We start from the raw sequence: 42,693 nt of genomic DNA, 5'->3' as shown, positions 1-42,693 counted from the left end.
GGCGAAGTAGTAGTACGTCGCGCTCTTCGGCGGCAGATCATGCGGGAGGTAGGCCCACTGACAGCCGGTCCGGCCCTGGTAGAGGATCGAGTTCACGATCTCCCGCATCGCGTAGGCGCCCTGGTGACCGCTGACCGAGCGGTGCCGGTCCTTCCACGCGGTGATCACCGGCTCGATCAGAGCCCACTGCTCGTCGGATAAGTCGCTGGGGTACAGCTTGCGTTCACTCACACCATCACACCAGCAGACGAGCGGCTATGGACCGGCAGACTCCGCCCCGTACCCACACCAACAGGTGACGCGATAACCCATCAAAGAGTCACGAACCGCCCTCTCAGAGCAGGCGCATACCCTTGGGTGGGTGTGAGGGGACGTGGGGATCCGGACGAACACCGGCGCTTCCGGCACCCGGCGCCCCCAACCGGCGCTCCCGACATCGGCGATCGCCCCCGGCGCGTACCCCCGCTCGCCGGTCTACCCGACCTCCTCACTCCCGCCCCCGGCGCGTGCCCCCGCACGTCGGCCCACCCGACGCGCCAACCCCCGCCCCGGCGGGTATCCCCGGGCGCCGGCCCACCTCGGCGAACCCCCGTCCGCCCCGGCGCGTACCCCCGGACCCGTTCCGGCCGTGTCGCCGGTGGTCTCGTCCACCCCGGCTTTCGACCGCGGTAGTGGGCCCCGGCCCCTCGGCGCGGATACACGGTGCGGGCCTCGGCGCCGCATCGTCCGGGCGCCGCCGCCCTTGCCGGTCCGTCGCCCGTTTTCGTCACCGTATGTAGGTCGGGCGGAACCGTGCCGCGGGCGCGCCGTCGCCCCGTACCCCCGCACCGTTCGCCGGCGGCACCGCAGGTTTTGCTCGCGGTTGCCGCGAATCCCGCGCGCTCCGCGGCGGTGGGGGACGGCTGACGGAGGCCGCCGCGCGCCCGCCGCCGGGGGCCGGACCGCCTCGCGGACGCGGCCGGGAAACCCGGCCGCGCAACTACCGTGCGTAGCGGAGAAGAGCGAAGCGGAAGCATGCGGAAGCGCCTGATTGCAGCCAGGTCACGGCAGTGGCCTAGACCTGTTCGCGAGAGGCGCCCGTCGGTAGGCTGACGCCCAGCGCACGCTGGATGATCTTCATCTGGTCGTAAACCGGCGCCGAGGACAAAGGGGTTCAACAGTGAGGACAGTACGGTTGATCAGTGCCGGCGCAGCGGCCTCTGCGCTGGTGCTGGGGCTTGCGGCTTGCGGGGATGACGGGGGCAGCTCGGACGGGACGACCACCCTCAAGCTGGTGGCGGCGGATTACGGGGACAAGGCGTCGAACGCGTCCAAGGTCTACTGGGACGACGTCGTCAAGCGCTTCGAGGCGAAGAACAAGGACATCAAGGTCGACGTCCAGGTGATCAACTGGAACGACATCGACGGCAAGGTCAAGACGATGATCCAGGGCGGGAACGTCCCGGACATCCTGCAGACCGGCGGTTACGCGGACAAGGTCGCCGACGACCTGCTGTACGAGGCCGACGAGGTGCTTTCGCCGAAGACGAAGGAGAACCTCATCGCGTCCTTCGCCAAGGCCGGCGAGGTCGACGGCACCCAGTACGGCATCCCGTTCGTCTCCTCGGCGCGGCTGATGTTCTACAACAAGGAAGTTCTCGACAAGGCCGGCGTCGAGGTCCCGCAGACCTGGGACGACGTGGCCGCGGCGGCGGAGAAGATCAAGGATGAGAAGGCCGCCGAGATCCCCTACGCGCTCCCCCTCGGCCCCGAGGAGGCCCAGGGCGAGACGATGATGTGGGAGCTGGGCAACGGCGGCGGTTACACCGACGCCGAGGGCAACTACACCATCGACAGCAAGCAGAACGTCGAGACCTTCGACTGGCTGCAGGAGAACCTGGTCGGCCCCGGCCTGACCTACGAGAACCCCGCCACCACCGACCGCAAGACGGCCTTCGCCGACTTCGCCGCCGGCAAGGTGGGCATGCTCAACGGCCACCCGACGCTGATCCAGATGGCCAAGGACGGCGGCGTCGACTACGACGTGGCGCCGATCCCCGGCAAGGACGGCCCGCTGGACTCCACCCTCGGCGTCGCCGACTGGATGATGGCGTTCAAGGACGGCGGCAAGCAGGCGGAGATCAAGAAGTTCCTCGACTTCGCGTACGCCAAGGAGAACACGCTCAAGTTCGACGAGATGTACAACCTCATGCCGGTGACCACGGACACCCTTGAGGAGATGCAGTCGAACGGCAAGCACAAGGACCTGGAGCCGTTCTTCGAGGTGCTGCCGTCCGCCGAGTTCTACCCGCTGGGCAACACGAGCTGGGACGTGGTCTCCGCGGAGATCAAGAAGTCGGGCGGCAAGGCCGCGTCCGACAACCCGGGCGACGTCCTGGGCGAACTGCAAGGGAAGGCCGAGGACACCGCCGCCGACATGGGCGAGTGACCCGGCACGGGCTCTGATCAGCCCCCGGTGACCGTACCGGGCCGGGCCGCCGCGGCCTTGAGCGTGGCGGCGGCCCGCCCCCGGTGCCGTTCCCCCGGCAGCCCTTCTTCGCGCGGCGCGATACGACGCACGCCGCCGCGCCCCCGTAGCCCCAAGCGCGGTCCCCTCAACCGCCGTACCCGCAAGGAGTCCCCCGTGCCCGTCACGGTCAAGGAGCCCGCGGCCGGTACCGGCCCCGGGCCCGGCGGGCGGAAGACCGGGCCGCAGCGCCGCCGTCGCGGCGGCCTCGCCCGGCTCGGTCCGCTGCCCTGGATTGCCCCCGCCGTCCTGCTGATCGTCGTGGTGGTCCTGTGGCCCATCTACGAACTGATCCGCACCTCGTTCCTCAACATCAGCATCAGCGGCTTCGTCCGCGGCTCGGCCGGCACCGAGAAGTACCGCCAGCTCTTCGACGAGTCCGGCTTCGGTCATGTGCTGACGATGACAGTGGTATGGACCGTCGCCGTCGTCGGCGTCACCATGCTGCTCTCGCTGGGCCTGGCCCAGTTGTTCAACAAGCCCTTCCCGGGCCGCACCGTCACCCGCTGGGCGCTCATCGCGCCGTGGGCCGCCTCGGTGCTGATGACCGCCATCGGCTTCCGGTGGATGCTCGACCAGACCGCCGGCGTGCTCAACACCGCGATGACCGACCTGGGCCTGATCGACGGGCCGAAGGACTGGCTCGGCGATCCCGCGACCGCCTGGCCGTGGATGATGTTCGTCGCGGTCTTCGTCTCGCTGCCGTTCACCACGTACACGCTGCTCGCCGGGTTGCAGACCATTCCGCACGAGGTGTACGAGGCCGCCCGCATCGACGGCGCCAACTCCCGCCAGACCTACTGGCGCGTGACCGTGCCGCTGCTGCGGCCGGCGTTCCTCGTCGGTTTCGTCATCAACCTCATCAACGTCTTCAACTCCTTCCCGGTCATCTGGGCGATGACCAAGGGCGGCCCCGGCAGCGACACCGCCACGACCACGGTGTTCATGTACCAGTTGAAGGACACCGACATCGGCGAGTCCGCCGCGATGTCCGTGGTCAACTTCGCGATGGTCGTCGTACTCGTCCTGATCTTCCTCAAGGTCAGCCGCTGGAACAAGGAGGACGCATGACGGTCTCCGCGCCCTCACGCACACCGGAAGACGGACCCGTCGCCAAGGAGGCCGGCGGGAAGGGCGGCCACGCCGGCAAGGGCGGCAAGGGTGCCGCCAAGCGCAGGAAGTACGGTCCGCGCACCCTCGTCATCGCCGCGAGTGCCTGGATGCTGGCGGTCATCTTCATCGCGCCGTACCTGGAGATGATCATCACCGCGCTGCGGCCCGCGGACGAGCTGCGCGACCGGACGTACCTGCCCACGTCGTTCGAGTGGAAGAACCTGCTCGACGTCTGGGAGGAGTCCACGCTCGGCGAAAACCTGCAGGTCACCCTGCTGATCGCGGGCGGCGCGACGCTGCTCGTGCTGCTGGTGTCGCTGCCGGCCGCCTACTACACGGCGCGCGTGCGCTACCGCGGGCGCAAGGCGTTCCTGCTGCTGGTGCTGGTCACCCAGATGTTCCAGCCCACCGCGCTGCTCATCGGCCTCTACCGCGAGTTCCACCAGCTCGACATGCTGAACTCGGTGTGGACGCTGATCCTGGCCAACGGCGCGTTCAACCTCGCCTTCGCGATCTGGATCCTCACCGCCTACATCTCCTCCATCCCGGCGGAGCTGGAGGAGGCGGCGATGGTCGACGGCACCGGGCGGTTCGGCGCGCTGTTCCGCGTGACGCTGCCGCTGGCCATGCCCGGCGTGGTCACGGCGCTCATCTTCACGTTCATCTCGACGTGGAACGAGTTCGTGATGGGCCTGACGCTGATGACCGAGCCGGAGAAGCAGCCGCTGACCGTCGGCATCAACAACTTCATCGGCAACTACACCGTCGAATGGAACTACCTCTTCGCGGCCTCGGTCGTGGCCATCCTCCCGGTCGTCGTGCTCTTCGCCTTCATCGAGCGGCACGTCGTCTCGGGCCTGACGGCCGGCTCGGTGAAGTAGGTCCGTACCCTCCGTCAGGGATCCGTATCCCGCACCCCGCCCGCCGGAGCGTCCGGCCGGCGGGGTGCGGCGTACCGCGGCCGGGGGAGCGGGAGGCGGGGGCGGCTGCGCCGGACGGGCGATATACAGCGACACCCCGGGTTTCCTGCGGCATGGCGCGCGCGTACGCCGTTAAGTTCAACCGATGCGACGAATTGTCACACAAACCGGAACGGCCACGGTCCTGTGCGTCGCCCTCGCCATCCCGGCCGGCCCCGGCCCGTACGCCGCCGCCCGGGCCGACCCGGGCCCGGACGGCAAGGTCGGGGTGCGGGCGGTGCGCGCCACCGTCGACCGGCTCTTCCGGGACGCCACCGCTGCCGCCGAGCGCTACGAGGCGGCCCGCCGGGCGTCCGCCGCGCAGCGCGCGAAGATCGCCAGGCTCCAGCGGGCCGTACGCGCCAAGCACCGCAGGCTCGTCGTGCTGCGCGGCCGGATCGGGCAGCTCGCCGCCCGCCAGTACCAGTCCGGCGGCCTCGGCCCCACCGCGGGACTGCTCCTCTCCCGGACCCCCGAGGACCTGCTCGACAGGGTCTTCCTGCTCGACAAGGGTCAGCAGGCCGTGGCCGGCCTCCACCACCGCGCCGAGCAGGCCGAGCGGCGGCTCGCGGCCGAACGGGAGAGCCACGCCGTCGCGCTCGCCGACCTGCGCGCCGAACTGCGCGCGCAGGCGCGGGTGAAGCGGCTCATCGAGAGGAAACTGGAGCGCGCCCGGCGGCGGCTGGAGCACCTGCAGGGCGCGCAGGCCGGCGGCTCGCGCGGCGCCGGCTGCCCGCGCGACAAGCGCTCCCGGTCCGTGACGCCGAGTACGGACGGCAAGCCGCTGGCGGGCCGCAAGTGGACGGCGCCGGTGGGCCGTTACACCCTCTCCGCGCGTTTCGACCAGGCGGGCGGGGTGTGGTCCTCCCGCCACACCGGGCTGGACTTCGCCGTCGAGGTGGGCAGGCCCGTCGGCAGCGTCGGCTACGGCGTGGTGCACGCCATCGGCTGCGACGACGCCTTCGGCAACTCCGTCACCGTCCGGCACGACAACGGGTACCACACCTTCTACGCCCACCTCTCCGAGATCCGCACCAGGCCCGGCGAGCGGGTCTTCCCCGGTCAGCCGCTGGGCCTGGCCGGCACCACCGGCAACTCCACCGGGCCGCACCTGCACTTCGAGGTACGGGTCACGCCGCAGTTCGGCTCCGGGATCGACCCGGAGCCGTGGCTGCGGGACAGGGGCGTCCGCCTGCGTGAGACGCCGGCGGAGTAGAGCGGCGGGAGCGGGCCTACGGCTGCGGCTGGAGGCCGCCGGTGATCTGCTCGTGCTCCTCGTCCGACACCGTCTCGCCGGAGGACGGCAGCAACTGCGGGATACCGTCGCGCACCGGATAGCGGCGCCGCAGCCGCGGGTTGTACAGCGCGTCACCGGAGTCGAGCAGGGTCAGCGGACCCTTGTCGAGCGGGCAGACGAGGATCTTCAGCAGCGGGTCGTCGGGGTTCACGGGACGGGTCCTCCACGGTGGGGTGTCGGTACGGGAGCGGACGGCAGGGCGGCGGAGCGGCGCTCCGGCGGTTCGGGCCCGGTGGCGGTCCGGGCGGCGGTCCCGGGCGGAGTGCCGGGCGGAGTGCCGGGCTCTTCGTCGCGTACGGCCCGGGGGCCCGGCGCCTCCTCGCGCGGCCCCTGCGGCGCCGGCTCGTCGTGGCGCGGCAGCGTCAGCAGCACCGAGACCGCCAGCGCGATCCCGCCGAGCCGCAGCAGCAGCCGCGGCGTGTCGTCCGGCAGCGGCTCCCCGAAGACGAACGTGCCCGCGGCGACGGCGTGCAGGCAGTTGGCCGTCGTGCACACGGGCACGATCAGCGAGGCCCGGCAGCGCTGCAGCGCCGCCTGCGACATCACCAGCCCCGCCGCCCCGGTGAACAGCAGCGTGTACGGGTACGGGGACGTCAGCAGGCCGCCCGCGGTGCCGAGCAGGTCCGATCCCGCCACCAGCCCCGAGACACCTTTGATCGTCAGCGAGCTGACCCCGTACAGGAAGCCCACGCCGATGCCGTAGGCGATGCCCGTGGTCGGGATCCGGTGCCGCCGCTTGGAGCGCAGCTCCGCCGCCAGGTACAGCCACAGCCCCGCGGCCAGTGACGGCAGCGCGACCAGCAGGAACCGCCCGGCCGGCGCCGAGGTGCTGACCGTGTCGGCCTCGCTGTCCAGCGAGAGCACGATCATCCCCAGCGACAGCAGGATCGTGCCCACCCCCGCCATCTCGCGCGCGCTCAGCCGCTCGCCGAGGAACCGCGACGACAGCAGGATCAGCAGCACCAGACCGGAGACGAGGATCCCCTGCGCGGCGGCCAGCGGCAGCGTGCGGTAGCAGAGCACCTGGGCGGCGAAGCCCAGCCCGAGGCAGAGGCAGCCGGCCAGCCACAGCGGGCTGGACACCAGCACGCGCACCATGCGGCCCGGCCGCTTCACGTTCAGCTCGGGCAGCGCCGACAGCGCCCGCTTCTCCAGGACGAAGCCGCTGCTGATGAAGACGTTCGCCAGCAGCGCCGCGGCAACCCCCCACCACATCGGCTACTCCCGCCTGGCGTGGACGAGCAGGATCGAGGCCAGCGACGGCGCCCGGCACGCGGCGCGGTCGAACGGCCGCAGCGGCCTGGGCACGTCGTGGTACGGCGCGCCGGCCACCTTCTCCACCGTAAAGCCGGAGGCCGTCAGAAACTCCCGGAGTGCACGGGCCGTGTAGAGACGGAGGTGGCCGACGACCTGGCTGCCGGGCCGGCCGTGGATACCGCGCAGGCTCACCTCGGAGAAGACCGGTTGCACGCCGGCCAGCAGCAGCGCGCGGTTGTACCAGGCGGCGAGGTTGGGGGTGGAGAGCAGCAGGTGTCCGCCGGGGCGCAGCACGCGGCGCAGCTCGTCCAGCGCGGCGTCCGGGTCGACCAGGTGCTCCACGACCTCGCTGAAGAGCACGGCGTCCGCGCTGCCGTCGGCCAGCGGCAGCCCCGCGGGCTGCGCGGCTCCGTCCGGCAGCCCGCCGCGTACGACGTGGACCGGCGTGCCGGGAGCGGCGTCGCGGGTACGGGTCCGGGCGCGGCGCAGGGCGTCGTGCGACCAGTCGACGGCGACGAGGCGCTGCCCGCCGGGGCGGCGCCCGTCGAGCACCCCGGCGGCCACGGCGGCGGCGGAGCCGTCGCCGCACCCGACGTCCACGACGACGGCGGGCGCCTCGCCGTTACGGTACGGGCCGAGGGCGTCCGCCAGCATCCGCGCCTGCCGCCGGCTGCGGGCGTCGCCGGAGGCCACGGGCACCGCGGGATTCTCGTAGAACTCCCGCAGTGAGGCGGGAGCTTCGGTCCGGCTCACGCCGCGTCCCCCGCGTCCTCCGCGCAGGCCGCGAGGCCCTGCTGCATCAGCTCGCCGATGCGCTCGGCGGCGGCGTGGTCGAGGAGGGCCCGGGAGTAACGGATGGCCAGATGCAGCCGGCCGGCGGTGGACGCGGCGGTGAGCGCCAGGCCGCGCGGCATGCGGGAGGGGGCGGAGAACCACACCGCGGTGGGGCGGCCGGCGGAGCCGAAGTCCAGCGGGTAGACGATGCGGCCGAGGTTGGACAGCAGGGCGGTCGACATCAGCGGCGCGGCGGCGCTGCGCAGCGCGCGGGCCAGTACGCCGCGTACGCCGACGGGCAGCACCGGCGCGGTGAGCAGCACGCCGTACAGGCCCAGCGGGCGGCTCGGCTCGGACTTCAGCGCGTGGGTGCGGGCCATGGTGGCGCGCAGCAGCCGCTCCACCGCCGCCCGGTCCGGCACCTCGCCGCCGGTGAGCGCCTCGGCGTCGTCCCGTTCGCCGGGGTCGAAGCCGACCTCGGTGAGCCGGGTGCCGTTGCCGATCAGCATCCCGGCCGACTCCCGGGGGCGGTTGTCGACGGGCATGGTGAGACGTACGGGGGCGGTGCGGGCCCCGTGCGCGCGGTTCCAGCGGGCGGCGGTCAGGCAGGTGGCGACGAGGAGCTGGTCGTTGACGGTGGCGCCGTAGGACGTGCGGCGGGGCGCGGGCAGGTCGAGGAGGAGCAGGCCGTTGCCGGTGCCGGGTGCCCCGGAGGACGACGTGTCGCCCGCGATGCGCGCGGGGCGGGTGGGGCCGGAGCGGGCGGCGGCGGGCGGCGGGGACGGGGACGCCGCGCGGGGTGTCTTCGTCCCGGTACGCCCGGAGCCGGTGCCGCCGGCGGCGGGCGGGGTCTGCGGTGCGCCGCCCGTGTACACCTCCGCGGCGGTGGCCAGCACCCGCAGGAACGAAGGGCCGTCCATGGCGGTGTGGTTGACGGTACCCATCAGCACCGTGCCGCCGTCGTCGGTCTCGACGGCCTCGATCCGCACCGGCGGCGCGGCGTCCAGCGGCGGGCAGTCGGTCATGGTGCGCTCGCGCGCCGCCTCCAGCACACCGGGCCCCCCGGCGAGAAACGTCACGGGGTCGACGTCGGCCTCCGCGGTCACCTGCCAGTGGTAACGGCGGTGCCACCAGCGGCCGGCGGCCTTGCGCTGCTGGAACCGCGGGTGCCGGCGCGCGGCCTCGGCGAGCGCGGTGCGCAGCCGCTCGGGCTCGAACCGCCCGGGGAAGTGGAGCTCGATGTGCACGGTCTCCGGCTCCGCCGGATCCGTGCAGTGCAGCGAGACCTCGTCCACCGTGGGGAACGGGACCCGTTCCGGCGCCGCCGGGGCGGGCCGGGCGGGCTGCGTCACCGTCATCTACGCCTCTCCTTCGCGGTGGGCGCCCCGGGATGCGGGGCGCCCACCGGTGTTCACTTGCCGTTCCCCTCCCGCCGGCCGGCGGGCGTGCCGTCGTCCGGCGGGGTGTCCGCGGGGGGTGCGTCCGCGGGCGGGGTGTCCTGGACGTCGTCCGCGTTCCCGGCCCCGTCCTCCGCCGTGCCGCTGAGCGGGATCGGCGGCTTGGGCACGAAGGCGTCGCGCGGCTCGTCCTGGGCGGTGCCCAGCGGCGGCGTCGCGGAGTCACCCGCGGCGGGCCGTTCGGTGCCCAGCGCCGGCGTCTGCTCGGCCCCCGCGCCCGGGGACCTGCGGCGCCAGAACCGCTGCGTGGGCCGGTCGGACTCCGGTTGCGGGGCCGCGGCGGGGTCCGACGGGGCGACGGCCGTGCGTCCGGGCGGACCACCGGGCCCGGGCGGCGGCCCGCCCGCGGCACCGGCCGCACCCGTGGCCCCCGCGCCGTACGCCGGGAACGCGGCCGTCTCCGCCTCCGGGTCGGTGTCCGGGCCGTACCCGGTCTCCTCCCCGGCCGGTTCCGGCCGCTCCGCGGTGACCAGCGCCGCGGCCAGCGCGAGCACGGCGAGCGCCTGCGCGACCCCGCTGAAGGCCCCCTCGTCCATGCGCACAGCCTCACCCGCGCCGGTCAGCGCCGCAACACCCGCGCCGGCCATCGCCACCAGCGCCAGCGGCGCGAGCAGCCCGGCCCGGGTCCGTGCCAGCACGGCCAGCGCCGGCACGATCAGCGCGTACGGCCCGGCGACCACGGCGACCACGGCGGTGAGCACCAGCGCGCCCAGCACCCAGCCCGGCGCCGGCGGCGCCGGCTCGGCGGCGACCACCTCGCGCCGCCCGGCGCGCACGAACGCCAGCCCGAGCAGCGCCAGGACCGCGGCGATGCCGGCGAAGATCCCGGCGTCGTACCAGGCCGCGGGCTTGTACTCCAGCTTCACCTCGCCGCTCGCGTCCGCCGGCACCAGGAAGCCCTGCTGCCAGCCGTCGAGCCGCACCGACTCCAGCTCGTCGCCGTCGAGGGTGGCCTTCCAGCCGTCGTTGTAGTTCTCGTACGTCGTGAGGTACGCGTCCTCGCCCTCGCCGACCGTCACGGAGCGCTCGTCGCCCGCCCAGTCGGTGACCTCCACGTCGCGGCCCTCGGCCGCCGCGGCCGGCTCGCCGCGGGTCAGGGTCAGGCCGGTGACCGCCAGCGCCTCGCCGTCGCCGGCGGCGACGGCGTGCCGGCCGGCGTCCAACTGCACCGGACCGGCGGCCTCGCCGTCGCCCGGGCACAGCTCGATGCCGACGGGCCGGCGGTCGACGAGGTCGCCCAGCGTGCCCTCCGCGCGGGTGTTCAGGAGCTGCCCGTCCACGGACACCATCGGGCCGCTGCCGCACTCCAGCTCGAACGGCTCGTCCTTGTCGACCGGTTCGGTGCGCAGGTCCTTCTCCGCGTCCTCGCCGAGCGCCGGGACGTAGACCTCGGTGAGGCCCACGGGCAGTTGCACGTCGCGGTCGGCGAAGGGGTTGTGCACCGTCAGCGACTCGGTCTCGGTGACCTTGATGTCGATCCGGTCGGTCGTCACCGGCGGGATCCGCACCCAGCCGTTGTCGTCCACGCCCACGGTCTGCGCCCCGGTCGGGGTGCTCACCTCGACCTCGGTCGGCCGTGCCGACAGCCCGCCGGCGGGGGCGAGCACGAACTCGCTGATCTCCGTCGCCTCCGGCCAGGTCAGCGTGAGCGACTGGTCCTCGCCCGCGATCCAGGCCGTGGTCAGGTCCTTGTCGACCAGGTTGCGCGGGCTCAACTGCGGGCTCAGCGGCAGCGTGGAGCCCGCGGTGACGCGGATCCGGTCCTCGTCGGCCGCGCCGAGCTCGTCCAGCAGCGCGTCGAGTTCCTGACCCTGGACCGGGAGCGCGCTGCCGGTGACGGTGTACTCGCCCGCGCCGGACTCGAAGCGCCGCTGCATGCCCGTCTCGGCCGCCGCCGGGTTGAGACCGCCGAGGTTGCTGCCGCGGTGCAGGGAGATCTGCTCCGCGTCGGCCGCGACCTGCTTGGCGTCCGCGGGGAGCTGGAGCTGGCGGCTGACCGGCGAGACGCCGGGGATCTCGACGTCGGCGAAGCCGGCGCCGGCGAAGCCGGTGCGGTGGCCCTCGGTCTTGCGGATGGTGATCCGCAGCCACTCCGCCTGCCCCTCGGGCGACTTGACGCTCTGCGTCCGGCCACCCGGCTGCAGCGTGCTGACCTCGCTGCCGCGCGGGGTCTCCACCTCGACCTCGACGGGCTCGGGCCGGATGCCGCCACCGGGCAGCGGCGTCAGGTCGAGGGAGCCCTCCAGGTTCGTGGGCTCGGTGAAGTCGATCTGCAGCCACTCACCCTCGGAGGTGTCCGGGTTGCCCTCGGCCCAGCCGGTCTGCGCCACGCCGTCGAAGGCGTTGACCGGGTCGAACTGCGGCAGGTGGAACATCCAGTTGCCGCTGCTCGACGCGGTCACCGAGGCGGCGCCGTCGAGGACGGCGGTCGTCTGGTGCTCGACGCCCTGCTCCGGCACGATCATCCGCGGTTCGTCACCGGGGTCCTGGAGGCTCTCCGACGGGTTCTTCTCGTCCTCGGTGTACGTGTACGAGGTGTTGTTGTTGACCACGCCGAACCGGGTGTCCGCCCGGCGCAGCCCGTCCGCCTGCACCTTGACCGCCGGCTCGTCGACGCCCGGGTGGGCGTCGCCCGCGAGCACCGCGGGGCGGCCCTGCCAGTCGGGGTCGGCGGCGAGTTGCAGCAGCGACTCCGGGCCGCCGCTGAGGACGGCGGTGTCGGCGGCGTTGAGCGTGCCGGCCGCGCCGGGGCGCAGGTCCTCGCCGTCGGCGGGCTGGTAGATCTCCACCGCCCGCTGGCGCGAGAACAGCCCCTCGATCTGCAGCGGCGTGCCCTCGGGGATGCGACCGCCGGTCAGCTCGGGGCCGAACTCGGCGACCTTCTCGTAGCCGGAGGAGGTGAGGGTCTGCTTCACGGTGGTCGGCGGGACGTAGCCGACCTGGTCGGGGTCGAGGTCGTTGCGGACGACGACGTAGTGCAGGCCGGCGCGGGCGAGGAACGCCTGCAGGCCCGGCACCTCGCCGCCGGTCATCAGCGCCTGGTCGACGGCGTCCATCGCGCGCCGCGAACCCGCCGTGCCGAACGGCACGTAGTCGCGCTGCGCCCAGCGGGACTCGGCGAGCACGTCCAGCGGCTGGTCGATCGGCTTGCCCCACTCGTAGGTGCCGTGCGCGGTCGCCGGCACCACCAGGGCCCGGCTGTCGGGGGAGTACTCCTCCAGCCAGTCCGCCGTCTGCTCCCAGTGCCTGGGCAGCTTGTCGAACGCGCCGGGCTGGAGTACGTCACCGTTGGCGTACGGCAGCACCAGCCCCGGCAGCACCACGAGGGAGGCGATCGCCGGCACCCACGCGCTGCGCCGCGGTGTGGCGCGGGAGCCGCGGCGCTCGGCGGCGACCGCGACGACGTGCGCGAGACCCAGGGCGAGCGCGAGCGCCAGGCCGGGCTGGAACTTGTAGATGTTGCGGAACGGGCTCAGCCAACTGTCCAGCGCGTCCTGCACGCCGCCGGAGAACGGGGCGCCCAGCGCGCCGCCGTAGCCGGCCAGGGTGAGCAGCGCGACGACCATCACGGTCAGCACCAGCCAGCGGCGCTCGGGCAGGTCACGCCGCGCGAGACCCGCGAGGCCCAGGCCGGCGGCGAGCGCGGAGGACAGGATCGGCAGCCAGCCGGTGGCCACGGCCCAGCCGCCGGGCAGCCACTCCTCGCCGAAGTTCAGGTACGCGACCCAGTTGCCGGTGCCGCGCAGCACCTCGGTCGCCGACATGGTCGTCGTGGTGTTCTGCGCGGTCTCGATGAACGGCAGGAAGTTCTCGCCGTAGACACCGAGGAGCAGCAGCGGCACGATCCACCACAGACAGGCCAGCACCACCCCGGGCAGCCACCACGCCAGCAGCTTCACGCGGCGGGCGCCCGTGCGGGTGCAGAGGTACAGCAGCACCGGCAGCAGCGCCGCCAGCGTGGACGCCGCGTTGACGCCGCCCATGAACGGGATGATCAGCGCCGAGCGGGCGGCGGCGACCCGCGGGGTCAGCCGCTCGTCGAGCAGCGGCAGCAGCACCCACGGCAGCACCGCGCCGGGCAGCGCACCGGCCGAGGTGGAGCCGACGATGATGGTGAACACCGGCCACAGCGCGTACGCGGCGGCGCCCAGCACCCGGGTCCCGGAGGTGCCGAAGCCCAGCCGGTCGGCCAGCTTCAGCGCGCCCCAGAACGCGGCGGTGACCACGAGCGACAGCCACAGCCGCTCGGCCAGCCACGTCGGCATCTGGACCAGGTCGGTGAGCAGGTAATACGGCAGCATCGGGAAGGCGTAGCCGAAGTACTGGTCGTGGATGCCGCCGAAGCCGTTCTGGTCGTGCCACAGCTCGCCGAGGTCACCGGCGAACTTCCACGGGTCGACCACCACGCCGAGCTTCGTCTCGAACGTCGTCTTCCCCGCGGAGGGGATGAGCCAGGCGACGAACGCGAGCGCCCAGAAGCCGAGCGGCCAGCGCCAACTGCGCCGGCTCTCGGGCGGCCGTGCCCCTTCCGGCCCCGCCGGGGGCGGTGGTGAGGAGGGCCTGCCGGGCGTGGCCGGCGTAGCGGGGAGTGTCGTCGGATGGGGCGTCATGGGCACCGCCGGAGTATGAGAAGAAGGTTCCAGGTGGCGAACTCGCGTACGCCGGGGACACGGACGACGGCCTCGGCGAGGAAGGGCCAGTAGCGGGAGCGGGCCGCGACGACCTCGACGTCGTCCCGGGCCCGTACCGCCTTGAGCGTGGGGCCTATGTGAAGGGGGAAGAGGTTCTCGCCCAGGGTGTGCTTCGGGTCGCGTCCGGTGCGCCGCGTGTAGCGGCGGCGCGCCCGGTCCGCGCCCAGGTAGTGCCAGGGCGCCTGCTCGTGGCCGCCCCAGGGGGAGAGCCAGTTGGTGAACGCCACATACAGCAGGCCGCCGGGCCTGGTGACCCGGATCAGCTCGCTGAGGAAGGTCTCGGGGTCTGCCACGTGCTCCAGCACGTTGGAGGAGAACGCGACGTCGGCGACGCCGTCGGCGAGCGGCAGCAGATAGCCGTCGGCGACCACGGCACCGGTGGTCACCTCCGAGCCGGCCGCCATCTCGCCGGCGTCGCAGTCGAAGAGGTACGCCTCGGCGCCGCGGCTGCGGAACTCCTCCGTGAACCAGCCCCCGCCGCCGCCGACGTCGACGACCAGCCGGCCCTTGAGCGGTTCGATCCGCTCGACCTGGTCCGCCGCGTCCCGCGCGAGCAGGCTGTAGGCGTGCGCGGGGTCCTCCTGCTCCTTCATGAAGGCGCGGAAGAGGGCGGCCGACCGCCGTATGGAGGGGTCCCGCACTGCCGTCATCCCTTCCGCTTCTCGTGCCGTCCGGCGCGGGCGAGCGCCTCGTCGGCGACGGTACGGAAGTCGCGCACCGTGGCCTCCCAGCTCAGCCGGGTGGCGCGCTGCCGGGCCGCGGCACCGAGGGCGGCGCGCCGCTCCTCGCTCAGCGTCAGCGCACACCAGTGGGCGGCGAACGCGCTCTCGCCGCGCGCCAGCATGCCGGTGTGGCCGTCGCGGATGGAGTCGCGCAGGCCGGGGATGTCGAAGCCGATCGCGGGGGTGCCGCGCACCGCCGCCTCGGTCACCACCAGGCCCCACCCCTCGACCAGCGAGGGGTGCAGAAGCAGCCACGAGGAGGCGAGGAGACGGTGCTTCTCGCCCTCGGAGACGTGGCCGGTGAATGTCACGCCGGGCCCCGCCATCGCTTCGAGCCGGCCGCGCTCGGGGCCGGTGCCGACGATGACCAGCCGGCCGCCGGTGACCGGGCGCACCCGCTCCCACAGCCGCAGCAGCAGGTCGATGCGCTTGTACTCCACCAGCCGGCCCATCGCCAGGAACAGCGGCTCCGGCGACTTGGGCGGCAGCGGGCCCGGGTCCTCCACGCCGTTGTGGACGACCCGTATCCGCTGGGGGTCGACGCCTATGTTGCGCAGGGCGGTGGCGGTGGAGGAGGAGACGGCGACCAGCAGGTTGCCGCGGTGCGCGCCGGCGAGCGCCCAGTGCTCCAGGCGGCGGCCGAGCCGGGCGAGGGGACCGGGGTAGCGCATCCCCCACAGCTCGGTGTGCACATGGTTGACCAGGCAGAGCGACGGGCCGCTGTGCCACAGCGGCGCCAGGTAGGGCATGCCGTTGCAGACCTCGACCAGCAGGTCGGTGCCGCCGACGTGGCGGGAGAGCGCGCGGCGCGCGCGCAGGAAGTGCCCGGCGTCTCCGCCGGCGGAGACGACGCGGTAGTCGCGGTAGGCCGCCGGGCCCCCGCACACCAGGGTCACCTGGTGGCCGTGGTCGGTCAGCCCGCCGGCGAGCCGGTCCACGAGCAGTTCCGAGCCGCCGGCGGCGGGGTTGCCGAGGTCGCGCCGGGCCAGGAAGGTGATCCGCCGGGCGGGGTGGCCGTCGGCGGGGTGGCCGTCGGCGCCGCGCGCCGCGCGTGCGTCACGGTCCTCGGTGCCGCGGGGGGCGCGGCCGTCTGTCTCGTGGTCTTCCGTGCCCCGGCTCGCGGGCGCGCCGACGCCGCCGGCCGGGTGCGGGTGCGTACGCCGGAGCGCGTCCGCGTCCAGGGACGGGGGTACGTGCTGGGGCATCGGTGCTCCAACTCGTCTCAGGGTGCGGGCGGGTGGTTCAGGGCCGTTCGTGGAGTGCGGCATGGCGGTCGGGGGGACGGGGGCGACGGGGACGCCGGCCGGGGGAACCGGCGTCCCCGCCACGGGGGTGGCGGACGGGGGGCATCAGGCCGCGACCGGCTGGGGCGGGACGCCGTCCGGCTCCCGGTCGTGGTCCGGCTCGTCCGGCCGGCCGCCGCGGACCAGCAGCATCACGCCGAGTCCCGCGAGGACGAAGCCGGCCACGAGGGCGACGACCGGCAGGGTCTCGCCGACCAGCTCCAGCTTGCTGCTGTCCTTGTCGGCGAGCTCGACCTGCTCCTTCTGGGTCTCCTCGGTGAACTCGATGCCGTCGCTCTGCAGCAGCGTGATCTCGTCGGTGCCGCCGCCGGGCTGGCGCAGCGTCTTCTTCGGGGCGATGGAGGCGTAGATGATGCGGCCGGTGCGCTCGTCGACGACCAGCTCGATCTTCTCGTTGGCGTACCACTCGTCGGCGAACACCTGGTCCTTGTCGGGCAGCCCGACCATCACGCCCGGCACCTGCCGGGTGCCGGTCTTGACGGGCTCGATCTCGCCGGTGAAGGCGAGCCCGGTGTAGCCCTGGATCTCCTTCGTGCCGGCGTACTTCAGCGGCACGGTGTCCTGGGCGGTGCTGTCCCACCAGCGGTAGGTGCGCTTCTCCACGTCGAAGGGGAACTTCAGGTACGCCTCGCCGCCGAACCGCTTGCCGTCGACGCCGGTGTCCTCGCCGCAGCAGTGTTCCGGGAGGTTGGTCTCGCGGTCCATCACCCACCGCTCGGTGGTGAACTGGAAGGAGCGGCGCGGATCGTCGATCTCCCGCGTCAGCGGGGTGTCGATGGCGGTGGCCGCGTCCCAGACGGCGGTGTCGTCGTCGCTCGCCGCCACGTCGCCCAGCACCCGGCGGACGATCGTCAGCTCCTGGTTGTCCCGTTCCTTGCCCGCGTCGGTGTCGTAGAAGGTCCCGGTGCCCTCGTAGTAGGTCGTCGATTCGATGTCGACGGGATTGAGCTTGGCCCGCGGCTCCACGTAGAAGGCGAGCATGGGGGCGAGCACGAGCAGGAAGACGCCCAACCCCAGCAGGACGAGGGACAGGGGTGACGCGGTACGGCGGCTCATGCTGCACTCCCGGCAGGGGCTGGTTTGGGACGCTGGTTTGTCACCGCGGTGCAAGTTCTACGGGTCGGTAACGTAAGGCTGTGCTTGACAGGGTGTCAATGCTGCTCCCACACTCAGCGTCCATGCAGAACCGACTGGTAGCCGCCGTGGTGACGAGCGTCGCCGCCGCCGCTCTCGCCGTGGGCGCCGCCCTCGGCCTGGTGGCCGCGCTGAACGCCACGCCGGAGCAGCCCAACGTCCCGCTCATCAGCTTCGACGGTCGCTGACCTGGTATTCGTCCCCGCCGCGGAGGCCGCGGCGGGGGCTTTGCCACGCCCGCGCGGCCCGCGGCGGTCCGGTGCGGACACGCCGAGGACACGATGCGGTACCGATGGCGAATTTTTGTCGACCAGGTGACAAGTAGTCACCGTCCGGTGGCGCCCCGCGGCGCCGCGCGGGCGGTGCGCGGGCGGTGCGCGCCGGTGCCGCGCGGCGGGGCCGCGCGCGGGGGCTTCAGGCGAACTCCGCCCACACGCACTTCTCGTTGCCGCGCGGCTCCACGCCCCAGCCGTCCGCCAGCATGTCCACCAGCATCAGCCCGCGGCCCGAGACACCCGCTTCGCCCGGTTCGCGGCGGTGGGGCAGCGCGCTGGAGCGGTCCTCCACCTCGATGCGCAGCCGTGGCTCGGGCGTGCTGATCCTGCGGATCGTCACCACCGCCGGGCCGTCGGTGTGCAGCAGCGCGTTGGTGATCAGCTCGTCGGCGACCAGCTCGATCTCGTCCGCGCGCTCGTCCGCGCCCCAGGAGCGCACCGCGCTGCGGATCATGTGCCGGGCGGCGGAGAGCGCGTCGGGGTCGGAGGCCGGGATGTACTGCCGCAGCCGGCTGCCGGGCTGTGCGGTGTCGCCCGCGGTGCGGCGCAGCATCACCAGCGCCATGTCGTCCTGGATGTGCCGCTCGTCCACCACCTCGCACAGCCGGTCCGACAGCTCGGAGATGTCGGGCGGCCCGGTGCGCACCAGCTCCGTGAGCTGCGCCATGCCGTCGCCCAGGTCGGCGCCGGGGACCTCCACCAGGCCGTCGGTGCACAGCAGCAGCGCGTCGCCGGGGTCGAGGACCATGGTCGTCACGGGGTAGTCCAGCGGGCCGAAGGTCGCGGAGAGCCCGAGTGGCAGCCCGCCGGGCACGGAGAGCGAGCGGCAGCCGCCGTCGGCGTGCCGTACGAGGGGGTCGATGTGCCCGGCGCGGACCAGTTGCATCGCGCCGGTCGACAGGTCGATCTCCGCGTATGTGCAGGTGGCGAAGCGCTCGGTGTCCAGCTCGTGCAGGAACTCCGAGGCCCGGGCCATCACGGTGGCCGGCGTGTGCCCCTCGCCCGCGTACGCCCGCAGCACGATGCGCAGTTGCCCCATCACCGCGGCGGCCTGCGTGTCGTGGCCCTGGACGTCGCCGATGACGACGCCGACCCGGTCGCCGGGCAGGGCGATCACGTCGTACCAGTCCCCGCCGATGCCCTGACCCTCGTGTGCGGCCCGGTAGCGCACGGCGACCTCCGCGCCCGGCACCTCGGGGATGCTGCGCGGCAGCATGGCCTGCTGCAGGTCCTCGGCGAGGCCGTGTTCGCGGTCGTGCAGCTTGGCGCGCTGCAGGCTCTGCCCGACGCCGCTGCTCAGGGCGACCAGCAGGTTGCGCTCCTCCGGCGTGAAGGCCCGCTTGCCGCGGTAGGACAGCCCGAGCGCCCCGATGACGCGCCCTTCGGCGATCAGCGGCAGGAACGCGGCGGAGTCGATGCCGAGGGATTCCGCGTACGGGTAGAGCCGGGGGTACGCGGCGGCGAACTCCGCCCGGGAGAGCACCAGCCGCGGCCGGCCCGTACGCACCACTTCGCTCAGCGGCAGCCCCGGGTCGTCGACCCGGACGTAGTCGGCGATCTTCGACTCCGCGCCCTCCCCGATGGCGATGACCTGGATCCGCCCCGCGTCCACCAGCCCCAGGACCATGTTCACCGCGCCGAGCCTGGCCAGCCCCTCCGCGCCGCCGAGCACGCCGATCACGTCGTGCACGGAGCTGGCGTTGGCCAGTGCCGCCGTGGTCTGCTGCACGACGCCGGTCTGCCGGCGCCGCTCCTGGTCCAGCGCGAACTGCTGCGCGGAGTAGTTCAGCTCCAAGGTGGCGTCGCGGACCATGCCGATGACGCGGCGTGCCCGCCCGCTCTCGTCGCGGAGGATGGTGCCCTGGGTGTGCGCCAGGCGGGACGAGCCGTCGCGCAGTTGCACCCGCAGGTACGCGCTGTAGGCGGGGCGGCCCTGCGCGATGGCCTGGGAGAGCAGCGCGTCCAGCCGCGCGCTCTCCTCCTTGGTGACGCGCGAGTTGAGCTCCTGCGGGTCGCCGTCATACTCCTCCGGCCGCAGGTCGAACACCCATAAGGCCCCCTTGTCCAGGTGCATCTGCCCGCGGTCGAGGTCCCAGTCGAAGCTGCCCATGTGGTTCAGCTCCATGCTGAGGGCCGCGGGGGCGGGCCAGTCGCCGGCCTCCGGCGCCGGTGCCGGAGCCGGCGAGCCTCCCCTGTCGCTCATGCCGTTACTTTCGCCCTATTTGTACGGATATTCGAGTGAGCCGCCATTCTACGCCCCGCCCGGAACAAACCGGTGGCGCCGCCCGCACGCCCCCGGCATGCTGAGCCCATGCTGATCAGGGATGCCACCGCCGACGACTGGCCCGCCATCTGGCCCTTCTTCCACCGGATCGTCGCCGCCGGCGAGACCTATCCCTACGCGCTGGACATGAGCGCCGAGCAGGGCCGCGAGGTATGGCTGCCGCCGCCCCCGGACCGTACGACCGTCGCCATCGACGACGAGGGCCTGATCGTGGGCTCGGCCAAGATGAACGCCAACCGCCAGGGCAACGGCGACCACGTCGCAAGCGCCAGCTACATGGTCGACCCGGACCGGCACGCGCGCGGCGTCGGCCGCGCGCTGTGCGAGGACTCCCTGCGCTGGGCCCGCGCCCGCGGCTTCCTTGCCATGGAGTTCAACGCCGTGGTCGAGACGAACATCTACGCCGTCAAGCTCTACGAATCCCTCGGCTTCCGCATCACCGGCACCCAGCCCCGCTCCTTCCGTCACCCCACGGAGGGCCTGGTCGGCCTGCACTGCATGCACCTCGATCTCTGACTCGGCCCATTGCCCGGCGTTGAGGCCGGGCGTTACGCTGCGTCCGTCATTTCGATAACTGGCCGAGATTTCGGACCTTGATGGGGTGGGTGAGCACGCATGGGGCGACTCGTACCGGCCGTGACGCGCGCTCTCGATATCCTAGAGCTCTTCCTCGACCGGGACACGACGCTCTCCGCACCCGAGATCACCCGCAAGCTCGGCCTGCCGAGGACCACCGTGCACGAGCTGGTCACCACCCTCGCCGCCCGCTCCTACCTCAGCGCGGTCCCCGGCCAGCCGGGGCGCTACCGCCTGGGGGTGCGCACGTACCAGCTCGGCAGCACCTTCGGCGAGCAGCTCGACCTGGCCGCCGAGGGCCGCGAGGTCGCCCGCGAGGTCGCCGAGACCTGCGACGAGACCGTGCACATCGCGATCCTGGAGGACACGGACGTCATCTACATCGCGAAGGTCGACAGCACCCGCGCGGTACGGATGGTCTCCGCCACCGGCCGCCAGCTACCCGCCCACTGCACCGCCGTCGGCAAGATGCTCCTCGCCTCGCTGCCCGAGCAGTCGCTCGACGCGCGGCTGCCGGACAACCGGCCGCTGGCGGCGATGACGGACCGCAGCTACACCTCCGTACGTGAGCTGCGCCGCCACCTCGCCGAGGTGCGGGCGCGGGGCATCGCCGTCGAGGAGCGCGAGTCCAACCCGGACGTGAGCTGCGTGGCGGCCCCGGTGCACGACTCCGCGGGCCGGGTCGTCGCCGCGCTCAGCATCTCGGTGCCGATGATCCGGTGGAGCGCCGAGCGCAGGGACGAGCTGGCGGGGCTGGCCGCGAAGGGCGCGGGCAGGCTGTCCGAGCGGCTGGGCCACCGGGGCGCGGGGATGTGAGACGCATCAGCCGGGGACGTGCCCGGCGACGAGAGCCGGGACGTACCCGGGGAGGAGCCAGGTGACGATGCTGGACGTGGCCGTACGCACGCGCGCCGAGCTGGGCGAGGGGCCCACGTGGGATCCCGCGGCCGGCCGGCTGATCTGGGTGGACATCCTGGGCGCCCGCATCCACACGTACGACCCGGGCACCGGCCGGCGCACCGTGCAGGCCACCGAGCAGCACGTGGGATCCGCCAAGCCGCGCGCCGGCGGCGCCGGTTACGTGGTCAACCTGCGTGACGGCGTCGGGCTCTACGACGCGGACGGCGCGTTCCGCTGGCTCCTCCACGAGCCGGTCGCCGGCCGACGCGGCAACGAGGCGATGGTCGCCCCGGACGGTGCCCTGTGGGCCGGCACCATGCGCTACGACTCCGCCCCCGGCGGCGGCACCCTGGCCCGCGTCACCGGCGACGGCGCGCAGACCGTCGTCCTGGACGACGTCACCGTCAGCAACGGCACCGGCTGGAGCCCGGACGGCGGGCTGATGTACTACGCCGACACCCCCACCGGCCGGATCGACGTCTTCGACACCGACGGCGCCGAGGTCACCGGGCGGCGCCCGTTCGTCACGATCGAGGACACCCCGGGCTCGCCGGACGGGCTGTGCGTGGACGCCGAGGGGTACGTGTGGGTCGCGCTGTGGGACGGTGCCGCCGTCCGCCGGTACGCCCCGGACGGCACCCTGGACCGCACGGTGGACGTGCCCGTACGCCGCCCCACCTCCTGCGCGTTCGGCGGCCCGGAGCTGACCGACCTGTACCTCACCTCCTCGTCGCTGGAGGACGATCACCCGCTGGCGGGGTCGCTGCTGGTCCTTCCGGACGCGGGCCGCGGGCTGCCGCAGGCGCCGTTCGCGGGGTGAGGCACGGCTGACGGCGGGAACGTTCCGGACCGGCGGCGACCTGGAGGCCGCGCGGCTCGGCTTCGCCGCCGTGGAGTCGGCCGGCCCCCCTTGCCGGCCGGGACGGCCGCCCGCCCGCGCTCGTCAGCCCTTCTCGCGGATCGGCCTGCCGCTGAACTTCTGCCAGTAGCCCACGCAGGTGTCCCGCCAGTCGGCGGCGTCCGTCTCGTGGAGCGCCAGCTTCGCCCTGACCTCGGCGAAGCGGCGGGCGTCGATCTCGGATTCCAGGGAGTCCCAGGTCCGTCGCATGTCGCCGACGTACCGGACCCCCGCGTAGTAGTGGTGGACAAGTTCGTCCCAGAAGATCCTGCCGCTGCGCATGGGGTGGTCCCAGGGCACGTGGTGGAACCACATCATCAGGTTCTCCGGCACGGTGCCGATGTCCCCGTACTCCGCCCCCAGGGCGGGGAAGTACTGGGCGGTGAGGTCGCTTCCGGTGGGGGAGCGGTCGTAGCCCAGCCCGACGCTGTCGGCCTTGTTGTAGTAGACGGGGTTCCAGTCGTCGCGCGGGAGGTGCGATTCCGAAGGGCCGGGGCCGTAGTGCACGTCGGCGGTGAACTGGTGGGCGATGCCGAGCGGCGTCTGGTAACTGACCAGCGCTTCCCAGGAGCCCATCATCATGGAGACGACCGCGTCGACGACGTTCCGGCGGTTGCTCCAGGTCATCCTCACCCAGTCGTCGGCGATGTCCGCGGAGTCCAGTGTCCAGTCCCACGCCTGGCGGCCGAAGGCGTACAGGTTGGCCTGGGAGAAGTGATGGCCGGTCAGGTTGTCCGCGTTGCCCAGGTTGGCGACGCCGACGATGGCGGTGTCCGCATGGTTCTGGGCCGATCCCTCCACGACATGGCCGACCAGGCGCTTGTCGAGCAGTTCGCCCTGCTCGTCCGTGGCGTGGGTGTCGGTCTTGAAGATCTCCTCCCACATGGGAGCGAGGAAGCAGAGCATCCGGTTCTGGCCGGTGTACTCCTGGGTGATCTGGAGCTCGATGGCCTGGTTGGTGTTCTCCATCCGGCCGAACATCGGGTGGACGGGCTCCCTGGCCTGGAAGTCGAGGGGCCCGTTCTTGGTCTGGAGGAACACGTTGTCCAGGAAGCGGCCGTTGGTTCCGTCGGGCTGGGGCTCGTCGTCGATGTGGCCGAACTCCAGGTAGGCGCGCTTGAGCCGGTCGCTGTCCACGTCGGGGTTGTAGACGAAGGTCCGCCAGTAGATCTTCAGACCGAGGGACGCCACCGCGGCTGCCATGCCGTTGGCGCCGTCGCCGTGGTCGTAGCCGAAGTCCTGGGGGCCGGGCTGTCCCTCGGAGTTGGCCTTCACGGTGAAGCCGGCGAAGTCCGGTATGGACTCCTGTATCCGCCGGGCCTTACGGGTCCACCAGTCCCGGAAGGCGGGGTCGGTGGGCGCCATCTGCTCCTCGGTGAGCGTGTCCGGCGCGAACCGGCTGTCGAGGGGCGCCGCGTATCTGATGGAGAGGGCGAGCCGGATCCCGTACGGCCGCAGCGCGTCGGCCAGCGCGGCCTCCTGCGCGATGTACGCGTCCGTGAGGTAGGAGTTGTTGGCATTGACGTTGTTGATGGTGATGCCGGTGATCCCGACGGAGGCCATCGCCCGTGCCGCCACGAGATAGCGGTCGAGGACGACCGGAAGGTTCAGCCCGGCGCTGGCGCCGGTGGCGGCGAAGTTGAAGATCGCACCGTTCTCGCCGTTCAGCCCGCCCGTGCCCGGCTCGTCGTTGCCGGCGTAGAGACGCTCGGTGTCCCAGTAGTTCAGATGGCGGTTCGCGACCCTGGGGGTCTCGGTGAGGGCGAGTGCCGTGAGGGGCTTGTGCGTCTGGATGCGCCGCAGGAACGCGAAGGCGCCGTACAGCGCGCCCACCTCGGTGGTGCCCGCGATGACGGTGAACGTCCGCCCTTTCTGTGCCACCGACCTGATGACGAAGCCGTCGCGGCCCACGCCTTCCAGGTCGCCGGCCGGAACGAGCCGGCTCACGGCCGGCGAGCTCTCCCTGGTCCCTACGACGACGGCGCCGTCCGGCAGTTCCTTGCCCTGCCCGCGGGCCGTCCGTACCGGGCGGTCCAGCAGCCCGCTGAGCCCCCGGACCAGCTCCTCCCTGGCCGCCTCCAGGGTGGACGTCATCAGCCGCTCGGTCGATCCCGGAGCCATGCTCAGGTCCGGCGTGTGGCGGTACGACTTGTTCAGCTCGGCGTTCTCCACGACGACCGCGGTGACCTGGCGCCGGTACTCACTGAGCAGCTCCGGGTCCCCGACGGGCACGTAGCGCAGCCACAGGGCTGATCCGTCGTAGTCCTCGTCCCGTTTCCCGGCGGGAGCGCCGGGCGCCACCTGCGCACCCAGCGCCCTCGCGGTCCCGCTCGCGTCGGTTCCCAGCGCCACGCCCGCCGTGGCCGCACCCAGGAACACCCGTCGACTCACCGACATGAACCCGACTCCCCATCGCTCCTCGGAGGTGCGCTCCCCCTGGCATGACGGCCCGGGGAGCCCGTTCGGAATTGCGAACAGCGTCCAAGCTTGTGAATGTCTCGGAAGGTAGTGATCCCCTCCCCCACCGTCAAGGCCACGCGGTGGACGGCGCGTTGGGCACGGCATCCGCCGTGGAGCGCCGACGAGCCCCGCCCCGCGGGACGCAAGGCGACCGCGGGGCGGGGCGGGGGCGGTGTCAGTCCGCGGCGAAGGAGTGAACCGTGGTGGAGTGGTAGGTGTCGCCGGGGCGCAGGACCGTGCTGGGGAACGACGGCTGGTTCGGGGAGTCGGGGAAGTGCTGGGTCTCCAGGCAGAAGCCGTCGCCCTGGCGGTAGACCCGGCCCGAGGTGCCCGCGAAGGAGCCGTCGAGGAAGTTGCCGCTGTAGAACTGCAGTCCGGGCTCGGTGGTGGCGATGCTCATCGTGCGGCCCGAGGAGGGCTCCCGGACCGTGGCGACGCGCTCGGGGGCGCGCGTGATCCCCTTGTCCAGGACCAGGTTGTGGTCGATGCCCTTGCCGTACAGCAGTTGCTCGTGGTCGTCGCGCAGGTCGGCGCCGATGGTCTTGGAGCGGCGGAAGTCGAAGGGGGTGCGGGCGACCGGGGCCAGCTCGCCGGTGGGGATCAGGCCGGCGTCGACGGGGGTGTAGCGGGAGGCGGCGATGCGCAGCTCGTGGTCGTAGACGTCACCGCTGCCCTCGCCGGCGAGGTTGAAGTAGACGTGGCTGGTGAGGTTCACGACGGTCGGCGCGGAGGCGGTGGCGTGGTAGTCGATCCGCCAGTCGCCGTCATCGGTGAGGGTGTAGTCGACCCGGGTGGTCAGTGTCCCGGGGTAGCCCATCTCGCCGTCCACGCTGACGTACCGCAGGGTCAGGCCCGGGCCCTCCGCGGAGGTGAACGGCTCGACGTCCCACACCCGCTTGTCGAAGCCCTTGTCGCCGCCGTGCAGGCTGTGGTCGCCGTCGTTGAGCGGCAGTTGATGCGTCCGGCCGTCGAGGGTGAAGCGGCCGGCGGCTATGCGGTTGCCGTAGCGGCCGATGAGGGCGCCGAAGTACGGGCTCAGGGCCACGTAGTCGTCGAGGTTGTCGAAGCCCAGCGACACGTTGGCGTACCGGCCGCGCCGGTCCGGCAGCTCCAGGGACTGCACAATGCCGCCGTAGGACAGCACCTTCAGCCGGGTGCCGCCGTTGGCGAGTGTCCAGCGGTCCACACGGGTGCCGTCGGCCAGCCGGCCGAACGGCTCGCGCACGGGCCCGCGGGTACGGGTCGCGGCGCTCGCGGTCCTCGGGGCCGCCAGGCCCGCGGCGGCCAGTCCGCCGGCCGTGGCGGCGAGCGCGGTCCGTCTGCTCGGGGCCGCGGCCGTCGAGGCCGCGCGTCGGTTCGTGGTCATCGTGATACAGCTCCTCGTCAGGGTAAATCGGTTCGGGGAACACCGGCCACGGGGCTATGCCCCCGCCCGGCGCTTGTTCCAGATGTCGAAGCCCACCGCCGCCAGCAGCACCAGCCCCTTGATGACCTGCTGGTAGTCCGTGCCGAGGCCCACCAGCGACATGCCGTTGTTGAGCACCCCCAGCACCAGGCCGCCGATGACCGCTCCGAACACCGTGCCTATGCCGCCGCTCATCGACGCGCCGCCGATGAACGCCGCCGCGATCGCCTCGAGTTCGAACATCTCGCCGGCCTTGGGGACGCCCGCGTTCAGGCGGGCCGCGTAGACGCAGCCCGCGAGCGCGGCGAGCACGCCCATGTTGACGAAGACGAGGAAGGTGACCCGCTTGTCCTTCACGCCCGACAGCTTGGCCGCGGCCTTGTTGCCGCCGAGGGCGTAGACGTGCCGGCCGACCACCACGTTGCGCATCACGTAGCCGAGCGAGATCAGCAGCCCGGCCATGATGAGCAGCACCACCGGGACGCCCCGGTAGCTGGCCAGCATGAGGGTCGCGACGGCGACCGCCGCGACGATGAACGCGCACTTGGCCAGCCACAGCGGGTGCGGCAGCACGTCGAGGTCGAAGGAGAGCTGGCGGCGCCGGTCCCGCCACTCCCGCCACAGCAGGAACAGGCCGACCGCGATACCGAGGAGCAGCGTGAGGTTGTGGTAGTTGGTATCGGGCCCGACCTCGGGCAGGAAGCCCTGGGCCATGTTCTGGAAGCCCTTGGGGAACGGCGAGAGCGACTTGCCTTCGAGGACGATCTGGGTGAGCCCGCGGAAGATCAGCATGCCCGCCAGGGTCACGATGAACGACGGTATGCCGACGTACGCGATCCAGAACCCCTGCCAGGCCCCGGCGACGGCGCCGATGAGCAGCGAGACCGTCAGGGCGAGCGGCCACGGGAAGTCGTGGTTGACCATCATCACGGCCGACATGGCGCTGACGAACGCCACCAGCGAGCCCACCGAGAGGTCGATGTGCCCGGCGATGATCACGATCATCATGCCCATGGCCAGGATCAGGATGTAGCTGTTCTGCTGGACGATGTTGGAGACGTTGCGGGGCAGCAGCAGGGTGCCGTCGCTCCATATCTGGAACAGCACGACGATCAGCCCGAGCGCGACGAGCATGCCGTACTGGCGCATGTTGGTGCGCATCGCGTTCAGCAGCGCGGCGGCGAGCGCACCGCCGGGTCCGCCCGCGGGAGGCGCGGCGGGGGAGGTGCCGCGCTTCTGGGTGTTCACCGGGCTGCTCATCCTTCGTCCCTTACGTGCGTGGTCATGTGGCGCATGAGAACTTCCTGGGTGGCTTCGGCGCGCGGCACCTCACCGGTCAGCCGGCCCGCGGTCATGGTGTAGATCCGGTCGCACATCCCCAGCAGCTCGGGCAGCTCCGAGGAGATGAAGACCACCGCCTTGCCGCGGGCGGCCAGTTGGTCGATGACGGTGTAGATCTCGTACTTCGCCCCCACGTCGATGCCGCGGGTGGGCTCGTCGAGGAGCAGCACCTCGGGGTCGGCGTTGATCCACTTGCTGAGCACGACCTTCTGCTGGTTGCCGCCGCTCAGCCGGTTGACCGGCTCGAAGACCGTCGGGGTCTTGATGTTCATCGAGGTGCGGTAGTCCTCGGCGACCCGCCGCTCCTCGTGCTCGTCGACCGCGCCGCGGCGGACCAGCTTCGGCAGCGAGGAGAGCGTGATGTTGCGCATGACGTTCTCGATGAGGTTGAGGCCGAACGTCTTGCGGTCCTCGGTGACGTACGCGATGCCGTGCCGCACCGCGTCCGGCACGCTGCCGGTGTCGACCTCGCGGCCGTCGACCCGGACCGTGCCGGACTCGTAGCGGCCGTAGGAACGCCCGAAGACGCTCATCGCCAGCTCCGTGCGGCCCGCTCCCATCAGCCCCGCGATGCCGACGATCTCGCCGCGCCCGACCTCGATCGAGACGTCGTCGACCACCTTGCGCTCGTGGTCGATGGGATGGCGCACGGTCCAGTTCTCGATCGACAGCGCGACCGTGCCCGCGTCCTCGCCGCGGTAGTGCGAGCGTTCCGGGAAACGGTGGTCGAGATCCCGGCCGACCATCCCGCGGATGATGCGGTCCTCCGACAGGCCGCCCCCGTCCCCGTTCTTTCCGCTCCCGGCAGCGCCTTCGCCGGAGCGCACGGCGAGCGTCTCGATCGTCCGTCCGTCGCGCAGGATGGTCACCGAGTCGGCGACCTGCCGGACCTCGTTGAGCTTGTGCGAGATGAGGATGCAGGCGATGCCCTGCCGCTTGAACTCCCGGATGAGGTCGAGCAGCTTGCGGCTGTCCTCGTCGTTGAGCGCGGCGGTCGGCTCGTCGAGGATGAGCAGCTTCACCTCCTTGGAGAGCGCCTTGGCGATCTCCACGAGCTGCTGCTTGCCCACGCCGATGTCGGCGATCCGGGTCTGCGGCTTCTCGCCGCCCAGCCCGACCCGCTTCAGCAGCGCCGCGGCGTGCCGCAGCGTCTCGTTCCAGGAGATGATGCCGCGCCGGGCCTGCTCGTTGCCGAGGAAGATGTTCTCGGCGATGGACAGGTACGGCACCAGGGCCAGCTCCTGGTGGATGATGACGATGCCGCGGTCCTCGCTGGCCCTGATGTCCTTGAAGGCGCACGGTTCGCCCTCGAAGAGGATGTCCCCCCGATAGCTGCCGTGCGGGTGCACTCCGCTCAGGACCTTCATCAGGGTGGACTTGCCGGCGCCGTTCTCGCCGCACACGGCGTGGATCTCGCCGGGGGCGACGGTGAGACTGACGTCGGAGAGTGCCGTGACCCCGGGGAAGGTCTTGGTGATGGAGCGCATCTCCAGGACGGGAGCGGTCACTTCAGGTCTCCGGCCTGGTAGTAGCCCTCCTCGACGAGCAGGTCGGTGTTGGTCTTGTCGATGCTGACCGGGTCCAGCAGGTACGCGGGGACGACCTTGGTGCCGTTGTCGTAGGTCTCGGTGTCGTTGACCTCGGGCTTGCCGCCGGTGAGCACCGCGTCGGTCATCTGCACGGCCTGGGCGGCCAGCTTGCGGGTGTCCTTGTAGACGGTCTGGGTCTGCTGGCCGGCGATGATGGACTTCACCGAGGCGAGTTCCGCGTCCTGCCCGGTGACCACCGGCAGTTCCTTGCCGCCGCTGCCGTAGCCGGCGCCCTTGAGCGCGGAGAGCACGCCGATGGAGATGCCGTCGTACGGCGACAGCACGGCGTGCACGTCCTCGTTGCCGTAGTTGCCGCTGAGCAGGTCGTCCATGCGCTTCTGCGCGGCGGCGCCGTCCCAGCGCAGGGTGGTGACCTGGTTCAGCTTCGTCTGGCCGGAGCGCACGGTCAGTTGCCCGGAGTCCAGGTACGGCTGGAGCACGGACATGGCGCCGTTGAAGAAGTAGCGCGTGTTGTTGTCGTCGGGGGAGCCCGCGAACAGCTCGATGTTGAACTTCTCGTCCTTGTTCTCCTCCAGCTTCAGCGCGTCCGCGATGTACTGGCCCTGGAGGCGGCCGACCCGCTCGTTGTCGAACGAGGCGTAGTAGTCGACGTTCTCCGTCTCCAGGATCAGCCGGTCGTACGCGATGACGGGGATGTCCGCCTCCTTGGCGTCGGCCAGCACCTCCGTCAGCGAGGTGTTGTCGATGGCCGCCACGACGAGCGCGTCGACACCCTTGGTGATCATGTTGTCGATCTGCGAGACCTGGTTCTCGACCTTGTCCTCGCCGTACTGCAGGTCGGTCTCGTACCCCGCCTTCTCGAACTGCTTGACCATGTTCTCGCCGTCGGCTATCCAGCGCTCCGAGGACTTGGTGGGCATGGCGATGCCGATCGTGCCGCCCTCCGAGGAGTCCTTCTTCTCCTCGCTGCCGCCCTCGCTGTCCTGGCCGCAGGCGGCCAGGGCGAGGACGAACACGGACGCGGCGGCGGCGGTGCGCAGGTGCGCGGCTCGGGAGATTCGCATGGTGGTCAGATCCCTTCGGGTGCGGATACGGAGACGGGGGCGGGGAACCGGAGCAGGTCGCCGGGAAGCCGGGACCCGGGCGGCGACATCGCCCCGCCCGCGCCGAGCCGGTCGAGCAGGTCCAGGACCAGGCGTCCGCGGCGCACCCGTTCGCGCGCGGTGGCGATCACCGTCTCGCGCATGTGGGCGCCGTACGGGTAGATCCCGGGGGCTTTGGAGAGGCCGAACTTCAGGTACAGCGGCGAACCGCGGCGGATCAGCTCGGCGGCATCGTACATCCGCACGATGCCGCCGAGGTCGTCGGGCGCCTCCACGTACAGGTCCATCGGCGCCGCGCTGGTCCGGCGGATCTCGGTGAGCTGCTGGAGCGACAGGTCCGAGGGGATGTTGAGCGAGTCGGCGCCGAGCCGTTCCCACACCGCGTACGCGGCGGGGTTCACCGGACCGACGAGCGCGGAGACCTTGAACGTGGTGTCCGCGGGCAACTCGCCGGACTCGCGCAGCCCGTGCAGCAGCCACAGCACGCCCTCGTCCGCGACGAGCAAACACCTCACGCCCAGTCGGGCCGCGCGCAGGGCGTCCTCCACGCAGCCGGCGAGCTGGTCGTGCCCGCGGGCCCGCAGGCCGGCGCCGCCGGAGGGGCTGCGGGTGGCCCCGCCGGTGTCCCAGGTGCCGCGCGGGCCGGTGAACAGGCACAGCTCGATGTCGTGTGCCGCGCAGGCCGCGACCATGTCGGCGATCTCGGTGTCGGTGAGCATCCACACACCGCTGCCCTGGCTGATCCGGTGGACCGGGACGCCGAGGCGGGTGCTCTCCTTCAGCACGGCGGCCAGCGCCTCCGGGCCTTCCACGGACGGGATTTCGGTGCGCCACCGGCCGCCGTCGGGGAAGGCGTGGGGCGAGGTGTCGGCCGGGTCGGACGGCGGGGCGCCGAAGCCGAGGCGGCCGAGGGCCGGTTCACCGGGTGCGTGAGGCAACGGGACTCCTTCGTTCGGTAGGTCGAACCAGGTTCGGTTCGATCCGGTGGAGCAGCGGCCCGGGACGGCCGCCCTCGTGACTACGGCCGCAGCAGCACCTTGCCGACCGCGGGATCCCCGCCGCCGACCAGGCCGACGGCCTTCTCGTACGCGTCCAGGGGAAGTTCGTGCGTGATCAGCGCCGCCGGGTCCAGCAGCCCGGCCCCGAGCGCGCGCACCGCGAACGACCACGCCGCCGACGAGGCGCCGAAGACGCCGTACACGGCGATCTGGCGCATCGACAGGTCCACCGGGTCGACGCCCGCCGCACCGCCCGGCGGGATGCCGGCGACGACGGCCCGTCCGCCGCGGCGTACCAGCTCCACCGCGGCCACGGCCGAGCGCGCCGCACCCGCCGTCTCCACCACCATGTCGTACGCCCCCGCCAGGTCCGCGGCGGCGTCGGGAGCCACCGCCCGTGCGCCGAACGCCCGCGCCACCTCGGCCCGTTCCGCCCGCGGCTCCACCACCAGCAGCTCCGCCGGCGCGTACCCGGCGAGCAACTGCACCGCCAGCAGCCCCAGCGTCCCGCCCCCGACGACGGCCACCCGCTCGCCCGGCAGCGGCCCTGCGCGCAGCACCGCCGCCGCGGTCACGGCCGCCGGCTCCAGCAGCGCGGCGGCGCGCAGGTCGGCGTCGTCGTCCAGGACGTGCAGCAGCCGCGCCGGCACGGTGACGGTCTCCGCGAACGCCCCGGCGCGGGTGAACCCCGTCTCGTCGTACGGCCCGGCGCACAGATTCGTCTCGCCGGCCCGGCAGCGCGCGCACACCTGGCAGCAGCGGAACCCCTCGGCGACCACCCGCCGCCCGGCCAGCGCCCCGTCGACGCCGGGCCCGACGGCCTCGACGGTTCCCGACCACTCGTGACCGGGCGTCAGCGGGTAGGTGACGTACCCTTCGGGCCGGGTGCCGTCGTACAGCTCACGGTCGCTGCCGCACACTCCGGCCGCGTACACCCGCACCCGGACCTCGCCCGGGCCGGGCGGCGGTGACGGCACGCTCTCGATGTGCGCCCGCCCCGGTTCGCGCAGCACGACCGCGCGGTGTGACTCAGCCATCGGGGTTCCTCTTCTCCCAGCCCTCCGCCCACAGGTCGAAGTGCGCCCGCTGCTGGGGGAACTCCGCCGCCGCGTCGGTGTCCAGCTCCACGCCCAGGCCCGGCGCCTCGGAGCGGGTGAAGTAGCCGTCGACCACCTCGGGGGCGCCCTTGACGACTTTCTTGATCTCCGCGTCGGCGAAGTCGTTGAAGTGCTCCAGGACCTTGAAGTTCGGGGTGCAGAACCCGACCTGCAGGGAGGCCGCGGTCAGCACCGGCCCCCCGACGTTGTGCGGCGCGAGCAGCACGTAGTGGGTCTCGGCGGTGGCGGCGAGCTTGCGCGTCTCCAGGATGCCGCCGATGTGCCCCACGTCCGGCTGCACGATGTCCGCGGCCTGGCTCTCGAACAGCTCGCGGAACTCGATCCGGTCGTGGATCCGCTCCCCGGTCGCCACCGGCAGGTCCACCCGCCCGGCCACCTTCGCCAGCGCCTTGAGGTTCTCCGGCGGCACCGGCTCCTCCAGCCACGCGGGCCGGAACGGCGCCAGCTCCCGGGCCAGCCGCACCGCCGTCGCCGGGGAGAAGCGTCCGTGCATCTCCAGCATCAGCTCGGTGTCGTCGCCGACCGCGTCGCGTACGGCCTCGATGAGGGAGACCGCGTAGCGGGACTCGGCGTGGTCCAGTTCGAAGCGGCCCGCGCCGAACGGGTCGATCTTCAGCGCCCGGTAGCCGCGCTCGACCACCCGGCGGGCGGCCTCGTGGTACGCCTCGGGCGTGCGCTCGGTGGTGTACCAGCCGTTGGCGTACGCCTTGACCCGGTCGGTGACCGCGCCGCCCAGAAGCTGCCACACCGGCACGCCGAGCGCCTTGCCCTTGATGTCCCAGCAGGCCGTCTCCACGCACGCGATCCCCGACATGACGATCTCGCCCGCCCGGCCGAAGTCGCCGTACTTCATCCGGCGGACCAGATCCTCGATCGCGAACGGGTCGGAGCCCGCGATGTGGTTCGCCTCGGCCTCGCGGAGATACCCGACCAGGGCGTCGGTGCGTCCCAGCATGCGGGTCTCGCCGACCCCGGTCAGGCCCTCGTCGGTGTGCACCTGGACGTAGGTCAGATTCCGCCAGGGAGTGCCGACGACGTGCGTGCTGATTCCGGTGATGCGCACGGCTGATGACTCCTTCACCGCGTTCGGTATTTCGTCACGCGTTCGAAATGCTGGCGTGACAGTAAGGAGGCGCGCGGGCGGCTGTCAACGGTCAGTGCACGGTGAACTCGTAGATAGTGGCCGAACGGTAATTTTCGCCGGGCCGCAGCTCGGTCGAGGGGAAGTGCGGGTGGTGGGGGGAGTCGGCGAAGTGCTGGGTCTCCAGCGCGAGGCCGTCGCCCGGACGGTACGTGCGCCCGGACGGCCCTGTGAACGTCGGGAAGACGAAGTTCGCGGTGTAGAGCTGCAGGCCGGGCTCGGTCGTCAGCACCCGCAGCCCCCGGCCCGAGGCCGGCGAACGGACCTCGGCCACGGGCTCGGGACGGGCGGTCACGCCCTTGTCGAGCACGAAGTTCTGGTCGTATCCGCGGCCTATCAGCAACTGGGGGTGCCCGGAGCGCAGGTGCGCGCCCACGGGACGCGCGGTGCGGAAGTCGAACGGCGTGCCCGCCACGTCCGCGATCTCGCCGGTCGGCGTCGACGTGGGGGAGTTGACCGTGAACCGGCTTGCGTCGATGCGCAGCCGGTGGTCCTCGATGCTGCCGCTGCCCTCGCCGTCGAGGTTGACGTAGGTGTGGTTCGTCAGGCTCACCACGGTCGGGGCGTCGGTCGTCGCCTCGTAGTCGAAGCGCAGCGCCCCCTCGGCGGTCACCGTGTACGTCGCGCGCACCTCAAGCGTGCCGGGGAAGCCCTCCTCACCGTCCGGGCTCGTGCGGGAGAGCAGCAGCGCGGCGGCCCCCGGCGCGGCCGGGGCCTCGGTGACGGCCCACACCCGCTTGTCGAAGCCGCGGGAACCGCCGTGCAGGCAGTTGGGGCCGTCGTTGGCGGGCAGCGCGTAGGTGCGGTCGCCGAGGACGAACGAGGCGCCCGCGATGCGGTTGGCGTACCGCCCGATGAGGGCGCCGAAGTACGGGTCGGAGTGCTCGACGTACCCCTCCACGGTCGCCGGGCCCAGCGCCACGTTCGCGTACCGCCCGGCCCTGTCCGGCACCTCCACGGACTGCACGATCCCGCCGTACGACAGCACCCGCACCCGGGTGCCGCCCGCGACCAGCGTCCACCGCTCGACGGGTGTGCCGTCGGGGAGCTTCCCGAAGGGCTCGGCGGTGACGGAGGACGCCGGCGCGGCGTCGGGCAGGGGCAGGGGCGGGGGCAGGGAAGTCTCGGCCATGACAAAACCCTATGCGTCCCGCAGGGCCTCCCACGCTCCCGCGCCGACCCCGACGCCCGCCCGCCCCGCCGCCGGGCGCCTACCGCACCACGCGGGCCTCGCGGAGCTTCTCGTACGCGATCTCCGCCAGGACGTGCTGCCCGTCCTCGTCCGGGTGGAAGGAGTCCCAGCGGCTGAGGTGCTCACCCGTGAAGGCGTACTCGAAGGCCGCCCCGTCGTCGTAGACGCACAACGGGTGCTCTCCGCACTCGCCCTGGAGCACCGCGTTGAACTCCCGCACCCTGTCGTGCACCGCCTCGCGCCGGTCGCTCGCCGTCGCACCGAGGTCGGTGGGGTCCTCCAGCATCGACCGGCAGATGCCCAGCGACCAGATCTGCCGGGTCACCACGTTGTCCCGGCCCACCTCCCACAGCCGCATCAGGCTCGGCACGCTGGAGACGTACACCTGCGTCCGCGGCAAGTCGGACGCCAGCCGGTCCAGCGAGTCCGCCACCGCCGTGCGGAAGTCCGCCACCGGCGTCATGCCCGCCGCGCTGTCCGTGCAGGCGTCGTTGGCGCCGATGAGGATGGTCACGAGATCCGGGCGGCGGGCGATGGCCTCGCCCGTCTGGACCGGCAGATCCGCCACGTGCGCGCCCGAACGGGCGAAATTCCAGGTGTGCCCCGACGGCTTGTCCAGCAGCCGCTGCGCGAGGCTGTCCACCTCCCGTGAGTCGCCCGTCGACCAGGACTTCTCCGGGCAGTCGGACAGCGGCTTGCAGGCGTGGAAGCCGCGCGTGATGGAGTCGCCGAGCGCGGCCACCGACCTCGGCGGCCGGGGCGCCGCGCGGGGCCGCTCCGACGGTGCCCCCGCGTCCCGTGCACCGCCTGACGGCGCGGCAGATCCCCTGTCCCTCCCCTGCGTCGCGCCCTCGCCGGTGCAGCCGGCGAGGACCAGTGACATCGCGACCGCCCCCGTGAAGACGAGTGCCGCCCCTTTGCGCATCCCTGCGCTCCCTCCCGCCCCCGAGGTCCTCCTCCGAACGTAGGTCAGCATGCCCAGGACCGACGGTACGGCACCCGGGGGGTGCGGTGGCACGGTAGCTTGGCTGATGCCCAACGGGCCGTATCGCGGCGGGATCGCCCCCGGTGACGGAGTGTCCTGTTTACCCGGAAAGGCGACCCGTGGTGTTTACTCTAGGCAACTTCGAGCCCGCGGATGGAGGCCCCCGGTGACGACACGTGGAGTTCTGTTCGTCCACTCTGCCCCGCGGGCACTCTGCCCGCACATCGAGTGGGCGGTCGCCGGTGTCCTCGGCGGCCGGATCAGCCTCGACTGGATCCCCCAGCCGGCCTCTCCCGGTACGTGGCGCGCGGAGTTCTCCTGGCAGGGCGAGCCCGACACCGCCTCCCGGCTCGCCTCCGCGCTGCGCGGCTGGCACCTGCTGCGCTTCGAGGTCACCGCCGAGCCGTACGCCACCGCGGAGGGCGAGCGCTACAGCTCCACCCCCGATCTCGGCATCTTCCACGCGGTCACCGGCGTGCACGGCGACATCCTCATCCCCGAGGACCGGCTGCGCGCGGCGCTGGCGCGCGCGCAGCGCGGCGGGACGCCGTTGGAGGCGGAGATCTCCAAGCTGCTGGGCAAGCCGTGGGACGACGAGCTGGAGCCCTTCCGGCACGCGGGCGAGGGCGCTCCGGTCCGCTGGCTGCACCAGGTCGTCTGACGCTGCCCTCGCCGGGCGGGCGCTGCCGGACGGCGCGCAGCGCCTGGGCGGATCCGCGGTACCGCTCGGCGGCCTGTTGCGCCGCGGCCCGGCCACACGGCCGACTCGGCGCGTACGGGCGGAGCCGGCCGGACGGTGCCGGGCGCGGGCCCGCCGGGAGCATCCGCTCACCGGCGGGCCCGCGCCCGGCGTGTCTTCCTGATCCCCGGCGGAGTCAGAGGGTGCGGAAGGCCAGGACCACGTTGTGGCCGCCGAAGCCGAACGAGTTGTTCAGCGCCACGATCCTGCCGCTCTGCGGCAGCGGCGTCGCCTCCACGGCGATCAGCTCGGGGGCAACCTCGTCGTCCAGGTCGTCGATGTTGATCGTCGGCGGTGCCGTGCGGTGCTTGACGGTCAGCACCGACGCCACCGACTCTATGCCGCCGGCGCCGCCCAGCAGATGGCCGGTCATCGACTTCGTCCCGGAGATGAGGACCTGCTCCAGGTCGTCGCCGAAGACCTTCTCCATGGCCTTGATCTCCGCCACGTCGCCCTGCGGGGTCGACGTCGCGTGCGCGTTCACGTGGACGACCTCGGCGGGTGTCACGTCGTTGTGCGCGAACAGGTTCTCCAGCGCCGCCGCGATGCCGCGCCCGCTCGGCTCCGGCTGCGCGATGTGGTGCGCGTCCGCCGACAGCCCCTGGCCCACCGCCTCGCAGTAGACCTGCGCCCCGCGCCGCCGCGCGTGCTCCGCGGACTCCAGCACCAGCACGCCCGCGCCCTCGCCGAGCACGAAGCCGTCGCGGGCCTTGTCGTACGGGCGGGAGGCGCCCTGCGGGTCGTCGTTGTTCTTCGACATCGCCATCATGTTGGCGAACGCCGCGATGGGCAGCGGGTGGATCGCCGCCTCCGTGCCGCCGGCCACGACGACGTCGGCGCGGCCGGTGCGGATCATCTCCACCGCGTACCCGATCGCCTCGCCGCCGGAGGCGCACGCGCTGACCGGCGTGTGCACGCCGGCCCGGGCGTTGATCTGCAGGCCGACGTTGGCCGCCGGGCTGTTGGGCATGAGCATCGGCACCGTGTGCGGCGAGACGCGCCGGGCGCCCTTGTCCCGGAGGTTGTCGTACTGCTCCAGCAGCGTCGTCACGCCGCCGATGCCGGAGGCGACGACCGCGCCCAGCCGGTCGGGGTCGACGGCGGCGTCCTCGCCGGCCCTGCCGGTGAACCCGGCGTCGGCCCACGCCTCCCGGGTGGCGACGAGTGCGAACTGCGCCGCCCGGTCCAGCTTGCGGGCCTGCGGCCGGGGGATGATCTCGGTGGGTTCCACCGCGACCTCGCCGGCGAAGTGCACGGGCAGGTCGGCGGCCCACTCGTGGTCCAGTTCCGCGATGCCGGAACGGCCGGCCACCAGGCCGTCCCAGGTGGATGCGCTGTCGCCACCCAGCGGTGTGGTGGCGCCGATTCCGGTGACGACCACGGTGCGATCGGTCGCGTTCACGTCGATGCTCACTCCGAAGGTTGAGGTGTTGCTACGGCGCCACCCCGGGCCGCCGCCCGCGCCCGGGAGGCGCGGGGGAGGAGGTGGCGACAGCGGGCGGGACGCTCGGTCAGCTCTGGTGCTTGACGATGTAGTCCGTGGCGTCGCCGACGGTCCGCAGGGCCTTGACGTCGTCGTCCGGGATCTTGACGTCGAAGCGCTCCTCGGCGGCGACGACGACCTCGACCATGGACAGCGAGTCGACGTCCAGGTCGTCGGTGAACGACTTGTCGAGCTGGACGTCCTCGACCGGGATGCCGGCGATCTCGTTCACGATCTCCGCGAGACCGTCGACGATCTCTTCCTGAGTGGCGGCCATCTTGGGGACTCCTTCTTTCCGTTCCTTGAGAGTTCTCACGGGGGTGAGCTGCGAGGCGGTCGGGCCGGCCCGACCGCGGGTCAGGGGAGGGTCACGACCGTCGCGGCGTAGACCAGCCCGGCCCCGAATCCGATGACGAGGGCGGTGTCCCCGCTCTTCGCCTGCCCGGTCGCCAGCATCCGCTCCATGGCCAGCGGGATGGAGGCGGCCGAGGTGTTGCCGGTGGTCTCGATGTCGCGGGCGACCGCGACATGCTCCGGCAGCTTGAGGGTCTTCACCATCGAGTCGATGATCCGCATGTTGGCCTGGTGCGGGATGAAGACGTCCAGGTCGTCCGGGGTGATTCCGGCCGCGTCCAGGGCCTCCTGGGCGACCTTGGCCATCTCGTAGACCGCCCAGCGGAAGACCGTCTGGCCCTCCTGGGTGAGCGCCGGGAACTTCACGTCGCCGTTCTCGTCCAGGGGCAGTTGCCCCAGGTCGCCGATGCGGAAGCGGTCCCACGGCACGGTCTGCTTGATGGTCTCGTGCTTGTCGCCCTCCGAGCCCCACACCGAGGGGCCGATGCCCGGCTCGCCGGCGGGCCCGACGACGACCGCGCCGGCGCCGTCACCGAAGAGGAAGGCGGTGGTCCGGTCGGACTTGTCGGTGAGGTCCGAGAGCCGCTCGACGCCGACGACGAGCACGTGCCCCGCGCTGCCGTCGGTGATCAGGCCCTTGGCCAGCGTCAGCCCGTACACGAAGCCGGCGCAGGCGGCGGAGATGTCGAACGCGGCCGGCTTGCCGGTGCCCAGCCGGTGCGCGATCTCGGTGGCGATGGACGGGGTCTGCATGAAGTGCGAGACGGTCGAGATGATCACGGCGTCGATCTGCTCCGCCGTCACACCCGCCGCCGCGAGCGCCTTGCCGGCGGCCTCGACGGACATCTGCGCGACGGTCTCCTCCGGCCCCGCCCAGTGCCGGGCGGCGATGCCGGAGCGGCTGCGGATCCACTCGTCGGAGGAGTCGATGTACTGCAGGATCTCCTCGTTGGTCACGACGCGGGTCGGGCGGTAGCCGCCGACGCCCATGATGCGGGCGTAGGGGGACCCCTTGGTGGGCCGGATCCTGGCGGTCATGCGCTCTCCTCCGCGGCCGTGGCGCCGGCCGTCTCTGCGGCCGTCTCGGCGACGGCGGCGCGGGCTTTCCCGATGTCCTCGGGAGTCTTCAGCGGCACCGTCCGCACGCCCTTCAGGGCGCGCTTGGCGAGGCCGGTGAGCGTGCCGCCCGGGGCGGTCTCCACCAGCACGGTCGCGCCGTGCGCCGCGAAGGTCTCCATGCAGGCGTCCCAGCGCACGGGGCTGGCGACCTGGGCGACCAGCCGCCCGATGATCCCGGTGCCCGACGTCACGACGGCGCCGTCGCCGTTGGACACGTACGGGATCTGCGGGTCCGCGGGGGTGAGCCGCCCGGTCCTCGCCTCCAGCGCGGCCACGGCGGGCTTCATGTGCTCGGTGTGGAAGGCGCCGGCGACCTTCAGCGGGATGACGCGGCGCGCCCCCTCGGGCTTGTCGGCGGCCAGCTCCGCGAGCTGCGCGGCGGTGCCGGCGGCGACGATCTGGCCGGCGCCGTTGACGTTGGCGGGGGTGAGGCCGAGGCGGTCCAGATGCGCGAGGACCGTGTCCTGCTCGCCGCCGAGCACGGCGGACATGCCGGTCTCGGTGACGGCGGCGGCCTCCGCCATGGCCAGGCCCCTGGCCCGGACCAGCGCGATGGCCTCCTCGTCGGTGATCACCCCGGCGAGCGCGGCGGCGGTCAGCTCGCCGACGCTGTGTCCCGCGACCATGCCGGTCTCCCGGCGCAGCGGTGCGGGCCCGTCGAAGAGTGCGTAGGCGCTGACGAGGCCGGCGGCGACCAGCAGCGGCTGCGCCACCGCGGTGTCGCGGATCTCGTCCTCGTCCGCTTCGGTGCCGGCACGGACCAGATCGAGCCCGGCGACGTCCGACCAGGCCGACAGCCGCTCGGTGACGCCGGGCAGGTCGAGCCAGGGGGTGAGGAAGCCGGGCGTCTGGGCGCCCTGGCCGGGAGCTACGAGTACGAGCACCCTTCAACCTTCTCTTGTCGGCGGTGTCCGCCGCCCGTGGGGACGGGGACGAAGAACACCGGAGGGATTTGTTGGGACCAAACAAATGGCTAGGGCTGGGGTTCCGTCTCAGTCAGTCGGCCGAGGATCAGTGCGATACGCAGAGTAAACGCCGAACGGACATCGGACGGTGACCAGCCCGTGACATCGGTCACACGTCGCAGCCGGTAGCGAACGGTGTTGGGGTGAACGAACAACATCCGCGCGGCGCCCTCCAGACTCGACGCCTGCTCCAGATAGACGCTCAGCGTCTCCAGGAGAGCCGAGCCGGCCTCCGCGAGAGGACTGTAGATCTCCTCCACCAGTTGGTCACGTGCGGACGGATCCCCGGCGATCGCCCGCTCCGGCAGCAGATCGTCCGCCAGCACGGGCCGCGGCGCGTCCTCCCAGGCCGAGCACGCCTTCAGCCCGGCCGCCGCGGCCTGCGCCGAACGCGTCGCGGCCAGCAGGTCGCCGACCACGGGGCCGGCCACCACGGGACCCTGGGCGAACGGGCCGATCAGCGCCTTCGCCGCCTTCAGCGGCTCCTCGCTGCCGCCCGCGATGACCACGAGCCGGCTGCCCAGCACCCCGGTCAGCACCTGGAGCTTCGCGTGCCGGGCGGCCCGGCGGATCGCCTCCACCGTCAGCTCGCTGTCACCGTCCGGCGCGGTGCCGAGCACCACGCACACGTGCTCCGGCGAACTCCAGCCGAGCGCCGCCGCTCGCGAGACGGCACCCTCGTCGGCCTCGCCGGAGAGCACCGCGTTGACCACCAGGGACTCCAGCCGGGCGTCCCAGGCGCCGCGGGCCTCGGCGGCCTGGGCGTAGACCTGCGCGGTGGCGAAGGCGATCTCACGGGCGTAGACGAGCAGCGCCTCGCGCAGCGCGGACTCGTCGCCGGGCGCGGCGACGTCCTCGATCGCGGACTCCATCACCTCGATCGTCGTCCGCACCATCTCGACCGTCTGCCGCAGCGTGATCGCCCGGGTCAGCTCGCGCGGCGCGGTGCCGAACACGTCGGTGGAGATGGCCTGGGGCGTCTCGGGGTGCCGGAACCACTCCGTGAACGCCGCGATGCCGGCCTGTGCCACCAGCCCGATCCACGAGCGGTGCTCCGGGGGCATGGCCCGGTACCAGGGCAACTGCTCATCCATCCGGGCGATGGCGGCGGCGGCGAGTTCACCGGACGACTTCTCCAGCCGGCGCAGGGTCGCGGTGTGCGGATGCGGCAACCGGGCGGCGTCACGATCGGGCGGCTCGGGTGTCTCGGTCGGTTCAGGCACGGGTCCAGCCTGCCCTATCCGGGGCGCCCGGGACGAAAGCGGCGTCTTTCCACAGGGGCGGCGGCGGCTTCCGGCGGCGTACGGTGGCGGGGTGATGCAGCTACGGCGGGGGCGGGGGCGCTACCGCGGCGGGGACGAGAGGGCGGGAATCGAGACGCTGCACGCGTTCTCCTTCGGCGGCTTCTACGACCCGGACAACCTCCGGTTCGGCTCGCTGGTCGCGTGCAACGAGGAGCGGCTGCGGCCGGGCGCGGGCTTCGCCGAACACCCGCACCGCGACATGGAGATCGTCACGTGGGTCGTCGACGGGGAGCTGACCCACGAGGACTCCGCCGGCCGCACCGAGATCGTCCGCCCCGGGGACGTCGCGCGGCTGTCGGCGGGCACGGGCATCCGGCATGTGGAGCGCAACGGGGGCCCGGCGCCGCTGACGTTCCTCCAGATGTGGCTGATGCCGGCGGCCCCGGGCGGCGAGCCGTCGTACGAGGTGGTCCGCGGCATCGCCGACGGCACCCCGCTCGCGGTCGAACCGGCGGCCGCCGTGCTGCACGTACGCCGCCTGCGCGCGGGGGAGCGCACGGCGCTGCCGGACGCTCCGTGGGTCTATGTCCATGTCGTCCGCGGGGCGGTCCGCATCGGCGGCGGGTCCCCGGCGGCGGAGCCGGGTGACGCGGCGCGCATCGCGGGTTGCGAGGGCCTGGACCTGACGGCGGTGGGGGCGGCGGAGGCGCTGGTGTGGGAGATGCAGGCGGCCGGGGGCTGAGCCACCGCGGGACCGTGGTGGGGACCGGTCCCCGCAGGGATCTGCAAGCGTGGTTCCGCATCGCCCTGCACAACCTCGCGGTGTTCCACCACCACCCGTCAGCACCAGGTCATCCACCGAGGCTGAGCTGGTGCTTTCCACCACAGTGAGGTCCTGTGAGACGAATGTACCGTGCGCTTCTCGTGGGCTTATTAGCCCTGGGAGTCTCCAGCGCGTACCAGCCCGTCGCGTCGGCCGAGCCCGGTTCCGAACTGCCCATCGCGGGGGTCGTGGCCAGTGAGGACGACGGCAACGTGGCGGAGAACACGCTCGATGACGATCTGGGTACCCGTTGGTCCGCCGAGGGGGACGGGGTGTGGATCCGTTACGACCTCGGCTCGGAGCAGACCGTCGGTTCGGCGTCGATCGCCTGGCACCAGGGAGATACCAGGAGGAACACGTTCGATATCGAGGTGTCCGACGACGGGTCGTCGTGGTCGGCGGTGCTGTCGCGGAAGAGCAGCAGTGGCACCACGCTCCAGCCGCAGAACTACGACTTCGCCGACACCTCCGCGCGCTACGTGCGCATCGTCGGTTACGGCAACACCTCCAACGACTGGACCAGCAT

At 72.4% G+C, this 42,693-nt stretch carries 36 protein-coding genes; 11 read left to right on the top strand and 25 right to left on the bottom strand.

Annotated elements, in window-relative coordinates; all coding sequences use genetic code 11:
- The coding region (locus I003_RS0125365) for a transposase (RefSeq protein WP_027774082.1) at nucleotides 1–231 on the bottom strand (231 nt) is incomplete at its 3' end.
- Nucleotides 232–1,159: 928 nt separating this feature from the next.
- On the opposite strand from I003_RS0125365, the gene I003_RS0125360 reads away from it, so the two are divergent.
- The 4 genes from I003_RS0125360 (at nucleotide 1,160) to I003_RS0125345 (ending at nucleotide 5,794) form a co-directional block, all read left to right on the top strand.
- A complete protein-coding gene (locus I003_RS0125360) occupies nucleotides 1,160–2,428 on the top strand; it encodes an ABC transporter substrate-binding protein (protein WP_486584379.1) in 1,269 nt (422 codons plus the stop codon).
- A 195-nt stretch (nucleotides 2,429–2,623) separates the two neighbouring features.
- The gene (locus I003_RS0125355) at nucleotides 2,624–3,577 is read left to right on the top strand and encodes a carbohydrate ABC transporter permease (protein ID WP_027774080.1); all 954 of its coding nucleotides are present in this window, start codon (nucleotides 2,624–2,626) and stop codon (nucleotides 3,575–3,577) included.
- Nucleotides 3,574–4,500: a carbohydrate ABC transporter permease gene (locus I003_RS33175; protein WP_199784353.1), complete on the top strand. Its 927-nt coding sequence runs from the start codon at nucleotides 3,574–3,576 to the stop codon at nucleotides 4,498–4,500. Before I003_RS0125355 ends, I003_RS33175 begins: the two co-directional genes overlap by 4 nt.
- A 184-nt stretch (nucleotides 4,501–4,684) precedes the next feature.
- Nucleotides 4,685–5,794, top strand: coding sequence for a murein hydrolase activator EnvC family protein (locus I003_RS0125345; protein WP_486584378.1), 1,110 nt, complete (start codon nucleotides 4,685–4,687; stop codon nucleotides 5,792–5,794).
- A 16-nt stretch (nucleotides 5,795–5,810) separates the two neighbouring features.
- On the opposite strand, the gene I003_RS0125340 is transcribed toward I003_RS0125345, so the two are convergent.
- From I003_RS0125340 to pgfA, 8 genes are all read right to left on the bottom strand, one after another.
- Nucleotides 5,811–6,026: a Trm112 family protein gene (locus tag I003_RS0125340; protein ID WP_027774078.1), complete on the bottom strand. Its 216-nt coding sequence runs from the start codon at nucleotides 6,024–6,026 to the stop codon at nucleotides 5,811–5,813.
- The gene (locus tag I003_RS0125335; RefSeq protein ID WP_027774077.1) at nucleotides 6,023–7,090 is read right to left on the bottom strand and encodes a DMT family transporter; all 1,068 of its coding nucleotides are present in this window, start codon (nucleotides 7,088–7,090) and stop codon (nucleotides 6,023–6,025) included. Before I003_RS0125335 ends, I003_RS0125340 begins: the two co-directional genes overlap by 4 nt.
- Before the next feature lie 3 nt (nucleotides 7,091–7,093).
- A complete protein-coding gene (locus I003_RS0125330; protein ID WP_027774076.1) occupies nucleotides 7,094–7,885 on the bottom strand; it encodes a class I SAM-dependent methyltransferase in 792 nt (263 codons plus the stop codon).
- Nucleotides 7,882–9,264, bottom strand: coding sequence for a condensation protein (locus tag I003_RS0125325; RefSeq protein ID WP_027774075.1), 1,383 nt, complete (start codon nucleotides 9,262–9,264; stop codon nucleotides 7,882–7,884). Before I003_RS0125325 ends, I003_RS0125330 begins: the two co-directional genes overlap by 4 nt.
- Nucleotides 9,265–9,317: 53 nt before the next feature.
- Nucleotides 9,318–13,973, bottom strand: a complete 4,656-nt coding sequence (locus tag I003_RS0125320; protein ID WP_037721683.1) for an alpha-(1->3)-arabinofuranosyltransferase domain-containing protein — start codon at nucleotides 13,971–13,973, stop codon at nucleotides 9,318–9,320.
- Nucleotides 13,970–14,695, bottom strand: a complete 726-nt coding sequence (locus I003_RS0125315) for a class I SAM-dependent methyltransferase (protein WP_027774073.1) — start codon at nucleotides 14,693–14,695, stop codon at nucleotides 13,970–13,972. Before I003_RS0125315 ends, I003_RS0125320 begins: the two co-directional genes overlap by 4 nt.
- A gap of 5 nt (nucleotides 14,696–14,700) precedes the next feature.
- Nucleotides 14,701–15,981, bottom strand: a complete 1,281-nt coding sequence (locus I003_RS0125310) for a glycosyltransferase family 4 protein (RefSeq protein ID WP_027774072.1) — start codon at nucleotides 15,979–15,981, stop codon at nucleotides 14,701–14,703.
- Between the two features lie 144 nt (nucleotides 15,982–16,125).
- Nucleotides 16,126–17,136: a cell envelope lipid trafficking protein PgfA gene (gene pgfA / locus I003_RS0125305; RefSeq protein WP_051368467.1), complete on the bottom strand. Its 1,011-nt coding sequence runs from the start codon at nucleotides 17,134–17,136 to the stop codon at nucleotides 16,126–16,128.
- Between the two features lie 122 nt (nucleotides 17,137–17,258).
- On the opposite strand from pgfA, the gene I003_RS36545 reads away from it, so the two are divergent.
- Nucleotides 17,259–17,402: a hypothetical protein gene (locus I003_RS36545; RefSeq protein WP_018840808.1), complete on the top strand. Its 144-nt coding sequence runs from the start codon at nucleotides 17,259–17,261 to the stop codon at nucleotides 17,400–17,402.
- A gap of 226 nt (nucleotides 17,403–17,628) precedes the next feature.
- Here I003_RS36545 and I003_RS0125295 read toward each other — a convergent pair whose 3' ends face one another.
- Nucleotides 17,629–19,692, bottom strand: coding sequence for a SpoIIE family protein phosphatase (locus tag I003_RS0125295; RefSeq protein ID WP_027774070.1), 2,064 nt, complete (start codon nucleotides 19,690–19,692; stop codon nucleotides 17,629–17,631).
- 108 nt (nucleotides 19,693–19,800) lie between these two features.
- Between I003_RS0125295 and I003_RS0125290 the strand changes: the two genes are divergently transcribed.
- From I003_RS0125290 to I003_RS0125280, 3 genes are all read left to right on the top strand, one after another.
- Entirely contained in the window at nucleotides 19,801–20,289 is a 489-nt protein-coding gene (locus I003_RS0125290; RefSeq protein WP_027774069.1) for a GNAT family N-acetyltransferase, read from the top strand.
- 99 nt (nucleotides 20,290–20,388) lie between these two features.
- Nucleotides 20,389–21,165, top strand: a complete 777-nt coding sequence (locus I003_RS0125285; protein ID WP_027774068.1) for an IclR family transcriptional regulator — start codon at nucleotides 20,389–20,391, stop codon at nucleotides 21,163–21,165.
- Nucleotides 21,166–21,232: 67 nt separating this feature from the next.
- Nucleotides 21,233–22,069: an SMP-30/gluconolactonase/LRE family protein gene (locus I003_RS0125280; protein WP_027774067.1), complete on the top strand. Its 837-nt coding sequence runs from the start codon at nucleotides 21,233–21,235 to the stop codon at nucleotides 22,067–22,069.
- A gap of 123 nt (nucleotides 22,070–22,192) precedes the next feature.
- Here the strand turns inward: I003_RS0125280 and I003_RS0125275 are convergent, their stop codons facing one another.
- From I003_RS0125275 to I003_RS0125230, 10 genes are all read right to left on the bottom strand, one after another.
- Entirely contained in the window at nucleotides 22,193–24,544 is a 2,352-nt protein-coding gene (locus I003_RS0125275) for an alpha-glucuronidase family glycosyl hydrolase (RefSeq protein WP_486584377.1), read from the bottom strand.
- Between the two features lie 238 nt (nucleotides 24,545–24,782).
- A complete protein-coding gene (locus I003_RS33170; protein WP_051368465.1) occupies nucleotides 24,783–25,973 on the bottom strand; it encodes an aldose epimerase family protein in 1,191 nt (396 codons plus the stop codon).
- A 54-nt stretch (nucleotides 25,974–26,027) separates the two neighbouring features.
- Nucleotides 26,028–27,272, bottom strand: coding sequence for a multiple monosaccharide ABC transporter permease (gene mmsB / locus I003_RS0125265; protein WP_027774065.1), 1,245 nt, complete (start codon nucleotides 27,270–27,272; stop codon nucleotides 26,028–26,030).
- Nucleotides 27,269–28,861 carry a multiple monosaccharide ABC transporter ATP-binding protein gene (gene mmsA, locus I003_RS0125260; protein WP_027774064.1) on the bottom strand — a complete coding sequence of 531 codons (1,593 nt, stop codon included), beginning with the start codon at nucleotides 28,859–28,861 and terminating at the stop codon, nucleotides 27,269–27,271. The genes mmsB and mmsA overlap by 4 nt, the downstream gene beginning before the upstream one ends.
- A complete protein-coding gene (gene chvE / locus I003_RS0125255; RefSeq protein WP_027774063.1) occupies nucleotides 28,858–29,967 on the bottom strand; it encodes a multiple monosaccharide ABC transporter substrate-binding protein in 1,110 nt (369 codons plus the stop codon). The genes mmsA and chvE overlap by 4 nt, the downstream gene beginning before the upstream one ends.
- A gap of 5 nt (nucleotides 29,968–29,972) precedes the next feature.
- Nucleotides 29,973–30,944 (bottom strand): hypothetical protein, encoded by a 972-nt coding sequence (locus I003_RS0125250; RefSeq protein ID WP_027774062.1) that lies wholly within the window; start codon nucleotides 30,942–30,944, stop codon nucleotides 29,973–29,975.
- An 80-nt stretch (nucleotides 30,945–31,024) separates the two neighbouring features.
- Nucleotides 31,025–32,041 carry an alcohol dehydrogenase catalytic domain-containing protein gene (locus I003_RS0125245; RefSeq protein WP_027774061.1) on the bottom strand — a complete coding sequence of 339 codons (1,017 nt, stop codon included), beginning with the start codon at nucleotides 32,039–32,041 and terminating at the stop codon, nucleotides 31,025–31,027.
- The gene (locus tag I003_RS0125240; RefSeq protein ID WP_027774060.1) at nucleotides 32,034–33,185 is read right to left on the bottom strand and encodes a mandelate racemase/muconate lactonizing enzyme family protein; all 1,152 of its coding nucleotides are present in this window, start codon (nucleotides 33,183–33,185) and stop codon (nucleotides 32,034–32,036) included. Before I003_RS0125240 ends, I003_RS0125245 begins: the two co-directional genes overlap by 8 nt.
- 91 nt (nucleotides 33,186–33,276) lie before the next feature.
- Nucleotides 33,277–34,395, bottom strand: a complete 1,119-nt coding sequence (locus I003_RS0125235; protein WP_027774059.1) for an aldose epimerase family protein — start codon at nucleotides 34,393–34,395, stop codon at nucleotides 33,277–33,279.
- Between the two features lie 79 nt (nucleotides 34,396–34,474).
- The gene (locus I003_RS0125230; protein WP_027774058.1) at nucleotides 34,475–35,380 is read right to left on the bottom strand and encodes a GDSL-type esterase/lipase family protein; all 906 of its coding nucleotides are present in this window, start codon (nucleotides 35,378–35,380) and stop codon (nucleotides 34,475–34,477) included.
- A gap of 226 nt (nucleotides 35,381–35,606) precedes the next feature.
- On the opposite strand from I003_RS0125230, the gene I003_RS0125225 reads away from it, so the two are divergent.
- Nucleotides 35,607–36,101: a DUF3145 domain-containing protein gene (locus I003_RS0125225; protein WP_027774057.1), complete on the top strand. Its 495-nt coding sequence runs from the start codon at nucleotides 35,607–35,609 to the stop codon at nucleotides 36,099–36,101.
- A gap of 214 nt (nucleotides 36,102–36,315) precedes the next feature.
- Here I003_RS0125225 and fabF read toward each other — a convergent pair whose 3' ends face one another.
- The 5 genes from fabF to I003_RS0125200 all read right to left on the bottom strand — a co-directional run bounded on the left by fabF (nucleotide 36,316) and on the right by I003_RS0125200 (nucleotide 41,323).
- Nucleotides 36,316–37,581 (bottom strand): beta-ketoacyl-ACP synthase II, encoded by a 1,266-nt coding sequence (gene fabF / locus I003_RS0125220; RefSeq protein ID WP_027774056.1) that lies wholly within the window; start codon nucleotides 37,579–37,581, stop codon nucleotides 36,316–36,318.
- Nucleotides 37,582–37,690: 109 nt separating this feature from the next.
- On the bottom strand, nucleotides 37,691–37,939 hold the full coding sequence (locus tag I003_RS0125215) for an acyl carrier protein (RefSeq protein ID WP_027774055.1): 249 nt from the start codon (nucleotides 37,937–37,939) through the stop codon (nucleotides 37,691–37,693).
- An 80-nt stretch (nucleotides 37,940–38,019) separates the two neighbouring features.
- Complete coding sequence (locus I003_RS0125210; protein ID WP_027774054.1) at nucleotides 38,020–39,054, bottom strand: ketoacyl-ACP synthase III; 1,035 nt, start codon at nucleotides 39,052–39,054, stop codon at nucleotides 38,020–38,022.
- Nucleotides 39,051–40,019 carry an ACP S-malonyltransferase gene (locus tag I003_RS0125205; protein ID WP_027774053.1) on the bottom strand — a complete coding sequence of 323 codons (969 nt, stop codon included), beginning with the start codon at nucleotides 40,017–40,019 and terminating at the stop codon, nucleotides 39,051–39,053. Before I003_RS0125205 ends, I003_RS0125210 begins: the two co-directional genes overlap by 4 nt.
- An 89-nt stretch (nucleotides 40,020–40,108) precedes the next feature.
- Nucleotides 40,109–41,323 carry a helix-turn-helix domain-containing protein gene (locus tag I003_RS0125200; protein ID WP_158689018.1) on the bottom strand — a complete coding sequence of 405 codons (1,215 nt, stop codon included), beginning with the start codon at nucleotides 41,321–41,323 and terminating at the stop codon, nucleotides 40,109–40,111.
- Between the two features lie 91 nt (nucleotides 41,324–41,414).
- Here I003_RS0125200 and I003_RS0125195 point away from each other — a divergent pair, with 91 nt between their 5' ends.
- Both I003_RS0125195 and I003_RS0125190 read left to right on the top strand, forming a co-directional pair.
- Complete coding sequence (locus I003_RS0125195; RefSeq protein WP_027774051.1) at nucleotides 41,415–42,086, top strand: pirin family protein; 672 nt, start codon at nucleotides 41,415–41,417, stop codon at nucleotides 42,084–42,086.
- Between the two features lie 182 nt (nucleotides 42,087–42,268).
- Nucleotides 42,269–42,693 (top strand): discoidin domain-containing protein (locus tag I003_RS0125190; protein WP_486584376.1); only part of this gene is annotated, 425 nt, incomplete at its 3' end.

It is taken from the genome of Streptomyces sp. CNQ329 (assembly GCF_000482585.1).
Note: the sequence above shows the minus strand (reverse complement) of the source record. Positions and strands in the feature narration are given on the sequence as shown.

Excerpts from the sequence above, each read along its gene's own strand:
- I003_RS33175 (WP_199784353.1), top strand. The coding sequence starts at position 3,574 with ATGACGGTCTCCGCGCCCTCACGCACACCGGAAGACGGACCCGTCGCC.
- I003_RS0125345 (WP_486584378.1), top strand. The coding sequence starts at position 4,685 with ATGCGACGAATTGTCACACAAACCGGAACGGCCACGGTCCTGTGCGTC.
- I003_RS0125335 (WP_027774077.1), bottom strand. The coding sequence starts at position 7,090 with ATGTGGTGGGGGGTTGCCGCGGCGCTGCTGGCGAACGTCTTCATCAGC.
- I003_RS0125325 (WP_027774075.1), bottom strand. The coding sequence starts at position 9,264 with ATGACGGTGACGCAGCCCGCCCGGCCCGCCCCGGCGGCGCCGGAACGG.
- I003_RS0125320 (WP_037721683.1), bottom strand. The coding sequence starts at position 13,973 with ATGACGCCCCATCCGACGACACTCCCCGCTACGCCGGCCACGCCCGGC.
- I003_RS0125310 (WP_027774072.1), bottom strand. The coding sequence starts at position 15,981 with ATGCCCCAGCACGTACCCCCGTCCCTGGACGCGGACGCGCTCCGGCGT.
- pgfA (WP_051368467.1), bottom strand. The coding sequence starts at position 17,136 with ATGAGCCGCCGTACCGCGTCACCCCTGTCCCTCGTCCTGCTGGGGTTG.
- I003_RS36545 (WP_018840808.1), top strand. The coding sequence starts at position 17,259 with ATGCAGAACCGACTGGTAGCCGCCGTGGTGACGAGCGTCGCCGCCGCC.
- I003_RS0125295 (WP_027774070.1), bottom strand. The coding sequence starts at position 19,692 with ATGAGCGACAGGGGAGGCTCGCCGGCTCCGGCACCGGCGCCGGAGGCC.
- I003_RS0125290 (WP_027774069.1), top strand. The coding sequence starts at position 19,801 with ATGCTGATCAGGGATGCCACCGCCGACGACTGGCCCGCCATCTGGCCC.
- I003_RS0125285 (WP_027774068.1), top strand. The coding sequence starts at position 20,389 with ATGGGGCGACTCGTACCGGCCGTGACGCGCGCTCTCGATATCCTAGAG.
- I003_RS0125280 (WP_027774067.1), top strand. The coding sequence starts at position 21,233 with ATGCTGGACGTGGCCGTACGCACGCGCGCCGAGCTGGGCGAGGGGCCC.
- I003_RS0125275 (WP_486584377.1), bottom strand. The coding sequence starts at position 24,544 with ATGTCGGTGAGTCGACGGGTGTTCCTGGGTGCGGCCACGGCGGGCGTG.
- I003_RS33170 (WP_051368465.1), bottom strand. The coding sequence starts at position 25,973 with ATGACCACGAACCGACGCGCGGCCTCGACGGCCGCGGCCCCGAGCAGA.
- mmsB (WP_027774065.1), bottom strand. The coding sequence starts at position 27,272 with ATGAGCAGCCCGGTGAACACCCAGAAGCGCGGCACCTCCCCCGCCGCG.
- chvE (WP_027774063.1), bottom strand. The coding sequence starts at position 29,967 with ATGCGAATCTCCCGAGCCGCGCACCTGCGCACCGCCGCCGCCGCGTCC.
- I003_RS0125245 (WP_027774061.1), bottom strand. The coding sequence starts at position 32,041 with ATGGCTGAGTCACACCGCGCGGTCGTGCTGCGCGAACCGGGGCGGGCG.
- I003_RS0125235 (WP_027774059.1), bottom strand. The coding sequence starts at position 34,395 with ATGGCCGAGACTTCCCTGCCCCCGCCCCTGCCCCTGCCCGACGCCGCG.
- I003_RS0125230 (WP_027774058.1), bottom strand. The coding sequence starts at position 35,380 with ATGCGCAAAGGGGCGGCACTCGTCTTCACGGGGGCGGTCGCGATGTCA.
- I003_RS0125215 (WP_027774055.1), bottom strand. The coding sequence starts at position 37,939 with ATGGCCGCCACTCAGGAAGAGATCGTCGACGGTCTCGCGGAGATCGTG.
- I003_RS0125210 (WP_027774054.1), bottom strand. The coding sequence starts at position 39,054 with ATGACCGCCAGGATCCGGCCCACCAAGGGGTCCCCCTACGCCCGCATC.